Raw genomic sequence first — 48,747 nt, 5'->3', positions numbered from 1 at the left:
ACCGGCGCAGCCGGTTAGTTCAACGCCCGCCTGCGGAAAGCGTGCCCCCCATCCCGGTAGCGTAGTCGAAGAGCCGAATCCTGACTACTAAACAAACCAGCCTGTCGACTTTGTCGACAGGCTGAGAAAAGCCGCACAGCGGCTTTTCTCATGATACAGCAGTAGAGAGCTGATTAAGTGGAACGGAAAATAAGAATGATTTGTGCTCTTTTGGTGAGAAGTAAGCAATGAGTAATGATGGGCGATCTGTTGAACCATTCTGTCTCAAGTCAAAAGGGATCACCTCAACCATCGTATGTTTGTGTAAATCCTTTTCGTGTAGCTTCAAAGCTTCGAATTCAGCAGAGACAATAGTAGGATGATCAGCGAGCAGAGATAAATAGTGTGACTGTTCTTTCTTCGTTAAGGAGAACGTCCACCATGTTTTTCGTGGCTTGTGCTTTTGATTCTTAAAGAAATCAACAATCATAAGACTCTGAATGTAAGTGAGCTCAGCCTTTGTTCCATAATGTTCAAGAAATTCATATAAACGCTTGAATAAGTCTTCAAGCTGATGACCGATCTTAGCCCAGCCCTTCGCATCCCAATAATCACCAAAAATCTGGAAAAAATCAAATGGAGAGTCAAACTCGTGTGTGACAAGGTACTCAATTGTACGATCCATTCGGTGATCGTTCCAATATTTTTCTAGTACATCTTCTACTCGTTTTATGCGAATGATTTCATCAAAGGTTAGTACATTATTTTCTAAAATTTCGTACGGAGCATGATCCATATAGACATAGTTATGATCTTTAGCACGAATACGTAAGCCTGTCCCACGTAGCATTTTCAAGAAGCCGAGCTGTAATTCCTCTGGTCGCATCGCAAATACGTCATTAAACGTTCGTCTGAAAGAGTTGTAATCTTCCTCGGGCAATCCAGCAATTAAGTCAAGATGCTGGTCAATTTTTCCACCTTCCTTCACCATTGTTACCGTTCTTGAAAGCTTCTTGAAGTTTTGTCGACGCTGAACAAGCTCGTTCGTTGCATCGTTTGTTGACTGCACACCAATTTCAAAACGGAAAATGCCAGGAGGTGCATGTTTATTTAAGTATTCAAGAACCTCTGGACGCATAATATCTGCCGTTATTTCAAATTGGAAGACACATTGCTTATGATGTTCAATGAGAAATTGAAAGATCTCTAGTGCATAATCACGTTTAATATTAAATGTTCGATCGACAAATTTAATCAGCTTTGCTCCGTTATCAATTAAATAGAGTAAATCGCTTTTAACACGCTCAATATTCACATACCGGACGCCGACTTCAATAGAGGAAAGGCAAAATTGACAGCTATAAGGACAGCCACGACTCGTTTCAAAATAGGTGACCCGTTTAGAGAGCCCGTCTACATCCTCTGGGAAACGATAGGGAGAAGGAAGGTCGTCTAACTTTAATTTCGGTCGAGGTGCGTTAATAAGGATGTCTTCCTCTTTGCGATAAGCAACCCCAAAAACCATATGGTATTTCTGAGTAGTGGTCATTTCTTCAAGCAAATGCTTAAAGGTTTCTTCACCTTCACCGATAATAATAAAGTCAACAGCAAAAAGCTCCTCCATCCATTTCTTCGTATCATAAGAAACTTCTGGACCACCAAGGACGATCTTTGTTTGTGGTAAAACTTTTCTTAGCATATTGATGACTTTGATTGTTTCTTCAATGTTCCAAATGTAACAGCTAAAGCCAATCACATCTGGCTTACGTGCATATAAATCAGAGACGATGTTCATCGTCGGATCTTTAATCGTATATTCTACCATTTCAATGGGAAAATCAGGCTCTGCATAAGCCTTTAAACATCTAAGTGCTAGACAAGTGTGAATGTATTTCGCATTTAACGTCGTAACGACGGTTTTCATGATTCAATCCCTCAATTCTATTCATGTTTGCTCCTAGTGATCATACCATAGAACTGTGTTTGTAAAAAAGGTTGTTCAAGAAGTATGGTGAAAATGATATTTTTCTGTTTCTTACAAAGGAGAGCAGGAAAGTCATCGTGTCTGTCGAAATGGAAAATAGAAGATAGCGAATGGTTGCAAGAGGTAGGAAGTAGGTGAAACAGTGAAAAGTATTTACATCATTACAGGACCAGCTGGTGTAGGAAAGTCCACTATATCAAAGAGATTAGTAGAACAGTTTAACGAGAGCGCATATATAGAAGGTGATTTGATTAATCATATGATTGTTGGGGGTTACCTTCCACCGTGGGAAAGTGAAGAGTTGCTTACATTAACGTGGGAAAATATCGCGAGCTTAGCAACGAATTTTTTACGAGCTAATAAAGACGTCGTCATAGATTATATTGCTTATCCAGAAGATGTGGAAAAAGTCATACAAAAGGTTCGAAGTGAAGGGTGTCTAGCTAAGATTTTCTACGTTGTCCTTTGGGTCGATCATGCTGAATTGTTAAGAAGAGATCAATTACGAGATGAACAATACCAAATGGGGCAACGTTGCCTAGAGCTAGTAGAAGAATTCAAAAGCAAGCAAATCAGTGAACGCTATTATTATCATACTACTGATGTTACGGCTACAGAGGTGGTGGAGAAGATAAGAGAGAAAGACGAATTTATCGTAAATGAAAAAATAGAAAGAACAGATTAATCAATTGGAGATGACATGATGTTGTTGAGAGACTAGTCGAATTGAGTTTGCATGGCTAGATTATAAATTGAATAGTGAAAAGGGGTAAAATGTGTTGAAAGGAGAGAAATATAATTCGACAATATTTACTAGGGGCTGTAACGGTTTTATTATTAGTAGGCTGTGGTGATGATCATCAAGAAAAAGACAGAGGAAGTGAATCTGATCCGCCATTTTCAGTTGAGCGGTATGAGGAGTTTGTTGAACATCTGATGGAGAATGGTGGAATGTCATTTGAACATGCTCAAGAGGAATCTTATCGTGTTCAGTTAGAGGAATTGGCTATCCTAACTCGTGCAAATGAAGTTGGGATTCGTGTTTCTGAAGAAGAAGCACAGGTAGTCATTAATCAAACTAAAGAAGCGATTGAATCAAAGAATGTAGATAATTGGCAAGAAACGAAGGAAAGCATTGATGAACAGATTCAAGAGCTAGGCATTTCAGAAGAAGAATATTGGAATGAATTTCTTATTGAGCCTTATCAACAAACGTTAATGAGGCAGTATTTGATGGAATACGTACAAAAGAAATATCCAAAAATGTCATGGAATGAACGGAGAGAGCAATTGATTGAACAGTTTAAACAGAGAGAAGCAGAGCAAATTGCCGAGTTTAAGGAAGAGGCTGGGCTGTAGGTAATATAATAGAGAAAAAGCACACTTTCAGGCTACGCATTGTAAGTGTGCTTTTTGTTTGGAAGGATCTTTATTTTTAGTTTAGCTCAACCATATATAGCGATTTTACACGAAGGATTTAAGGAACGGCTACATTTTTTTCCTGTCTTTTTCCAACAAAGGCCATTTCTCGCCATTTTCCACTGCGCCAACGTAGATACATTAAAAATCCACGTAACCATTCATCAGCAACCATTCCAAGCCAAATGCCGACTAAGCCCATATCTAAGTATATACCGAAAAAGTAGGCGACAGGAATACTCACACCCCACATTGAGATAACGCCTAAGTAGACAGGGAACTTCACATCGCCAGCCGCTCGTAAACAGTTAATGACTACGAGATTAAAGGAACGGCCAGGCTCCAGAATGACATGAAGTAACAAGAGAATACTTCCTAACGCAATAATATCAGGGTTGTCTGTGAATATGCTTAAAATGGGATTACTTAAGATATAAAAGATTGCTGACATGCCAAGAGAAATCAAAATGGCTAGCTTCAAACTGCGAATACAACGTTTATATGCTGCATCGAGCTGTTTTGCTCCGACTTGATAGCCGACAATAATTTGCGTCCCCTGTCCAACGGCTAATCCGAAAAGGAGAGCAAACATCGTTACATTTTGCACGTATACACGTGTCGTTAACTCTTCAGCCCCGAACATGAGAATAAAGTACATAATGACAAGCTGAGAACCATTATAAAACATATGCTCACCAGCCGTTGGGATACCAATTTTTAATAAATTGCGCAGCTCAACCTTTGGAACACCTTTTAGTAGATAAGGAAAAGGTAAATCGTTAGGAATTCTACGGTATAGTAAGTAAGCAACGATCGCAAGTCCGATACAACGACTGACCGCTGTTGAAATGGCCACACCAGTTACACCTAGAACAGGCATTCCGAAAGCCCCGAAAATGAACAAATAGTTTCCGATAATATTCAAAATATTCATACCGATAGTGACGTACATGACGTCCTTCGTGAATTGATAACTTCTCAAAATCGCACTAACTGTCATCAACAGTGCTTGCACAAATGAAAAGCCTCCGACAATAACCATATACATCGTTGCTTCTTGTAGTAGCTCTTCAGGTAAACCCATCATCATAAGTAAAGGAGCACCAAAAAAGATCAATCCGATACTAAGTAGAAGGCCAATTGCCAAGTTTGCACAAATAGATACGACAGCGACTTGACCAGCTTCTTTTTGTTGTTTTGCTCCTAAGTGTTGTGCCACAAGGACGCTTGTTCCAGTTGCAATAAATCCAAACATGACGATCACAAACATGAAGATTTGATTGGCAACTCCGACGGCTGCAACCGCATCATCTGAATATTGGCTAAGCATTAATGTATCAGCATTACCCATAATCATATGGAGCATAATTTCAATGAAAATTGGCCAGGTCAAGGCGAAAAGGGAAAGCTGTTGAATTTTCTTTTTGTTGTTCTGTTGAATGTCCATTTTCTCACCTCAGGAATAATCATTTGAAGATCATACTTCATAATGATTGATTTGTATGTAAAAAGTTTGAAAATTGTTAAGAAGTTCAATGAAACCTCTAAAAAGTACAGTTTTACTTAGCGGAAAATGCTATAATACAGGTATATAATGTCAGAAAGGGGTACATAAATGCCGCAAAGCAAGTCATTTCGCATTATGTATGCGTTCATCTTAATTTTATTAATCATTTATTTAGGAACGTTAGTAGAGTGGATCTTCAAACCCATTGTCGTTCTAGTACAAACACTGTTTGCTCCTATCGCTTTAGCAGGGGTCTTGTTTTATTTATTGCGACCTTTTGTAAATCTCTTATCAAAAAAAATCCCTCGTGGAATGTCGATTCTCATTTTATATTTAACAGGTGTTTCTCTTGTTACGCTGTTGATTTTGTTAATAGGTCCAGAATTACAGAAGCAGTTTTATAGCTTAGTTGAAACACTTCCGGCATTTACGCGCGAAGTACAAGGCATGTATAATGCCTTGCAAGATAATGAATACATAGCTCGTTTCCAACAAGGAAATGAATTTTCGTTTGAAAATATCATTGCTGATTTTGGTGAATATTTAAATAATTTTGTCACAGCTTTAGGCTCTAACATTGCTAGCTTTCTTGGATTCATTGCTAATGTCGTGATTATATTAGTTGTCATTCCGTTTATCCTTTTTTATATGTTAAAAGAAGGTGAGAAAGCACCGAAGCAAGTGTTACGGTTATTACCTAGTAAGCAACAGCAGGAAGGACGCCGTATTCTAAAGGATATGGACTTTGCCTTAAGCTCCTATATTCAAGGGCAAATTATTGTCAGTATTTGTGTCGGGGTTCTAATGTATATAGGCTATTTGATTATTGGCGTCGAGTATTCGCTTGTGTTAGCTCTAGTGGCGATGTTTACGAATGTCATTCCGTTCGTTGGACCATGGATTGGTACAATCCCAGCAGTAATTGTTGGATTAATTGAATCGCCATTTATGGCTTTACTTGTCATTATCGTTGTTGTCGTAGTACAGCAAATTGAAAGTAATCTCATTTCTCCGCAAGTAATGGGAAGGAAATTAGATATTCACCCGTTAACAATTATTTTGTTGTTATTAGTAGCAGCAAGATTTGCCGGCTTCTTTGGATTATTACTAGCCGTTCCTACTTATGCGGTAGGTAAGGTTATCGTTTCTCATACGTATCGCTTGTGGCGTTTAAGAAGTAAGCCTGTTGATTGACAATTGACTCGTAAACGGGTATCGTATCGTTAACTTATATATGAACTGTGATGAAAGAGGTGCTTGGTAGTTGAGTTATGTAGTTGATGGGATTGAGCAGGTTGATGTAGAGGAATTGGCGTCATTGTTAAAGGAAGAGACGGATACACTTGTCATTGATGTTCGTGAATATGACGAATATGATCAGGGTCATATTCCCGGTATCCCACTTATTCCGATGCAGACGATTCCGCAATATACGGATAAGCTTGATAAAGACCTTTCTTATATTTTTATTTGTCGTAGTGGAGCAAGAAGTCAAAATGTCGCTCTTTATTTGAAGGAACAAGGCTTTGATCACGTAAAGAATTTTGCTGGTGGCATGCTTACGTGGGATAAAGAAGTTGAAACAGGGCTGGAATGGGTTGTCAAAGACGTGAAGGAGTTAAAGAAATCATGAGTGAAAAAACGGATCACCTTAACCTATAGGTGATCCGTTTCTTTTGAATAGGAATGCTCTCCTGCGCGCCTGTTCTTTAATTCTTGTCGATTTTTTTGTTGATTTCTTGCATTGTTGTCTTTTTTCTTTTTGTTGTTATCACCTGTTTGTGACATATTGTTCACCTCATTAAAGTAAGAGTAAGTTATGCTTTATTTTAGCGTAACCAATTGTCAGCGAATTATGAACATACACTTACGATGATGTTTAAAAATTAAACAGAGAGGGAAAGTAAGAACTAATCACAATATATGGGGTGATAGAAATGAAACGAAGGAAAGCATGGTTATTGTTAGCTGGGGCAGCTGGAACGACAACATTGCTTATGAGAAATGAAGAATTTCGCTCGAAGGTAAGAAGAAGCTACAGACAACTAAGAAGCTATTTCAAAGACAGCTCAGTTATGAATAAAGTAAAGGATCGACGCATTGGTCATTCCCATCCACATGATTACGATGATCATAATATGGTCGAAGAAGGGGCTATGACAAGTATTAACTACTATAACAAAGCACAGCAAAAGGATCACCAGTAGGTGGTCTTTTTTGCTATTAGATCAGAGCGTGTGACAGAAGTACACAATTCTTAGAAGACTAATTATAAGGAATAGTGAAAATGAATGAAAAAATCATCATTTTTCTCAATAAGATTGGGAAATGCTATAATTAGGAAAAAGGATGGATAGGAAGTGATTTGAATGATTTTCATTAATAATGAAACGATTGCGGGAGTTCCTACGTTACATGTAGTAGATAGAGAAAAGGAACTAGAGAAGCTCCCAACGGTTTTCTTCTTGCATGGATATACAAGTGCGAAGGAGCACAATTTGCATATTGCTTATATATTAGCAACAAAAGGCTTCCGTGTACTGTTACCAGATGCTGTTTATCATGGCGAACGTCAAAAAACGGAACAGAACCGTGATTTGAAATTTTGGGAAATTGTTTTAACGTCTATTCATGAACTTGAGCTATTGAAGGAGCATATGGTCAAGAATGGATTAGGAAATGATCAAATTGGTGTGATTGGAACGTCTATGGGAGCGATTACGATGTATGGAGCATTAGCTCGTTATCCCTGGATTACATCAGCTGTGTCATTTATGGGAACGGCCTATTATCAAGTTTTTTTGGAGGAGCAGCTTAAGGCGCTTGAGACAAAGGGAGTTGATTTACACGATCTTCGTCATGAAGTGCTTCATCAAATCAAGCCGTATGATCTGACTGCACAGCTTGAACGCCTAAATGGACGACCACTGATGATTTGGCATGGTAAAGAAGACCAGGTCGTACCGTATCCTTTTTCAGAAAAGCTATTTGGTGAATTAGAGAGGCATTATGAGGAGCATCCTCATCGTTTGAAATTTGTTGCAGAGGATCGTGTCGATCATAAAGTATCTAGAAAAGCGGTCTTATCATCTGTCGAATGGTTTGAACAACATTTGTTAAAGGATCAAATTTCATAATGTCGATTAGAAAAGAGGCAGAAAAAACGGTCGTTATTATTCTCGGGGCACTTATTATAGCCATTGCGTTAAATTTCTTTTTAATACCAGCTAACGTATTTGCGAGTGGCTTTACAGGAGTGGCACAACTTATTGCCGTTGTGCTCCCGTTATCAACGGGAATTATCCTGTTCGTATTAAATATTCCTGTGGCCATTCTTGGGTGGTTAAAGGTAGGGAAGAGCTTTACGTTGTATAGCTTTTTAAACGTTGTTCTTACAACATTCTTTTTAGAAGTCGTGCCAATTAGGCATTTTTCACCGGATATTCTATTGAATGCTGTGTTTGGTGGTGTATTATTAGCAGTTGGTGCTGGTATCACCTTAAAATGGGGAGCTTCTTCCGGAGGACTTGATATCATTGCTCTAATTTTATCGAGAGTGAGTGATCGACCGGTTGGTGTTTATTTCTTTCTTTTAAACAGCATCATTGTCATTACGTCAGGATTTCTATTTGACCCTGAAAAAGCGCTCTATACACTTGTTACTCTCTATGTTTCATCACGTGTGATTGATGCTATTTATACGCGTCACGTGAAGGTAACGGCGATGATTGTCACGAAAAAAGCAGATGATGTCTCTAAAGCGATATATGATTCTATGGTAAGAGGAATTACTCGAATTCCAGCAAAAGGTGGGTATTCTTCAGAAGATAAAGAAGTACTTATGATTGTCCTTACCCGTTACGAACTATATGAACTAAGGGAAGTGATTCAAGGAGTTGACCCAGAAGCGTTTACGAATGTGCTGCAAACCTCAGGAATATTTGGGTTATTTCGAAAAGATTAAGTGAGAGGGGATTCAAATGAAAAAGATATATATATGGGTAGGAATGGTATTATTGCTGATCCTGTCAGCGTGTGGACAAGGCTCAAATTCGCCAACGACAGGTATCGGAGGTGAAGAAGAAGTCAGTGATTGGTCATATGATGTTGAAGTCGATCAAAGAGATGATGAGCTTGATGTGACGATGACGGTGACAAATCATCAAGAAAATGAAAGCAACCTTGACTTTTCATCCGGACAAAAGTATGAAATCACTTTAAGAGATGAGAGTGGAGAAGAGGTCTATCGTTATTCTGAAGGGAAAATGTTTACGATGGCGATCGTCATTGAAACGGTTTCTCCAGGAGAATCATTGTCATTTACGGAAAAGGTTTCTTTAGAAGGATTAGAGGAAGGAGAATATGAGTTAGAGGCTGAATTGCTCATTATCGCGATTGATGGGAAAGAGCTTGAAGATCGTGACATGTTTAAAGAAGTTTTAAAGATTGGAATCGAATAATGTAAGAGGAGAGCACGGGGGAAGTTCGCTTTTAACTTTTTCAATGCTCTCTTTCTTTTAAAAAGCAATAAAGTTATTTCATTAGTAATGAAAATGTATAAAAGTTATATCTGTGCTAAATTGTAGGCGTTAGCATAAGATGATCTATTTTGATGAGGGGAATTGGTCTGTATTAAATGAGACGTCTCAAGCTATTTTTAGTGGACTTTCTCGTGAGGATCGCACCTGCTTTTTTTGAAGGGTATATATGATAGGATAGAAGAAAAGGTAAATCGATAGGTTAGGAGAATACGATGAGCACAAATCAAATGAAACGGAAATGGATGATTCAAGCAGGCATCTGGTTAAATGCAGTGGGATGGGCCTTTATTTTAATTGAGGAAATGCCTACATGGCTTTCGAATGTAGGCATTCCCTTTGCAGTGGGCGGTTGTAGCTTGCTATTGCTATCTAATCTCTTTAGAAGGGAACGTGCTTCCAATTAAGGATAGTGAAAAAGATTAACGATCAAGGTGTTTTTTTTTCACCTCGTCTTGTATGGCTTTTTTTAACGTGTAAAAAGGATGATTTTTTTTTGTAGAATCATTGTTTTTTTTAGGCTGTGCGATATCAATGTCCTTTCCTGTCCAAAAGGTATTGAAAGGTTCCTCTAGCTTCGTCAAAAGTATCACTCCTTATTTGTTTAAATGGATTACGAAAGTTTAACAAGCTCAAGTATTTCATCATTCGAAAGCTCAGTAATTCGTTGCTCACCAGCTGCAAGGATATGATTGGCAAGCTCTTGCTTTTGTGATAACAATCGGTCAATTCGCTCTTCTAATGTGCCAGTTGTCATTAATTTATGAACTGTCACATCTTTTGTTTGGCCTATTCGATATGCGCGATCTGTCGCTTGGTTCTCAACCGCAGGGTTCCACCATCGGTCGTAATGGATAACATGAGAAGCAGCTGTTAAGTTTAATCCCACTCCACCAGCCTTCAAAGATAAAACAAAAAATGGGGTTTTCGCATCTTGCTGAAATAATTCAATCACCTCTGTTCGCTTCGCACGTGTTAAGCTCCCATGTAAAAAAGGTACCTCTTTCGTATAACGTTTCTCTAGCTCCTCCACGATTAAACGTCCCATTTCTTTATATTGAGTAAAAATAAGCACCTTCTCGTTATTGTCATACATATCTTCCACGAGTGAAAGCAAATGATCCCACTTTCCAGATTGATGCTCCTTCGTTGGTTCCTTAAGAAAATGAGCAGGGTGATTACAAATTTGCTTAAGCTTCGTTAAGGTTTGCAAAATATGAGCTCGTCTTTCTAAAGCACTGTCCTCGTTTAGTCGTGTTACCATATCCTCGACCACAGCTTGATAGAGACTAGCTTGTTCTACGCTTAAATAGACAGGATGAACGATTTCATTCTTAGCTGGAAGATTTAAAGCAAGGCTCTCATCTGCCTTTGTCCTTCTTAACAGAAAGGGACGGATTAAAGCTTGTAATTTATGGAGCTGTTCTTGATTTTGTTCCTGCTCAATTGGTTTCATAAAGTTCGATTGAAAGGACGAATACGATCCTAAAAAGGACGGATTTAGGACGTCTAATAATGACCAAAGCTCTCGCAAGCGGTTTTCGATCGGTGTCCCTGTTAAAGCGATGCGATGAATCGCATCGATTTTTTTGATTGCTCTTCTTTGTTTAGTTTCAATATTTTTAATATGCTGCGCTTCATCTAGCACGAGACCATTCCAACGGATGCTCGCAAATAAATCTTCATCCTTTACCATTAATTGATACGTGGATATGATCAAATCCCATTTCTCTAAATTCTCAATATCTGAGATGCGAGTGGAGCCGTGATGAATGAGAATGGTAAGAGATGGAGCAAATCGTTGACATTCCTCTATCCAATTTTGTAGAAGCGAAGTTGGACAGATTAATAAAAAAGGAGTTCGATTCAATGATTGTTGCTCTTGTTGGTCAATAACATGAAGAAAATAGGCAATCGTTTGAATTGATTTTCCTAAACCCATATCATCTGCTAAACACCCTCCGAATCCGATATGTCGTAAATGGACAAGCCATGATACGCCATCGTGCTGATATGGACGGAGTTCACCGTGTAATCCATCCGAAAGTGAAACCGATGGAGGAGAGTTTGTATATAGCTGATTTAACGCTTTTTCGAGCTCTTTCTGCCATTCAATTTGAACGTCAACATGATCAAATTGGTCATTTAACTCATTCGTTTGGTCGAGCTTCCATGCTTCCAAATATGATGTACGTTGCTTCATTTCCTCCAAGTTCGATTTTAGGGTTTCGGCGAGTGAGCGATCCCATGCGATCCATTCTCCATTTATATAGACAAACGGCTTTTGTTCTTCAACGATTTGTTTAAATTGCTTTTCATCTATTTGTTCATTACCGATCGCTACTTGATACGTAAAGGACGCCACGCTTTGCCAATTAAGGAGAGGCTCTGCGGAGGACTTTTCGATAAGGTCATGGTCTAGAGAAATAGATACTTTTGGTTTTGGACGCTCGCTCATCCACTTTGGAATAATTAGGTGGAAGCCTAATTCTTGTAACATCTCATCCTCATTTGTAAAGAGGTAAAAAGCCTCTTCTGCCGAAAGTGTTAGTGTCGGAGATGAAAGACGTAGAGAATGCAGTAATGGAATACGCTCTCTAAGATTGTGTACATCTTGCTTTAGCTGAGCAATTGGATTCTCATGCCAAGGATGCTCACCTAATTCGAGTTGTTGCATCTTGACCATCCGTGTAGGATGCTTTCGGTCGATCATACAAAGAGAGACTGTCCACTCACCATCCTCTGTCTTAGGTTGTTCAAGTACGAGGCCAGAAAGAAACGGTTTAGCCGTTGTAATTCCTGCTTTCACATTGAAATCTTGTACGGTGATCGTTGACGGTTTCTCTCTATTTGTTTGTAGCTGCTTAATCGACTGTTCAATCGATGGATCTACGATATTAAGCCATTGCAGAAAATAAGGAGCAATCGATGTTCTCTGGACAATCGAACGAATCCACGAGTCGCTAAGCTGTCGAATGAGCTTTTGAAAATCGGTATATGTAAGTCCTTCATGATTGGATTGAATATGAAGGCTAGCGGGTCGAACAGATTTAGCGGCATCAGGTAAGGCATCGTACCATTCCTCAAATGGAAATTGAATAAGTTGCCATTTTCCATTTGGGTCCGGTTCAAAATGACCATCTGCAATCATTTGTTCTACATAAGAAAATAATCGCAGCCATTTTTGAATATCAGGTGTTAGCGTAATGGCACGATCGTGTTGCCAACGCTTAAAAAGCGAAAGATAGAGATAAATCGATTCAAGTGATAGGAGTAGTCCTTCAATGGGAAATGGGTACTCCTTCATTGCAGAGGTAGCCTGATAGATCGTTGTCTCCCCAGCAAATGATTGATACTGTCTTTCCTTAATGGGTACTTTTATGACCGCTTTTCCTTCTTCGATAAATGTTCCATAATAGGAGATCTTATCATTCCGAAAAAGACGTAGCTTTAATTCAAATGGTGAGTATAGAAAAGGGTATTGGAAGTTCCCTTTTTGCTCAAAACGAGAGTTTGGTGAGCACTCTCCCCATATGAAGAAGGTGTTCTCGATCCAACCTCCGTGGACAAAACAGTTAGAGTTCAAATGACTTCAACTCCTCAATGAACGCTTTGTACGTTCGATATTGCTTTTTTAACCGCGTGAGAAATGGTTCGAATTTCTCCGAGGTATTTACTGTTGTATATAATTTCTTTAAATGTGAAACGGCTAATGCAGCATGCTGATAATGCACTCTTGATTTCTTTTCTACTAAGCGAATGATTAATTGATGGTAAATAGGAATAGCTAAATCAGGCCTTTCTTTCTTCATTGCTTCTAATAAGGCTTTTTTTTCTGGGCGAATTTTCACTGGATCAAATTCGTTTAAAAGAAAATGCTCCTGTGCCTGTTCATATTCTTGTGCATATAAGAGTAATTGTTCATATGCTCTAACTGATTCTGTTTGATAAAGTTGATTCTTTAATTTTATTAATAAATGGGCTATTCGTATTTGTTTCTCTTCTTTTGTTAAGTGCTGACTTAATTGAAGGAAGCGTTGGAAATTAGGAGTAACGAGCCAACGCCTCCAAACTCCATCCTGTTCTTTTGCCGTTTTGGCGTGCACTGCCTTGTATTCCTCCCAGATCGGTTGAAGAGATCCAAATGTTTGTCTTTGTTTTATAAATAACGTATCAAACCATTGTTTGATCGCAAACCAACGTTGTCGCTCCTGCAATAGTTGAAAATGCGGATAAATGTCAAGTTCAATTAATTGATGTCTTCGAGCTGATAACAAGGAAAGAGCTTGATCCTCTTTTCCATTTAATAAAGAAATATATGAATAAAGAAGAGCAAATGAATACGATATTTCTTCAGACACATTTGAAAAAGCTTCATATATATACTCAATCTGCCTAGGCTCTAATCGTTTCGTATGTATTTGAAACAGGCGTGGCCAAGGAGAATCGGGAACAGCTGCCTGCTCTACTAGAAGTTTTGTGAATGTAGCCATTGCTTCTTCTGTTAGGTAGGTTTCTTCATTAAAGGAGTCTCGATATAGACCATCAAAAATGAAAAGAAACCTTCTTTCGTATAAATCATAGGTCTTGTCTGCTTGAGAATATTTAGCTAATTGATCAATATAAAATATGGTTAGTAACCATTTTGGTTGAAAGTCAGCTGAATCAATGGTTTGTATCGCTTCTTGTGTGAGCACTTCTAAAGAGCGATTCGTCACATAGCGAGTTGCTGTTAGCTTATTATATAAACGATAAATAGACGAATTTAGTTGTGCTGAATTTATTTCATTCAGTACGTAAGAATGAATCAATGTATGTCACCTCTTCAATGAGTCCATTCTTATATTGTATCGCTTCTTGTGTCAGAAAGAAAGGTGAGAAGGTTGTACGGGGGAAATGGGAAGTGGCTTCCGAAAAAATGCAAGCACAGCTTGTGCTTGCGGTTAGACCTATCAAGTTGAAGGTTAACGCGTGAAGTCTGTCTAATTAAAGGAGTTGCTGCACTTGTTCGCGCCTAGATAATAATCGTCGTAATTTTCGTTTATGTGTCTCGACCATTGATTCATCCGAAGATTCTAATGCTTCGTGTAACTCCATTAAGACATAATCAATTTCAAGGTTCATGACATTATAAATCGTCTTGGCATTTAATGACTTGTCGTTTCCTTTATACTGGATCATCGAGCCATTTTGATTCATCATCACCTTTTCACTCCCATCAATTTCAATCATCGATTCAATATCACCTGACTGATATGAAGTAATATAAAGAGGCCCATCAGTCGAACGTTTGACAATTCCATTTCCCTTTTCATGTTGTAGCAGGCTTTCCAAGGCGCTTGCTAATCCTTCATCATAAATATAAATGGATTCTGCAGACAGCGTAAGGAATTCCGTGTTGCGTAAAAATGGGAGTTCGTGAACAGATTCATCACGTTCGATCATGAGATAAATCGTTTTGGCGTCATAACGCCAATAAAGAGAATAGTGTTGATTCATCATTCTTTTAATAAACTGATGTAGGGAAGCCTTAGATAGTTTGATATAAATATCCGAGAATTCTACATCGATAAAAGAATTTCTCATGATATACACGCTCCTTTAACGCCTTAACATCCTATTCAGTTGGATTGCTATATCTTATGAAGAAGAGGTGAAAAAAAGAAGCGAAATGCCTACTTTCTATGGAATTTGGGTGAGGAAAAAATTATAGGTTATGAAGTAGGGGGGGAGTGATGATGTTTTTTATTATTAGGAGTAGTATGAAAAGGGCTTTGGAGTCGATTAGCAATGGATTAACAAGTTACGTGCTTGATACGAGTGGTTTTTCTCATATCAAGCTTTTTTTATGCAATGATGCGCAAAGTGCCCCTATGGATGTATGATGTTGTAATTGAATCTTATGATAAACGGAGAGCGTCTTCTAAATAATGCCCAATCCCATCCTCTTCATTCGAACTCGTAACCTCATTTGCGATCGATTTAAGCGGGGTGATAGCATTGGACATTGCCACTCCTTGCCCTGCGTATTCAATCATTTCAAAATCATTATCCTCATCACCAAAGGCAATAATTCGTTCCTTAGGAATGTTATAATAATCGGCTGCTTTCTTGATTCCGATTGCTTTGTTCATACCGGCACGAATGATTTCAATGATGTGCCAAGGTGCGCCCCACATTCGTTGGTCAATGACTTCAGCGTGTGCATCCTTTAACAATTGACGAAGTTCATCGACATGATGCTCTTCAGGATGAACGAGAATACTCGTTGGGTCATCCTTTAATTGCTTGAGGAGATTTCCGTGTTCAACTGGGTTTTGGCCAGCTAGAAATTCTTTAATAATCACTTCATCAAACGAATGTAAGTAAAAATCATCAATGACCTCAACCATAATATTACTCACTTTAAAGGCTTCACATGTTTGTATAATCGTCTTTGCTGTTTCTAATTTTAACGGATGATGATACGTGCCAAACTTTTTATCGCGCGGGTGATGGACAAAGGCTCCGTTAAAATTGACGATCGCTGTATCTAATTGAAGCTCTTGATAGTAGGCGGCACTTGCACGATAAGGTCTGCCTGTTGCAATCATGACAAGATGTCCATTTTGCCTTGCTTTTGTTAATATTTGTTTCGTGTACGGTGATATCGTTTTATCATCTTTTAACAATGTGCCATCCAGGTCAAGAACGATTAAATGTTGATTTGGATTCATGGAATCTCCCTTTCTGAATTTGTTATAGAGCTGTTCAAAAAGGGGATTTCCCCCTCTGTTGAATGATTTTTTGAACGAGTACTTATAGCAAGTTTATGTAAAGACACCTTATTTTATCATATTAGAGAGAATAGAGACGTATGTAAAGAGCGATAGATGTTATCGAAATTTTGTCCGAATTCGTTCAAATTCTTATAAGACAAGTTATGATATGATACGTGTATGGACATAACTATAGTTTGATGATGTTCCTACTTGAGGAGGAGATCGTGTGTCTTTATTATTTGATACGTTTGGCTTTCGGGCATTGTGGACGCCAGAATTAATCATTCTACTTGCTATTGTTGGATTACTATACATGCTCCTCGTTACGAAATGGCTAGGGCGTTTTGCTGGGGCGAAGCCTGTTCGGGTGAGGCAGAAAGTGTATTTCTTTCTTGGTCTTTTTGCTTTGTACTTAGGGTGGGGAAGTCCGTTATATATTACGGGACATTTGATGATAAGCTTTCACATGCTCCAAATGGTGTTTGCTTATTTTATCGCAACACCGCTTTTTTTATTAGGCTTACCGAAGTGGTTTCTTGAAGCAATCATAAGAAAAGCAAGTAATCCGTTTACCGTTCGCATCTTTCGTGTCATATGGAGTCCAATCATTGCCTTGTTTTTATTTAATGGCTTATTTTCTTTTTATCATGTACCGCTCATGTTTGATTCACTAATGCAAGCACCTGTTTTGCATAGCGTGTATGAATATGCGTTGTTATTTGCTTCCTTTTTAATGTGGTGGCATATGCTAGCGCCATTACCAGTGTTAACTCAGTTACCGCATTTAAAGAGAATCGGTTATATTTTTGGAAATGGTTTATTAATTACACCGGCCTGTGCATTAATTATATTTGCCGGATCAGCGATGTACAGCACGTATACGGATCCGCTCGTTTGGGCGAATGTGATGGCCTATTGCTTACCAAATGGTGTTAGTGTTCCGACTGAAATATTTGCTGGACCGACCTCCTTTTCATTTTTAGAGGCGAGAACAGATCAGCAATTAGCTGGTGTAATGATGAAAGTATTCCAAGAGATTGTGTATGGAATTGCGATTGGTTTTGCGTTTAAGCAATGGCTTGTAAAAGAAAAGCAGCAGGATGGAAAATTAACGATCAGTGATGCCCCGACTGTAAGACCGTAAGTTAAAAGGTGAGGAGATTTTTTTATGAAAAGAATGATGACAATTGTGTTGTGTATGAGTATTCTAACAGGCTGTGGCTGGGTGTATGAAATAGGTGTAAATGGGGAAGAGTCAGGTAGTACGACAGATATGACGGAAGCAGGAAATGAGGTTGAAACGTTTCAGTTTGTTAACGAAACAGGAGAACCATTTGGAACGGAGCAGTTAGCAGGAGGATATTGGGTTGCTAATTTCATCTTCGCGAATTGCCCATCGGTTTGTCCATTAATGACACCGAATATGCTTAGTTTGCAGGATGAAATGATTGCTGCTGATGTTCCTGTTACATTCATTTCATTTACGGTTGATCCAGAGAGAGATACTCCCGAGATATTGCAGGCTTATGGAAGAAATGTTGGAGCGGATTTAGATTCTTGGCATTTTTTAACAGGGTATGATGAAGCTGATATTTCAGAATTTGCATTAGATAGCTTTTTATCCGTTGTGCAGCCTTCCGAGGATGATATTATCCACCCAACTTATTTCTTTCTTATTGATCCTGATGGATTAATCATCCGAAAATACGATGGATTAACGACTAATCAAGATGCAATCATTGCCGATCTAAAAGAAACTATTCAATAGGACATTCATGACTAGGCTTGCAGCACGTGTGAATAGTTCAAGGGAAGCTATATAATATGCAGTTATATTAATAAGCACGAATGATAAGTAGACTCTTATCATTCGTGCTTATTTTTGTTGTGAAAGTTTCAAAGTGTCTTCTTTTACTTGAGGCAGGCACTTTATTAAAAACAGATTCATACGTTATTTCAGAAAAATAAAGAAGTTTTAAAAATACAGTTGAATTAATTTTTATACATATATATAATGAGTACCAAGAAGAAAGAAGAGAGAAAACAGAAAGAGGGAGAGATTAGGATGAGAGTTGGTATTATTGGAGCGACAGGATATGGTGGAGCGGAATTGCTTCGGTTACTAAACCATCATCCACACGTAACAGATGTTGTATTATACAGTTCATCAAAAGAAGGTATGAATATACATGAGACGTACCCGCATCTTGCATCGGTATATGAGAAATCATTAAAATCATTAACAATTGAAAGCTTGAATGAGGAAGTAGATGCAGTCTTTTTAGCGACACCACCAGGAGTGTCTGCCGAATGGTCGAAGGCGATTCTTGAGTCGAACTGTCAAGTTATTGATCTATCAGGTGATCTACGTTTGAATAGTCGCAAAACGTATTCAGAGTGGTATAAGCGTGAGGCGGCATCAGAGGATTTATTAGAAGAAGCTGTATACGGTTTAACGGAGTGGAACCGTGAGCAAATATCTAAGGCGAAGTTAATTGCCAACCCCGGCTGTTATCCGACGGCAACCTTATTAGGATTAGCACCGCTAGTGAAGGAAGGCTTAGTTGACGTTCATTCAATTATTGTTGATGCGAAGTCAGGTACATCGGGAGCAGGGCGTTCAGCTAGTATGCTGACCCATTATAGTGAGATGAATGAAAATTTCAAAATATATCAAATTAACCAACATAAGCATGTACCAGAAATTGAACAGCAATTACGTGAGTGGGACACAAATGTCGATGCCGTTACCTTTCAACCTCATCTCGTTCCGATGGTTAGAGGAATTATGTCAACGATGTATATGACGGCAAAACGAGAAATGAGTGAGAAGGAATTAAAGGATCTGTATAAGACAGCTTATGCTCATGAACCTTTTGTACGAATTAGGCCAGAAGGACAATTCCCCGCAACAAAAGAAGTGTATGGAAGCAACTTTTGTGATATTGGCTTAACTTATGATGCGAGAACAGGGCGTATCACCGTTGTATCTGTGATCGATAATGTTGTCAAAGGTGCAGCAGGGCAAGCAATTCAAAATTTTAATGTTATGAATGGATTTGAAGAAGGAACGGCGTTAATGAACGTTCCGATGTATCCATAGAGAAAGGTGGAGCAGCATGAAAGATATAGCAACAACTTCAGTAGTAGAAGTAGAGCAAGGAAGCATTGTCACTCCCAAGGGATTTGCGGCGAATGGCATTCATACAGGAATGAAGCGTAAGCGATTTGACCTTGGAGCGATTGTTTGTTCCGTTCCTGCTTCATCTGCTGCTGTTTATACAACAAATCGAATTCAGGCAGCTCCTCTGAAAGTAACGAAGGAGAGCCTAGCTAAGGAAGGGAAGATCCAGGCACTTGTTGTCAATAGTGGAAATGCCAATGCATGTACGGGAGAAAGAGGGCTTGCTGATGCATATGCAATGAGAAAGCAAGGAGCGAGCCATTTTAATGTAGCTGAGCACCATGTAGCTGTCACGTCTACAGGTGTGATTGGTGAATTTTTGGATATGGATAAGTTATTGACTGGAATTGAGCAGCTACAGCCAGTCCAAACAAATGATGGTGCAGAAGCATTTAATCAAGCGATTTTGACAACTGATACGATTAACAAGAAAGCCTGTTTTAAAACGGTTGTGAATGGTGAGACGATTACCGTAGGCGGAGTGGCGAAAGGGTCTGGAATGATTAATCCACAAATGGCCACGATGCTCTCATTTGTCACGACGGATGCTGTCATTGAATCAGAGGTTCTTCAACAAGCGTTAGCGACGATTACGAACGAAACATTTAATCAAATTACAGTTGATGGAGATACGTCGACCAATGACATGGTTGTTGTGATGGCTTCAGGCTTAGCCGAACATGAACCATTAACTCCTGCTCATCCAGATTGGGAAGGATTCTATGAAGCACTTAAGCTAACGTGTCAGTCACTAGCTAAGCAAATTGCTCGTGATGGAGAAGGAGCGACGAAGCTAATCGAAGTACATGTGAACGGTGCTCTGACGGATGAGGATGCTAGTAAAGTAGCAAAGAAAATTGTCGGTTCGGATCTTGTGAAATCGGCGATTTACGGCACAGACGCAAATTGGGGACGAATTATTTGTGCGATAGGCTATAGTGGCTGTGAAATTGATCCTAATACGATTGATATTGCGATTGGTCCTATTCAAACATTAGAGAAGAGTCAGCCTGTTACGTTTTCGGAGGAAGAGGCGAAGGCTTATATGGAAGAGAATGACACAATCATGATTGAGGTTCATTTGCATGTAGGAGAAGGGAAAGGAAAGGCTTGGGGTTGTGATCTTTCATATGATTATGTGCGAATTAATGCAGGCTATCGAACATAAGCGAATGATCGGAGGAGATGACATAAAAGTGAAAGATATAGTAGTCATAAAATGTGGTGGCAGTACAATTTCTGAGCTATCAGATGCTTTTTTCAAAAGCGTAGTACAAATGAAGAACTCTGGAAAGTATCCAATTGTCGTACACGGTGGCGGTCCGATGATTAATCAATTGCTACAGAAGCTTGAAATAAAGTCTGAGTTTGTTGATGGCTTACGAAAAACAACTGAAGATGTCTTAGAAACGGCAGAGATGGTTCTTTGTGGGAGGGTAAACAAGCAGCTTGTAACGAATATTCAATTAGCAGGGGGGCTGGCAATCGGTCTATCTGGCTGTGACGCTAAGTTAATTGAGGTAAAGCCTATTAACGAAGGAATGCTTGGCTTTGTTGGAGAACCGATTGCTGTTAATACAAGTCTATTAAACTCGTTATTAGAACAGGATATGATTCCGGTTATTGCTCCTATCGGGATCAACAAATTAGGCAAGCATTATAATGTGAATGCTGACAGTGCTGCTGGAGCGATTGCTAAGGCGCTTCAAGCGGATCAACTCGTATTTGTCACCGATGTTGATGGCATTTTGAAAGACGGGGAGTGCTTGCAAACAGTCGTTGCTGAGGAGATTGAAGAGATGGTGATCGATGGAACGATTTATGGCGGGATGATTCCGAAGGTGAATGCAGCACTCGCAACCTTAGCGGATGTCGAATCTGTTATGATTATGAATGGAAAAGATACGACGATTCAAGAGGATGGATCGATTAAAGGTACTGTGATTACGAAATCACACGTACAAACACATGTTTAAAAAGGAGGAATGACAAAATGAGTGCTCTTTTTCCAACATATGCAAAATGGGAAATTCAAGCAAATTCAGGCAATGGTGCAATTTTAAAAGATCAAAATCATAAGGAATATTTGGATTTTATGGCAGGGATTGCTGTTTGTAATTTAGGACACTGTCATCCACGAGTGAATGAGGTTGTTAAGAAGCAATTGGATAAAGTATGGCACGTTTCGAACTTGTTTCATATTGAAGCCCAAGAAAAAGTAGCGCAACTCCTTGTTAACCATAGTGTCGGTGATTATGTCTTTTTTACGAATAGTGGGGCAGAAGCAAATGAAGCTGCAATTAAGCTTGCACGTAAAGCGACTGGTAAGCATCATATTGTTACGTTGAAGCAATCGTTTCATGGTCGCACGCTTGGGACATTAGCAGCTACTGGACAAGAAAAAGTACAAGAAGGCTTTGGTCCATTACTTTCTTCTTTTTCATATGTTGAGTTAAATGATGAAAAAGCTTTGCAACAAGAAGTATCAGATGAAACAGCTGCGATTATGGTTGAAGTGATCCAAGGTGAAGGCGGCGTTCACTTAATGGATGAGTCCTTTAGTGAACAACTTAAAGCGATTTGCCATGAAAAAGGCTGTCTGCTTATTGTTGATGAGGTTCAGACGGGTATAGGACGAACAGGGACGGCTTTTGGCTATGAGCAATGGAATTTATCTCCTGATATTTTCACTCTTGCTAAAGGGTTAGGAAATGGTTTCCCTGTTGGTGCTATGGTCGGCAAAGCTTCATTAAAGAATGCTTTTGGTGCTGGGAGTCATGGCTCAACCTTTGGAGGCAACCCACTTGCTATGGCAGCAGCAGAGGCCGTACTTCAAGAAGTGTTCTTAGAAGAGACGCTTGCTCAAGTGCAGGTTAAAGGCCAGCTGTTGCAGAATGAATTAAAAGATCAGTTAAGTCCTTTAGGAATTGTTAAGGACATTCGTGGTAAAGGCTTAATGATTGGAATTGAATGTAATATTGAAGTGGCTGATATGTTGTATGCTTGTCGGAAGCAAGGGCTACTCGTTTTACCAGCCGGAGCAAAAGTCATTCGTTTACTGCCACCGTTTGTCGTAACGAATGAGCAAATTCGTCAAGCGGTATCAACGTTAGTAGCCGTTTTGAATGAAGCCGATGAAAAACAAAGGGTTAATGTATAGATTGAAATATGGGTGTCACAATGACACCCTGATTTAAAAGTTAAAATGTATAAAAATCAGTACGACAGTATAAGTATTCGTTTGTGGGGTGGAGAAATGAAAGGGTATATTGTATTAGAAAATGGAGCGATATTTGAAGGCACCCTTCAAGGTCAACAAGAAGATGTGCATGCAGAAATAGTATTCTTTACTGGAATGACAGGATATCAAGAGGTAATGACAGATCCTTCCTTCAAGGGACAGATGGTTGTATTTACGTATCCGTTAATTGGGAACTACGGAATCAATGCGAACGATTTTGAAAGTGGTTGTCCACAAGTTGAAGCGGTGATTGTTCGGACGTTGTCAGATGCTGGTTATCATTATGAATCAGAGAAATCATTAACTGAATATTGTCAAGATCATTCTATTCCGTTATTAGCTGATGTTGATACGAGAGCGATTGTGAAACAAATTCGAGAGCATGGAGATATGCGCGCAATTTTGACGACTAAACCAGAGAATGTACAATTTGATGATTATATTTCCTTGGAGCATATGGATGTCATTCCCGATGTGTCGATTAAAGAACATGAAACATATGGAAGTGGAGAGAATCACATTGTCGTTGTCGATTTTGGCTATAAAAAATCCATTGTTAATGCACTTGCCGCACATGGTTGTCGAGTAACAGTGGTCCCTTTTGATACGACATCTGAAGAAATCGATCAGCTCAAACCAGATGGCGTCCTATATTCCAATGGCCCAGGAAATCCAAAGCGTGTACAAGAGCTACTCCCATCGATTAAGCAAGTCGCAAAAACGTATCCAACGATGGGGATTTGTCTTGGACACCAGCTGCTTGCCTTAGCGTTTGGTGCTAATACGGAAAAATTAATATTTGGTCATCGTGGTGCGAATCAGCCTGTTATTGATTTAGAAACGAAGCAAGTATATTTGACTTCACAAAACCATAGTTACGTCGTACAGGAGGATTCGTTAGTCAATACGGGCTTCAAGGCACGTTACATGAACATCAATGATCGCTCGATTGAAGGGCTAAGTCATACCGTTTATCCGATTTTCACAGTACAATTCCATCCAGAAGCACATCCTGGTCCGTCTGATAGTGATCAGCTCTTTCAAGTATTTATCGGAATGCTTCAACATAAAGGGAGAGAGAAAGCTTATGCCTAAATATACACATATTAAAAAAGTACTCGTCATTGGTTCAGGCCCGATTGTCATTGGGCAAGCAGCCGAATTTGATTATGCAGGAACTCAAGCTTGTTTAGCGTTAAAGGAAGAGGGAGTCGAAGTCGTTCTCATCAATAACAATCCAGCAACTGTGATGACAGATGAATCTTGTGCGGATCGTGTTTACTTTGAACCATTAACCGTTGACAGTGTGGAAGCCATTTTACAGAAGGAAAAGCCTGATGGTATCCTAGCAACGTTAGGTGGTCAAACGGGCTTAAACCTTGCAATGGATCTATATGATCATGGTTTGCTAGAAAAATATGATGTTGAGTTACTTGGTACACCGATTGATTCGATTCGAAAAGGCGAAGACCGAGAAGCATTTAGAGCGTTAATGCAAGAGCTAAATGAGCCTGTTCCAGATAGTGATATTGTGACGACTGAGGAGGCGGCTTTAAGCTTTGCAGCGGAAGTTGGTTACCCGATTATCGTTCGACCTGCTTACACATTAGGAGGAGCAGGTGGCGGTATTGCTGATTCAGAGACAGAGCTAAAAAGAATTATTAAAGCAGGCCTATCGCTTAGTCCGATAAGTCAATGCTTAGTCGAAAAGAGTATTGCTGGCTTTAAAGAAATTGAATATGAAGTGATGCGTGATAGTAATGACACGTGTATCACCGTTTGTAATATGGAGAATATTGATCCAGTTGGTGTGCACACGGGGGATTCGATTGTCGTAGCACCTTCGCAAACCTTATCTGATGTGGAATATCAAATGTTACGAACGGTATCGATTAAAATCATCCGTGCACTAGGCATCGTTGGTGGATGTAACATCCAATTCGCGTTGGATCCTAACAGTAAGCAATATTATTTAATTGAGGTCAATCCTCGCGTGAGTCGTTCTTCTGCACTTGCTTCCAAAGCAACAGGCTATCCGATTGCACGTATGGCAGCAAAGGTTAGTATGGGGTATCATTTGCATGAGTTAATTAATCCTGTAACGGGACATACGTATGCGAGCTTTGAGCCAGCTCTTGATTATGTTGTTGTAAAGTTTCCTCGTTGGCCGTTTGATAAGTTTGTTCATGCTGAACGTCAGCTTGGTACACAAATGAAAGCAACAGGCGAAGTCATGGCGATTGAACGTAATTTGGAAGCCGCAATTCAAAAGGCAGTCCGTTCATTGGAGTTGAAGGTAGAAGGTCTACATGTTCCAATTCTTCAACAAAAATCGACGGAGGCGCTATGGGAGCTAGCTAAGCAGCCTGATGATCGCCGATTTTTTGTGTTATTGGAACTATTAAGACGAGGAGTTAGTAGTGAACAGCTGCATACAGAAACGAAAATTAATTTATTTTTTCTCCATGCATTTGCACGTCTCGTCTCGATTGAGGATGAAATTAAGGCGACATCCTTTACTAAATTAGATCCAAGCTTCCTAAAGAAGATAAAAGAATTAGGTTTTGCTGATCAATGGCTAGCCAATGTTTGGGGTATTAAGGAAAAGGACATTCGTTCGAAACGTAAAGAGCTTTCACTATCGCCTTCCTATAAGATGGTTGATACGTGTGCAGGGGAGTTTTTAGCTTCAACGGCTTACTTCTATTCGAGCTGGCAAGGTGAATCAGATGTACAGCCTGCTTCTGATAAGAAAAAAATACTCTTGCTTGGTTCTGGTCCAATCCGGATTGGGCAAGGAATTGAATTTGATTATTGTTCGGTGCAAGGGATTCAAAGCTTACATCAGCTAGGTTACGAAGCGATTATGATGAACAATAATCCTGAGACGGTGAGTACTGACTATGCAACAGCTGACCGATTATATTTTGAACCACTAACAGTAGAGGATGTCCTGCACGTTGTTGAGCTTGAACAAGTAGAAGGGGTTATTGTCCAGCTTGGTGGTCAAACGGCTATTTCATTAGTGGAAGGGCTTGAGGAAGCGGGTGTGAAGCTGTATGGGACGAACCAAGATACGATTGATCAGCTTGAGGATCGTGGACGCTTCTACTCATTTATGCAGTCAGTAGACGTTCCCCATATCCCTGGTGTTACTGCGTATGAAGAGAAGGATGCATTAAATAAGGCAAATGACATTGGCTATCCTGTTTTAATCCGTCCATCTTACGTCATTGGTGGGCAAGGAATGATGTTATTTGAATCGGAAACGGAATTTGTTGAGTATTTAGAAGATGCAGACCAAACGATCTCCTTTCCATTATTAATCGATGCGTATTATCCAGGAATAGAGTTAGAAATCGATGCCTTAACAGATGGGAAAGATATTACGATTGCAGGTATGTTTGAGCATGTCGAACGTGCAGGTGTTCATTCAGGTGATAGTATGGCTGTTGTCCCTCCATTTAGTTTGAAAGAAAATGTGAAGGAGCTTGTTTATTCTTATACGAAGAAGATTGCTCAAGGCATGAATTTTACCGGGATCTTTAATATTCAATTTGTGCTATATGAAGGAAGCCTATATGTTATTGAAATTAATCCACGTGCATCACGGACAATTCCAATCTTAAGTAAAATCTCGAATGAACCATTTATTAAGCATACGATTCGCTTGTTATTAGGTGAAAGCTTGCAATCATTGAGCTTGCAAGATGGTCAGGTGTTTGAGCCAAACTTCTATACGGTAAAAGCACCGGTCTTTTCCTATCAAAAGCTTGCTGGTCTCGACCCGTTACTCGAAGCTGAAATGAAATCGACAGGCGAATTAATGAGCATGAGTGATCGTTTAGATGAAGCATTTTTAAAAGCATTCGTATGGTCACAAGCAAAGCCTAAATTCTTTACGCAAAAGGGTTCTATTTTTGTTGATGTAGAGGTGGAGCATGAAGAAGCATTTGCACCGTATCAAACGGAGTTGGAGCAGTTAGGCTTTACAATTACATCCGAGTCATTTACTGAATGGGTACAAAGAGAGGATGCTATTGCGTTAATTAGTTTACCGAAGCTTGGAACGAAGGATGGAAAGCAAAAGCGTCAAGAAGCGTTAAAGCAACGTTGTGCCGTTGTTTCTGAATTAACAACTCTAGAGTGGATGATTAAAGCGATGGCTGTTCAGAAACAACAATATTATGCGATTCAGGATTGGTGGGTTAAAGAAAAAGACCTGATTTCTTAAGGAGTGATTTTCGTGGCAAATGTCGATTTATCATTATTAAGTGGAAAAAGTTTTTTAACATTACTTGATTTTTCACCGTTAGAAATTGATCAGCTGCTTCAGCATTCATTAATGCTGAAGCAAGAAACAAAGGATGGAAAGCAATCAGATTTGCTAAAAGGAAAGTCATTAGGAATGATTTTTGAAAATGCTTCGACAAGAACGCGCGTTTCATTTGAAGTTGGAATGACTCAATTAGGTGGACATGCTTTATTTTTAAGTCCACGTGATATGCAAATCGGTCGAGGTGAGCCTATTAAGGACACGGCTAATGTTCTTTCACGTTATGTCGATGCGATTATGATTCGTACGAATTCCCATGAACTTGTTGAGGAGCTAGCTGAGCATGCGTCCGTTCCTGTAATTAATGCATTAACGGATGGTTATCATCCGTGTCAGGCAATGGCAGATGCATTGACAATCTTAGAGTATAAAGGGAAATTAAAAGGGTTAAAGCTTACGTATATTGGCGATGGCAATAATGTTGCTCATTCATTGCTTGCAGTTGGGGCGAAGGTTGGGATGGACGTGTCGATTGCTACTCCAGAAGGCTATGAGGTTGATCAAGCAATTTTTGCGAAGGCGCAAGAAGCGGCACAAGAAACGGGTGCCACTCTGACACAAACTCATGATCCGAAAGAAGCTGTGCGTGATGCTGATGCTATTTATACAGACGTATGGGCAAGTATGGGATATGAAGCAGAACAGGATGAGCGAACGAACAAATTTTTAGCTTATCAAGTAGATGAATCATTAGCAGAATTAGCAAAAGATGATTATGTCTTTCTGCATTGTTTACCTGCGCATCGTGGGGAAGAGGTTTCAGAAGGTGTAATCGATGGACCTCATTCAGCTATTTATGATCAAGCTGAAAATCGTCTTCATGCTCAGAAGTCCATTCTCGTAGCTTTAATGACCCATTCATGATTCACTCTTCACTTGGCAATACTACCAAGTGAAGGAGGGATATGATTATGGGACAAAATAAGCAATTTGAGCCTGGTCAAAAAGCGCCAAACAATGGTATCTATGTCGAGATTGGTGAAACGGGTAGTATGGTTCAAGATCCAAAGTCATTGAAAATGGAAGCAGGTGACGTATTTCCTGATACTTCAAACCATGACCGGAAATGGGCACCAAAAAGTAAAAGGAGATCAGGAAATTAAATGAAACTGCTAGTAGTTAAAGCCTTAAAGGTTCTTAAACCTTTGAGGCTTTTTTTCTTTGGAAATATTCAAGTTTCACTCATAGTAATTTTTCAGAAAACGGCTCACATTGATGAAAGGTTACCGAAAACTGTTCAAAACAAACTTTTTCAGTGCCCTTGGTGACACGCCCCTTCCGTTTTCATGATTCTTTGCATATGGTAGTAACGATAGAAGGAGAACAATGAAGATAGGAGTAGCTTAGTGATGAGGGATGCACGTTATCAACAAATAGCTCAAAAGTGGGGTGTGACCTACCTTCCTGAAAGACCTAATGGATTTGCTGTCTTTCTTTTAGGTGATAACGGTATAATCACGAGAGAAGACGACAGTGACTGGGAGATTCACCCTGAAAAGTCTTTATTTCTAACAGGATTACTTCAACGTGGCTATACCGTTGTTGTACCCCCACTCCATCCATCACATTGGGGCAGTGAAGAGGATTTTAGAATAGTGCTTCACATGTATCATCAGGTGTTAAAGCAGGAAATTTTAAATAGCCGAATTCATTTATTGGCAGAAGGAACAGGTGCTTTATTAGCATTAAGGTGGATAGCTGAGGAGAAGGAATGGCTACGATCCTGTTACCTTATTAATCCATGTTTAGATTTACAAGCCTTTTACCGACAAGAACAAGAGAATAAATGGTTTTTTAAGCGATTGGAAAAGGAATTAGCTGAAGTATATCAGGAAGATAAAAGACGAATAACAAATGACTGGATTAAATTGATTGCACCTTCATATACATTTGACGATGTCCCTCCATTATCCATTCATTGTGATATAAATGAAAAACGCTTTCCTCTTCATATTCATAGTCGACCATTTTTACAGAAGCTAGCTGAATTAAATACGTATGTCAATCTTCGAATTCATGGTAATGAGCAATCATTTTATCGAACAGCACAAGCAGCGTATCCTTTCTTTAAAAAGTATGAAGTAAAGCTTTAAATCTATTTAAATGATTGGCAATAAAACGCCATTCAATATTCCTATAATATTTGGTCGTTATGAACATAAAGTGAAGTTATGGAGGAGGTTACAATGGGTAGAGCACTTGTCACTGGCGGATTAGGTTTTATCGGTTTTCATTTGTGTGAACGATTGTTAAACGAAGGATATGAAGTGATTCTAGTCGATTCAATGAGAGATGATATAGATGTTGAGAAAGAAGAGAAATGGATGAGAATTGGACGGAATGCATCTTTAACCTTTCATAATGAGATGATCGAGAACATGGATTTGAAAAAGATGATGAAAAAAGTTGATATTGTTTTTCACTTAGCTGCTTTAACGCATGCAGATAGTAAGTGGCCAAGATTAACAGAAGTAATTGAAAAAAACGTAACAGTAACGGAACGACTGATTCATGCAAGCACAAGTGAAACAAGATTTGTTTACGCTTCGACTGTTGAAGTATACGGTGAACGTCCGGGAAAAATTACAGAGAAAACATCAACTAATCCTACTTCACCTTACGGCATTACGAAATTAGCAAGTGAGAGATTAATTATGAGGGAATGTAAAAAAAAGGGGATTCCTTATTATATATTTCGGTTACCAACCGTATACGGTCCGTGGCAACGGAGTGATATGATGTTTCAACAGTTACTGCTAGGTAATGAAAATGCCAATGTTGATCGTTCGACGGCAGATTTGTTATATGTAGAGGATTGTGTAGACGGACTTCTTCTAGCAGCTACAACAAAAAAACATAATGAAGTGTATCACTTATCCACAGGTAGAATAGGTGAATGGTTTTCTGGGCTTACGCTTATTAATAAGGATCATCCTAAGCTAGCTCACAAGCGACCAACTGTTCATGTAAGTAATCATAAAGCTACAGATGATTTAGGCTACCAAGTGAAAACATCTTTACAAGAAGGTATTGCGAAACAAAAGCAACATGTGGAACAATGGCAGAGACAGGTTTCAAGAAATGAAGGGGATGGAATAGAGGAATGAAGGCTTTTATCGGAATTATTATATTTGCTGTTGTGACAATGACAAGCTTTTATGTATTATCGACATTGGTCCGATTGCACGAGGGAGCTAGTGTTATCATCGCACTGATCGTTGGTTTTGCTGTTGAAGTGTTCGTACGTAGGAAATGGCGTTGACGATTAAGAGACTGTGACATAAGTGTTTTAGTCGAATCTCCAGCTCTAATCGCTACTTCGGACATACATCTTACTTTCTACGGGCGGATTGTCTGAAAGTACTTTTCTTTCAGACAATCTTAACTTGTAATCAATCCGCAGATAACATATATTAGAAAATGAGTTATTGTTCGGTTTGTGTATAAGAGTTTTCGTGGAACGTAATGTCCGGATATTTATCGGCTGCTGTTCGCATTTGGAACTCATTTTCAAAAAGGGCGACAATGTGTTGATCACGATCTGTCACTAAATTACGCTGTGTCTTTTTGAACGCTAATAATGCATTTTCATCTCCAGTTACCCAACGAGCAAGTGTAAATGGAAGACGATCGAGTTGAATATCTACTTTGTATTCGTGTTTTAGGCGATATTCTAGCACCTCAAATTGGAGAACACCTACTACGCCAACAATTTGCTGTTCAGCAAATCGGTTATACGTTTTAAAAAGCTGGATCGCTCCTTCCTCTGTTAATTGATGAATCCCTTTTTCGAAGGATTTATGCTTAAGTGCTTCTTTTACTGTAATGACACTAAAAAACTCTGGTGAAAAGTGCGGCATTTCAGCAAATTCGAATGTGCTGTTTTGCACAAGTGTGTCACCAATTCGCAATGTTCCTGGGTCAAATAGCCCGATAATATCACCAGGGTACGCCTTATCGATTATGTTACGGCTTTGTGCTAAAAACTGTGTTGGTTGTGTCAATTTCATTTGTTTGCCTAATCGTACGTGGTTAACAGGCATTCCTCTTTCGAACATTCCAGATGTAATACGGAGAAAGGCAACTCGGTCACGGTGAGCTGGGTTCATATTCGCTTGGATTTTAAAAATGAAACCAGAAAAATCTTCATTTGTTAATGGATCAATTTCACCTGTTGAACTCTTTCGTGGTGAAGGTGAAGGTGAGAGCGTTAAGAAATGCTCTAAAAAGGTTTGAACACCGAAGCTAGAAATCGCACTTCCGAAAAAAATAGGCGTCAGCTCACCTGATTTAATAAGATTCAAATCGTAGGGATCTCCAGCCACATCTAACAATTCTAACTCTTCACGAAATTGCGAAACAAGGGCTTCATCATTAATCGCTTCATCTAACTTAGGGTCATCTGGACCTGATAGTTGAATAATATCAATGTCTTTTGGGTTGTCAGGGTTGTATAATTCAAGCTTTTGGTTTATTCGGTCATAAACCCCTGTAAAGGATTGTCCCATTCCAATTGGCCAACCCATTGGATAGGATCTGATTCCGAGAAGTTCTTCCAATTCCTCCATTAATTCAAATGGATCACGTCCTTGACGGTCAAGTTTGTTCATAAAAGTGAATATAGGGATTCCACGCATTTTACATACTTTAAACAATTTTTTTGTTTGTGCCTCTACCCCTTTAGCCGCATCAATTAACATCGTAGCTGAGTCAGCGGCTGTTAATGTACGATACGTATCTTCACTAAAGTCCTCATGACCAGGTGTATCTAAAATATTAATGTGATAGCCATTATATTTGAATTCTAACACGGAACTTGTGACGGAAATCCCTCTTTGTTTTTCGATCTCCATCCAATCACTTACAGCATGCTTTGTATTTTTCTTTCCTTTTACAGTTCCTGCTTCACGAATTGCTCCACCAAACAACAAAAGCTTCTCAGTTAAAGTCGTTTTCCCGGCATCCGGATGGGAGATGATCGCAAATGTGCGTCGTGACTGGACCGCATCAATATAACTCATTTTGACATTCCTCAATTCTCTCTACTATTTTGTGCATAATCATTATACCAGTGAAGAAGGAAAATTTCATAATACTAAATTAAAATGCTGAGCTAATGTTGAAAAATGACGAACAATGTATAAATTTTTTGTAATTCTATGTTACTATGTAGTATGTATAAGACTGTAAGAGGTGTAGACTGTTTCATTAAGAGTGACATATACCGATATTACAGACATGTTACATTTTGTTTAAGTAGTTCAACATTAAAGGAAAAAGGCATATACGTAACGAATAGCTAAGAAGGATTCGTCCACAGCAGCATTTCGAGTTTGGGAAAAATGATACCTTTTTAGAAAGTTTAGGGAGTGTCAACAAGATGAACAACCGTTTTTATCTATTTATTTTAACTTTTTTTGTTTGCTTTCTTTTAGGATGTTCACAGACAGACGAAACATCCGCATCATCTTCAAAGATCGGTTTGTTGTTAGAAAATACGATTGATGACCAAGGTTGGAATAGTAAAGGTTACCAAGGACTTTTGAATATTCATTCGAAGTTCGAAGTAGACGTGGTGTTTAAGGAAAATATTGATTCGGAAGCAAAAGTGGAACGAGCTGTGGAGGAGTTTGCTTCTGAAGGAGTTACACTCGTGTTTGGTCATGGACACTTTTATGCAGAACCGTTTACTGAATTAGGTAAACAATACGAGGACTTGCATTTTGTTAGCTTTAATGGGTCTGTTGAAGGGAATAATGTAACCAGTCTTCATTTTGATGGGTATGCGATGGGTTTTTTTGCGGGCTTAATTGCAGCAAAAATGTCTGAAACTCACCAAGTGGGAGTTATTGCAGCATTTCCTTGGCAATCTGAAGTAGAAGGGTTTTATGAAGGAGCAACACTTGATGAAATGACAACCGTAAGAATTGACTATGTTGAAGATTGGGCAAATGAAGAGAAAGCGCTTGACTTCTTTAATGACATGGTAGCTAGTGGGGTGGATGTTTTTTATCCGACAGGTGATGGCTTTCATGTTAGAGTAGTCGAGGAAACGAAAAGAGAAGGACTCTATGTTATTGGATATGTTAGTGATCAATTAGACCTTGGAGGTACGACTGTCTTAACAAGTACGATTCAAAAGGTAGACGGCTTATATGAGTTAATAGCAAACCAATATCAGAAAGGCGAATTGGTTGGTGGGAACTTAATGTATGACTTTGGTGATGGTGTTATTTCTCTTGGACCATTTGGATCTGAGGTGCCAGAAGATGTGCAAATAAAAATGGAGGATGCTGTTAATCACTTTATTGAAACAGGTGAGTTACCGACTAGTTGGATTTTCTAGATAATGTGATACGTAGAGTACGGTGGGAGTGTCTCATTTTTACGTTAGATTAGGAAATTTTGCGGTTTAATGAGGACAGTTTTCTTGCTTTCGTGATTATGTCATAGTATCGTTATGAAGGAAGAAGAGGACAAGAGGTGGATAACATGCAGGAACAGAATATGAAGTTTATGCAAATTGCGATGAAATATTTACCTGAAGGAAAACAAATGTTAGATGAAAAAGGTATCGAATTCAATATGGAAGATTTACAGCCTATGCTTGAGTTGCTTTTAAATGTGATGAATGAAGCCTATGAATTAGGAAAACAAGAAGCTGTTCAAACGGATGAATAGCTGGCAATTCCGGTGACCTTTAAGCAATGTATGAAATCATTTCCTATTTTGAATAGCTTGATACGAGTGGGTTTCTTTTATCAGGCGAGCAACGAGTGATGCCACTGCTTGCCAAATCAAAGGTACTGAAAAGTTGAATTGTACTTTTTCAGTGTTTTTGAATGGATATAGGGGGCTTACCATCTTTATTTGAAACATTAAATTAGTTTTGGAGGTATTTCAAAAGGGTTCCTTTTGGTACCTCTCTTGTTTTTTGTAGAATCAGAATGTCAAAGATAAGTAAAAAAATCTTTAGAAGCTAATCAATGAGGAAGTAGGAAAACTCAAAGAGGAGCGTCGGCTCGTTTGTTACACTTTGATCTGAAAGGAAATCACCTTCAGACAATTAAACCCCTTGTAACGACTACGCATGACGCAATTAAGAAAAGACCGCTGCACGGTTTTTCTTAACAGATTTAATTGTGTGAGGAGTGGGTGTGTTGACACAAGAATCATCGAAGCTACAAGCATTTGCAATGGAAATGAAAAAGGGCTTTGAACTGTTACAAGAAGGTAAATTTGAAGATGCGTTAAGAGCTCTTAAACCATTTATTGAGTTGATGAGGCAGGGTGGTGCTCCTCATATACGTTTATTTGTTTCATATGGAATCGCTCAATTTCGAACAGGAGACATGGAAGGATTCCTTGAGACATATGGAGCTGTTAAAGAAATGAAAACCAAAAATGATGAAGAAGAACGATTAAAAAGTAATTTGGATCAATTGTTTGAGACATTAATGTACGAGCTAGAGAAAGAACAAGAACATCCATAATGGATAAGCTCCATTTTGAATATATTCTCATAGAATGATACTAACCTATGGGAAGGAGTTGCTTCACATGTATCGTCACGCTCATTTGCAAGGGTTTCGCAATCAACCGGGGCATTATCACGGCCAAGATCAACGATTCCCATTCTTGCCTTTTCTAGCAGGATTAGCAGTAGGACCTGTTTTGTTTGGTGGCTTTGGGCGACCTAATGTTTATGCACCAAGCTATGGCCCACAGTTCGGCCCACAATTCGGCCCTAATCTGGGACCACAATATGGTCCGTCATACGGACCCAATTTCGGCCCATCGTATGGTTATCAACCAAAACCTCATTATGTATGGTGATAATTGAAAATCTAGATGACGAATGGACTCAAAGTATTATACTACTTATGAGTCCATTTTTTGGCTGGTGAGACCTCGGATGATCGAAAAAAGTTATTTCTCCTTTTTTGTCTCGTCCTTAGCACCATTATTTCTTTTTGATAACCAATCTTGTACAACCGAAAATAATGGTGCAAGTGATTGGGCAAGTGTAAATATTGCATCTAATTGGTTTGGGGAAGGTTGATAATTCGCCTCCTGTTGTGTTTCCTGTTTGTCTATATTTTCTGTTTCTTCGGGTTCAATTCGTTCTTCATCAGTTGTTTGTTGTTGAGATCGTCCGAACATTAAATCAGAAAAGAAATCGCGTTCCGGTGGTTGTTGATCTGCCATTGGAATACCTCCTTTTTAAGGATAAATAATAACGTTAAATAACCCTTTTAGGTGAGTAGTGGCTCACGTTATATTTTTGTGAAAGGATTTAACGAGTTTTGAAATACTTGTCAGAAATACCCTTCATAAGATTAATTATGTGCTCTTATAAGTTAGTTTATGGTAGAGTAGGCTTCTTGTGTTACGGACGGTAGCCTAAATATCGGTTGAACCTAGACAGATAGAAAGAGTTGCGTTAAAATTAGCAGCAGGTACTAATAGGAACCCTAAAGAGGGAGCTCCGTTGAAGGGGGAATAATTATGACGAAGGCAGGCATTATCGGAATTGGAAGCTACATTCCTGAACATGTGGTAACTAATTTAGATTTAGAGAAAAAAATAGATACGAACGATGAATGGATTCGAACAAGAACAGGGATTGAAGAACGTCGATTTGCATCAGCAGGGGTCGATAGTTCACATATGGCCTTAGCAGCAGCAAAGGAAGCATTAGAGCATGCTGAAATCGCTGCAGAGGATCTAGACTTAATTCTAGTGGCAACTGTTACTCCTGATATGCCGTTTCCAACTGTATCAACGTTAATCCAACATGAACTAGGTGCAAAGAAAGCTGCAGCGATGGACGTAAGTGCCGCATGTGCTGGATTTATTTATGGATTAGTAACTGCCCAGCAATTCATTGAAACAGGTGTATACAAAAATATTCTAGTGGTCGGTGTAGAGAAGCTTTCTAAGATTACTGATTTTAATGATCGAAATACAGCTGTCTTGTTTGGTGATGGAGCTGGAGCAGCAGTAATGGGTCCCGTTTCAGCTGATAAGGGTATACTATCGTTTGAATTAGGAGCAGATGGTGGAGGTTCGATGCACATTCATCAAAAGGATAAATATTTAGAAATGAATGGTCGTGAGGTGTTTAAATTTGCCGTTCGTCAAATGGGAGAATCATCTGTACATGTGCTTGAAAAAGCGGGTTTGACAAAAGAGGATTGTGATTTCCTCATTCCACATCAAGCGAATATTCGTATCATGGAGGCTGCACGTGAACGGTTAGGCTTAGATAAGGAAAAAATGGCTTTAACGGTTCAAAAATATGGCAACACTTCATCAGCATCTATTCCGATGGCGCTTGTTGATGAATGGAAGGCTGGAAAGATTAAAGATGGAGATGTTATTGTATTAGTAGGTTTTGGTGCTGGATTAACATGGGGGGCTGTAGCTTTAAGGTGGGGGAAATAACAAGATAATAGTAAAAGGGTAAAGGAGAGATAATAATGGATAAGCATCGAGTAGTCATAACAGGAATGGGAACTGTAAATCCGTTAGGGTTAAATGTTGATGAAACGTGGAAACATGCAATAGCAGGTAAATCTGGAATTGGGCCGCTATCCCGTGTGGATGCAGATCAATTCCCGATCCATGTGTCAGCTGAAGTACATGAATTCGATCCTAGTGCATTTATGGATAGGAAAGAAGCACGTAAAATGGACCGTTTTACACAATTTGCAGTCGCATCATCATTAATGGCGTTAAAGGATGCAGATTTGACGATTACAGAAGACATTGCACCTCGAGTAGGGGTTTGGATCGGCTCCGGAATAGGTGGAATGGAAACATATGAAAAGAATTTCCACCAATTTCTTGATAAAGGCTATCGTCGTGTAAGTCCGTTCTTCGTACCGATGATGATTCCAGATATGGCTTCAGGACAAGTGTCAATTATGACAGGGGCAAAAGGCATTAATTCATGTACGGTTACAGCATGTGCATCTGGAACGAATTCAATAGGAGATGCATTTAAAGTGATTCAACGTGGTGATGCAGATATTATGATTACAGGAGGCTCTGAGGCTCCAATTACGAATATGGCTGTTGCCGGCTTTTGTGCAGCAAAGGCCGTTTCAACAAATGAGGATCCTGCAACGGCTTCGCGTCCCTTTGATCAGAACCGTGACGGCTTCGTTATGGGTGAAGGCGCTGGTATCGTGATTCTAGAAAGCTTAGATTCTGCGAAAAAACGTGGTGCGCATATTTATGCAGAAATTTCAGGCTATAGTGCAACGGGCGATGCTCATCACGTGACAGCTCCAGCTCCAGAAGGTGAGGGAGGGTCTCGTGCAATGAAACAAGCGATTGAAGATGCAGGGTTAAAGCCTTCAGATATCGATTATTTAAATGCACATGGTACAAGTACACCGTATAATGATAAATTCGAAACGATGGCGGCTAAGACGGTGTTTGGTGAACATGCTTACAAATTGGCGATTAGCTCAACTAAGTCGATGACGGGGCATTTACTAGGTGCTGCTGGAGCAGTAGAGGCGATTCTATGTGTTAAAGCCATTCAAGATGGCATCTTACCTCCGACGATTAATTATGAAACGCCTGATCCAGAGTGTGATTTAGACTACGTTCCCAATGAAGCGCGTCAGCAGAAAGTACGTGCTGTTATGAGCAACTCATTAGGTTTTGGTGGTCATAATGCGACGCTAGTATTTAAACAGTACGAAGGTTAATAGAAGAAAAGCGTGACCGAGGGTACTAAAAAGTTTAAGGTTTAACTTTTTTGGTGCCCTTTCAGTAATGTGTGAATCCGTTGTCTGTTTTCTGTTTTGAAAACTTATAGGAGGCTTCCATGTATAAGGCTAGCAGTGAGTGAAGCCATTGCTAGTCAAATCAAAGGTGCTGAAAACGTTGATTTGTCCTTTTTCAGTGGCTTCGCGTGACCGTCTTTCTTTGAATCGTTATTCAAATTGTTTTATTTTGTAGAAGAGGCTGGGACATAACTAGCTTCCAATAATGAGAAAGGTGAATTTGAGCACGCTTGAATTCACCTTTCTCTAGTTTGCGTTCAATGAAATCCATCAACTGCTTGCGGACTTGTTTCGGGTATTTCCGCTCACTCCTTCACTCTTTTCGATCAGCCACTTCAATTTTTGGTCATATTCGGAAATGACATCACCTACTTTTTGAACCATCTGGGCAACGCCTGATGAGGAATACTTTCAATTACATAGTGCATGTAAAAGGCGAAATCGTTCGTTTATCATTTTACTTCTAAATCTAACGGCAAAACTAACTGATTCATGTTATCATTCTTAAACATAAGGACACTTCCTTCTGATTGGATTTGGTGCGGTAAATTAATTTTATGAGAAGTTGTCCTTATTTATTGTGAAAAATAAGCTACTTTTATAAAGAAAATAATTAAAGCCGGTGAGATTTTAATTGTCGTAAAATCTCATCGGCTTTTCATTTCAGAGGAGGGTTTAGTCCCAGCCTCTTCTACTCAGTCCTTATTTATTTTGCATGAGGAATATTCCCCCTTACTCAATTTCTTTTTTAACCATTCAAGTGCTTCTTCTCTCGTGTCAATCTCCCCATCTAGTTGTAAACATGTAAGTTGAAAAAGGATCGATTTAAATAAAGGACCTGGTGTTAAACCATTTGCGATTAAATCATTACCAGTAAGGAGTGGAATGAGTTGGCTTCTTCTTAGCGTATAAGTCCAAATCCATTCATCAGCCTCGCGTATACTGTAAATGAGTAGGCTTTTTTCCTGGATATAGTGTAGCTGTTTATGGGCAGAGCCAAACGAATAAAATGCTTCCTGTTGACCTTCTAGTTCACGAAGCTCATCGAGTAAGCGCTGGTGTTCAGATGATAGAGCATATGAACGCAATAGTTCTTCGTTTCGATCTGTTAAGAACACGAGAAGATACAGGTAAACATCTTGTACGCGGTGCTCTTTTAAAGAGTTGAGCATTTTGGTTCGTTTTGCTGTTAAAGTGGTATTGAATAGTTCTTCCCAAATGGATAGTTCATCTAGTTTTTCGATTCCGCGAAAAAGATGATCCTCTAATGCTAATAATTTCAACTCTCGCATCAATCGATGCGGACTAATGAGCTTAACCATATGAGCTGCATCGAAAGCTAATTGCATAGTTTGTTTAGCTAAATCATAGTTGAGTCGAAGAGCAAAGCGAATCGCTCGGAATATCCTCGTAGGGTCCTCAACAAAGCTTAATGAATGTAGGACTCGAATTTGTTTCTTTTGCAAGTCATTTCGCCCTTGAAAATAATCAAGTAATGTTCCAAACTTGGTTTCATTTAATTGAAGAGCAAGTGCATTAATCGTAAAATCTCTTCGACTTAAATCTTCGCGTATATTAGACGCTCTCACACTTGGAAGAGCACCTGGTTTGTCATAATATTCCGTACGGCACGTGACTAAGTCAATTTTGTGATTGTTTTCGGTTATCCATGTCGCTGTACCAAAGTCGTTATGAGCTTTATACGTGCCACCTAATGATTGGACAAGCTGTTCAGCAAATACAATCGCATCCGCTTCGATGACAATATCAATATCTTCGTTTCGTTTTTCAAGTAATAAGTCACGTACTATTCCACCGACTAAATAGATTGGATGCTGCCTATCATCGGCTATTTGACCAATTGCTTTTAGTAGTTGCACGATGGAAGAAGGTAATTGACGATTCATTTTTTTTATCATTGACTTTTGACTAATGAGTTGTTGATCTTTTTCTCTTGGGAGTGATTGATGTAGCTCCTCTATTAAATCAGTTCTTGAAATGATTCCGACTATTTTTCCTTCTTCTGTAATAGGTATTCTTCCTATATTGTGTTTCATCAACGTCGATTGAATCGTCTCAATGGAAGCATCTTTTGGCAATGTTATAATGTTGGTAGACATATATCCTTTGACGGGAGCATGGCCAAGGCCGTGATGGATCGCTTTATCGACATCACGACGAGAGATGACACCAATTAATTGTTTTTTTTCATTTAACACAGGAAAGCCTGTATGTCCGTATTGAAGCATTTGCTCGAGTGTTGATTGAATCGTAACATCTGGATGGACATATTTAACAGGTGAAGTCATCATATCCGCTGCTGTTAATGGTACTTGAAAGATTCTGCTTAACGAGGACTGGACTTGTTTCACTGCATCAGACAGTGAGCTTCTTTTGATCGTTGCAGAGCCGGCTTGAGCGTGACCACCGCCACCTAAGCTATGAAGTAAAGGTTGAAAATCAATTCGTTCAGAACTACTTCGAACAACGACATAGACATGTTTGTTCATCTTGACTGTAACAATCACTGCGTCACAATGAGTCATCTCCAATAATTTTCTCGTTAATGTAGCTAGCCCACCTTGATAGTTACTTTGCTCATGCTTGGTCATAAAAAGGCTTAACCCATCCTTTTCAATCTCACTTCCTGTTAGGAGTAATGTTTGAAGTAATTGTCTATCTTCAAGTGATAAATCAGCCTCAGAAAATCTCTCAATTAAAGATAAATCCATTCCGTTTTGCATTAAAAATACCGCTGCTTGTAAATCCTCCGTTCTTGTTTGTGGGTAAGTGAAGTTTCCCGTATCAGTATACAATCCGAGTCCGAATAAGGTTGCTTCGAACGGGGATAATTGGATATGCTGCTTCATCATAAGTTCAATAAAAATCGTAATGGCAGCTCCATATGGCTTAATGATTCGTTGTTCTGTAGGATCAGCTTGCTTTTGTTGATGATGATCATAAATCATCATTTCGTAATTATATAATCGCTTAATAGGAACACCTGTTCTGCTTAGTGATGACACATCTACGATGATAAAGGTGGTGACCTCATCCCATTGAATGTGCTCATAGGCAAAAAAGGACAGCTTATCCCGGTATATAGCTAGAAATGATTTGACCGAGGCTTGCTGCTTATCCGTTAGAGCAACGATCGCATTTGGATGAAGCTTCTTAGCCGCTAACATACAGGCAAGTCCGTCAAAATCTAAATTTACATGTGAAACAATCACTTCCATGAATCGTACCTCTTTCATCCATATAATCTTTCTAATTGGTTTCTTTTACAAGCATAGCGATTCATAAACGGTTGGTCAACGTTGCTCCTCGATCATCAATCCTTTTGTTTGTAGTGTAGGGGGTTCATAAGCATGTTCCATTTTAGTTCGAGAAGGCTTCACCTTTAGGAATGAGTAATACTCTTTTAAAATGAGTGATTTAAACCTACCTATGAGATCGGTCCCTGTATTTTTTGATTCCGTTAAAAAATGTAGTAACTTCATAGTGTTTAGGGTTAAATGGTTGTCTTCGTTAATGTGCAGCCCTATTTCTGAAAAAGGCTCATCATATTGCTGTAAAATGTTATGGATTGCCTCAGTATGGCAAGTCCCTGCAACACGATCATATTGAGAAAGAGCCGTAATGGCGTTGTTGAATTTATGAATAAGCTGCTCTGTTTGATAAATAAAGGTTTCATTCGCATTTAGCTGTTCTATAGCTTTTTTGAGCTCTTGCTCATGATGATAAAATTGCTTAAATTCGTCTTTTAAATCTTGTAAAGCCCGGTAATAACGTTCGTAGGAAAGGATAAAGTTATCGGCAGGGTATTTTGTTTCATTTGCTATTGGTCGTGTTGCTTCAATCTCTTCAACAGCATGAACGCCTGTCGAGGAGGTAAGGCGATTGACATAATTAGTGCGAATGCGCTCAATACGTGTGCGGTTATAGCTCATTTTCATCCCTCCTTTGGATGGATTGCTTTTCTACTACATATATTCCCTATTTTATGAAATGAAACCTTTAATTTCAGGAAAAATAGTTAGGAAAAGCAGGACTTTGACGTTGGATAACGAAAAGTGTATATTCATAGTCATTAATACAACAAAGAAGTTGAGTGAGGAGGTCCTAATGAAGCGTTTAGCGATTGTGTCTGATATTCATGGAAATATCCCAGCACTTGAGGCTGTACTAGAGGACATAGGGTTACGGTCAATAGATGAGATCATTTGTCTTGGTGATTTGGTTGGCAAAGGTCCTGAATCAAAAAAATCTGTTGACATAATTAAACAGCATTGTGACCATGTCGTCATGGGGAACTGGGATGACTTTATCACTAAACCAACTGATTATGAAGTGATTAAGTGGCATCAGGAGCAATTAACTGATGAGGACGTTCAATATTTACGAAGCCTTCCTCATTCATATGAGTTTTGGTTAAGTGGTCAGCTGATTCGTTTCTTTCATGCATCTCCAAGAAGTGTCTACGAGAGAATTCAACCTTGGGACGCGATTGATGACCGCATGAGTTTATTTCAAAATAGTGAATTAACAGCAAATATTGCAGGGGAAACAAAACCGAACATCATTATTTATGGAGATATTCATAATGCTTACATTCAGCATCATAAACGGCAGACGATTATGAATGTAGGAAGCGTCGGTAATCCCCTTGATCAAGTACAAGCATCATATGTGATCCTAGAAGGAATCCGTGATCAATTAGAAGAAGGGGTATTTTCCATTCAATTTATGCGTGTTCCATACGATGTAGAATTGGCGATTCGGCGAGCAAAAGAAATGAATATGCCTGAATTAGAAGAATATACGTTAGAACTTCGGACAGGACAATATCGAGGAGCGAAATGAAAAAAGAACGGTGTCTGTCCTGATAAGGGAACAGACACCTTGTAAGGATAATTTTCTATTCTTGATCAGCAGCAGCGTTTCCTCTCGTCATTTTAGAGATCGTTGTTCGTTCTTTTTTGTTTGCAGGTTGAACAGCATCCTTGCTTTCAATCATGTTACGCTTCGATTTTGAACGTTTACTCATACTAGCAAACCTCCCCTTCATTTGTATTTAATCACCCATATTGTGTCCTAATTCACGTTACTTTATCTAAGGTGAAAAAATTGAGGACACTAATCAACTTTTTCATTGCACTGATTTGTTCAGAGAAGGGCTCGGCTCCGTACGATACACGTATTTTTGAAATAACTCCACTTTTATGGAAGCTTAAGTCCTTGTAGCGACTACGCATGACGCATTTAAGAAAAGCCGCTTGCAGTTTTTTTATTCAAAAATATAACCGATAGTTTCTAGTGCTTGATCAATAGTCTCCACTGTTACATTTGCTTTATTAGCTAGTTCCTTCAAGGGGTGAACTAATGATTTAGGTCTAATTATGATCGTTGGTTTGTTCATGTTAATCGCTGTAGCCGCATCCATTGCTGTATTCCATTGTTTATACGTTTCTCCGAATAATGCAATAACGATATCAGATTTTCGCATAAGGACCTCGGTCCGGAAATTATTAATATCGGATGCTGCATCATCTCGGTAAACGTTTCCAGGTTGCTTTCCTAATATGTCCTCACCGACACGGTCAGAGCGGTCATGATTCGTTTGAGGTGCAACAAAAGTTAAAGGTAGACCTTGTTGCTTTGCTTTTTGAATGACCTCTTCCCGCCAATGGTCATGAATTTGACCAGCTAAATATACAGTTAGTTCCATCTTTTTACCTCCCGAATGGTTACATATAATTTGTTATTTCCCATTTTGTACGTATTCTAAACATATTTATAGAGGCCGTTCAAAAAGGGCTATTTTTCCCTTTTTGAATCACCTCTTGAACACCTCTTATAAAAGGTATCACATATCACCAATCAACTTTAACGTGTAGGTTTGGAAGTAGTTGGGGCTTTTTGTAGGATAATCCAGATTGTGATCATGACAGTGACTAGAAGGAGAAAGCTGTTCACAAAGTTAATTGTGATCATATACTCCTGAAACTCAAGAAACAAACCCATTAACCAGTGTCGAATATTCGCTATTAGATTAATAATAAGAACGATCGCTAACACACTTCCACCGCCTATTAATCCGAACCGATAGAAGAGAGAGCCTATTAGTAGAAAAGCTGTTAGTAAGAAAAAGCAGACAAAGAAATCAAGAAGTAATGTATAGATCCATGTTTCGTTTAACGTTGTTAATTGAATCGTTGTATATAGTTGAAAGTGATCATTTTGTGTTAAGCGATTGAACAAGGATATCACTTCAGTCATAATAAGAGAAACGGTTGCCATGAATAGTGACAATATGAGATTAAACAACATGACGCTTACAACAAAACCTGAACGTGTTGATCCCATTTTGATCATAAATGGAAAGCTGTCTTTTACCGTTAAGTAACCTGAGAAGCCACAGAAGAAAAAAATGGCCATACTTGGTGAAATAATGATCGTTGTTTCAAGTGAGAACGATAGCGACAATGCAAATAATAGTAATACACTAGCTGTAAAGATAGACCAAAATACAACTAATGAAAAACGAAAATCGTTATAAAGGAAATAAGTATTTGCTCGAATATCACGATACATAAGGCTTTCGCTCCTTTTTGGTCGTCAAATAAACCATTAATTCTTGAATATGACAATGTTCAGCTTCAATACCGGCTTTCTTAGCATCTGTTATCGTTGCATCCCCATATAAAATGGCCGTCTGTTTGCCCATCATTTCAGACTGATGCAAAACATGTTTATTTTTACAAAAAGCCTGAATCGCCGTTTTAGGACCACTAATCTTTAAGCTTTTTGCTTTTAATTGCTCTGCCGTCTCATGTAATAAAATTTGCTGATCTTTTACTAAAATAATCTCTTCGAATAAGTCACTTACTTCATCGATTAAATGGGTAGATAAAATAATCGTTCTTGGCTCAGCTTCATATTCTTCGAGTAAAATGTCATAAAATGTGTAGCGTAAGGAAGCATCTAGTCCAATGTAAGGCTCATCAAAGATGGTGATTGGAGAGCGGCTAGCAAGACCGATAATAATACCTAAAGCTGATTCCATTCCTTTTGACAACCCTTTAACATTTAAATTTTGGTCGAGCTCGAATACGTCAAGTAATCGAATTGCGACATCATTTGACCATTTTGGATAATAGAAGGATGCAATTTTTAGTGCATGTTTAATTTTGAGGCGTTGTTTGAAATTTCCACTCTCACTAACGAAACAAATTTGGTCTAATGCTTTCTTATTATTAAAAGGCTCTTCGCCATTAATCAAAACTTTTCCTTGATCAGGTAACATATGACCAGATAAAAGCTGGAGCATCGTTGTTTTACCAGCGCCGTTTCGACCGAGTAATCCGTATATTTTGTTTCTCTCAAGTTCTAGGTGAATCTCGTTTAGAGCAACCTTGTTATCATATGATTTTGATACGTTTTTAAAGGTAATCATGCTTCCTCATCCTCCTTAATAAGTGTAAGTAAAGCTTCGCTTGAAATGCCAATTCTCTTCGCTTCAGCTTTCAATGGAACAATGTACTCATCATAAAAATCATCCTTCCGTTTCTGCAAAATAATTGATCGTGCACCATCTGTAACGAACATCCCAATCCCTCGCTTTTTAAAAATAATCGACTGATCGACTAATTGATTAATGCCTTTTCCAGCAGTTGCTGGATTAATTTGATAATATTTTGCCAATTCATTTGTAGAAGGAATACGCTCTCCCTCGACTATTGACCCATCTAGAATACTCTCCTCGATCCTTTCAGCAATTTGCTGAAACAGGGGCTTATCGTCCTCGAAGCTGTTTGACATGTTCTCACCTTCGTTCATTGGTTAGTTACTTATGTAATTAACCATAAAGGTAATGAACGAAAAAGTCAATAGGGTATTTATTTAAATGATAAAAATACTGATATGTAAGACTTTGTATATGGGACAAATTGTTATATGGAAATATAAAATAAACTCTTTCAAAAAGAAAGGGACAGACCGTAGACAAAACGTCTTTGAGAATTTTTTCTCAAAGGCGTTTTTACGTTATTTCCTCTATTTTCTATTGGTGACACTGGAGGGTGGGTGTTTCTACAGTCTCAGTTGGCAGCGCCGTATCGTGGTAACTACTCAAAAAAAGCCTGTCGACTGTCTCGCTTTTGCGAGACTTTGTCGACAGGCTGACTCTTTCAAAAGGAAAGAGAAAATCAAAGGGTGCTAATCAGAGCCCTTAAAAACCCTCTCTTATACGTTGTCGTACAAAAAGGGAGAAGGATATATGGAATAAAACCAGTCAATTGAAAAGATAAACTTCTCAATGTCCTTAGTGTGAGTGTTGCTTTATTTCTCAGAAATTTTGGTTCATTACTCACTCACTTTAAATTGTTTCGTTAACTTAGAAAGCGATGACGATAAATCTGTTAATGTTAAACCAATTTGATGAGTAGTCTGTACTTGTTGGATTTGTTCATCACTCGTCGCCATCATTTCTTCTGAACTGGCAGATGTTTCCTGTGATATTGATGTTAAACTATGTGATGTTTGTTCTAAAGCTGGTAGTAAATGATTAAATTGTTCTACTTCCTTTTTCATTTGATCAAGGTTGATACCCACTGATGAGATTTCTTGCATAAGAGAGTCTAATGATTGTTTGGAACTGTTGGCCATTTTTAAGTTCGATTTTGTTTTATCTAGCATTTGATTGAATTCATTATTCGCTTCGAGCGTTTTTGCTTCCATATTGGAGATGGAGTCCGAAATCTGTTCAGTGGCCTTAGAAGATTGTTCAGCAAGCTTGCGAACCTCTGTTGCTACGACTGCAAATCCTTTACCGGCATCACCTGCTCGAGCAGCTTCGATAGTCGCATTTAAAGCTAATAATTTCGTTTGCTCGGCTATTTCATTAATTAAATCAACGACATTCATAATCGAAGAGGAATGTTGCTTAACATCTTTAATGGTTTGCGTTAATTGGGTGAAATCACCTAGAAAAGTATGGATCGTTTGGATAAGGCTAGCGACGGTTTTTTCTCCTTTTTTAGCTGAATCGCCTACTTCATTAGATTGATTAGCTAATTGTTCCATTTTAAGGAGCATTTTTTCAACCTTTTGATTCATTTGTTTAAGGTTAGTTAAATTACTTTCAGAGCTAATGGCGGTTTGTTCAGCGCCTTCCTTGACTACATGAATAGATTCAACTAATTGCTGACTTGATGTAAGGGAATTTTCTGAAGAAGTGCTTAGTTGTGTTCCTGTTACTTCTAATTCATGCGTAGTTTTTTTTAAGTCTGTTACCATCGAACGCATATGCTGAATCATCGCAATATAGCTTTTATGTAAAGATAAGATTTCAGGAATCGTGGTTTTTATTAATGGTGTTTGTTGCAAATCACCCTCTCTTACTGTTCTCATTGTCTGTTGCAAAATAGTTAATGGCTTAGTTATCGTTCGTACTAATAATAACATCAGTAGTGTCGCAATGATAATAATCGTAAAGCCTACAATAATAGATAGCTGAGACATGCGATGAACAGGTGCCATATACGAATGCCTTGGAATGATAATTGCATAAGTTCCATTGATTTCACTCATCTCACGAAACGTAATCGTATAGTCCATACCATCTAACTCGGTATGAATGATTCCGTTAGGCGAATTGCTCATGCTAGATATGATATCTTGAGTGATAGACGGAAGTGTAGTTTCACTCACGTTAAATGGAAACACATTATTCTCAGATACGTAAAGAAAGTCAGCCTCAATTCCTTCCTTTAGAAAGGTTTCATGCTGTTCTCTGATATTAATATTAAGAAGCTGCATAAAATAGTCATGATCACTCACATACAAAAAATGTAGGTTTTCTGCAATATGACCAATTAGCTCAGTCTCTCTTTCTAGTCGATTTTCCATTGAAGCTAAAGTTGTTCGTTCAGCGACAATGTAAGAAATAAGGCCTACTGAAGTGACTGAGATGGTTAATAATGAAAATAAGAGAATAAGCAAGCGTAAACGTAAATTCACTTTTTTCCAGAAAGAATGAAAGAAGTGTTCTTTCTTATGGTTCTTTTTACTCATTTCTAAATACCCCCTTTGATACAATAAGTTGATTGTATCAAAGGAATGTAAAGGGAATGTAAAGGAGATATATGTTTCATATAAAATTGTAGTATGAGGAGTAATTTAAGAGGAGCTACTATAACCATTGATTTAACTAAAGTGCTTGTAGTTGTTCGTTTCTAAAAACGTGACACAATCGAATCATTTTGCAAGTCATTTTAAGAAATGTTCCGGATTAAGATGAAGATTTCCCTCCACCTAGAATGGATTGCAATAATCCAGAAGGCAGCTTAAACGTTTCATTATTCCAGTCTAGCGATCGCAACGATTCTTCTTCATCTTGAGCAGCTTTAATATTCGTTACTTCCTTATGGATCGTTTCCATTTTATAATCTAATGCTGATGCAGATTCAGCTGCTTCTTTTAATTCATTAACTAGTCTTGTTGGGATCGTTTTGTTGTATTTATAAAAAATCTTATGCTCTAAACTAGCCCAAAAATCCATTGCAATTGTACGTATTTGCACTTCTACATAAACATGAATTTCCCGATCAGACATGAAAACAGGTACTTCAACTATGAGGTGAAGACTACGATACCCATTTGGTTTTGGACTTGCAATATAATCTTTCATCTCTATAACTTGAAGGTCCTTCTGACGTTGTATCATATCACAGATCGTATAAATATCTGATAGAAATGAACAAGTGATGCGTATGCCAGCAATGTCATGTACTTGTTCTTTAATACCATTTAAGGAAAGAGGGATTTTTTTACGTTGAATTTTCGTTAACAGACTTTCAGGTGATTTTAAACGAGAGCTAACATGTTCGATTGGATTGTATTCATGAATATATTCAAATTCTTGCTTTAAAATATCGATTCTTGTATCCATTTTATCAAGAGCAAACTTATACGCCATCATAAACCTTGTCAC

At 38.7% G+C, this 48,747-nt stretch carries 49 protein-coding genes (1 of these 49 running past the window's edge); 30 read left to right on the top strand and 19 right to left on the bottom strand.

The window, feature by feature from the left end:
- Positions 1-148 precede the first annotated feature (148 nt).
- Positions 149-1,903: a B12-binding domain-containing radical SAM protein gene (locus MW695_RS15155; protein ID WP_247106170.1), complete on the bottom strand. Its 1,755-nt coding sequence runs from the start codon at positions 1,901-1,903 to the stop codon at positions 149-151.
- 202 nt (positions 1,904-2,105) lie between these two features.
- Here MW695_RS15155 and MW695_RS15150 point away from each other — a divergent pair, with 202 nt between their 5' ends.
- Positions 2,106-2,648, top strand: coding sequence for an AAA family ATPase (locus tag MW695_RS15150; RefSeq protein ID WP_247106169.1), 543 nt, complete (start codon positions 2,106-2,108; stop codon positions 2,646-2,648).
- A gap of 266 nt (positions 2,649-2,914) precedes the next feature.
- Positions 2,915-3,322, top strand: coding sequence for a hypothetical protein (locus MW695_RS15145; RefSeq protein ID WP_247106168.1), 408 nt, complete (start codon positions 2,915-2,917; stop codon positions 3,320-3,322).
- 118 nt (positions 3,323-3,440) lie between these two features.
- Here the strand turns inward: MW695_RS15145 and MW695_RS15140 are convergent, their stop codons facing one another.
- Positions 3,441-4,829, bottom strand: a complete 1,389-nt coding sequence (locus MW695_RS15140) for an MATE family efflux transporter (protein WP_247106167.1) — start codon at positions 4,827-4,829, stop codon at positions 3,441-3,443.
- Positions 4,830-4,997: 168 nt separating this feature from the next.
- Here MW695_RS15140 and MW695_RS15135 point away from each other — a divergent pair, with 168 nt between their 5' ends.
- Entirely contained in the window at positions 4,998-6,083 is a 1,086-nt protein-coding gene (locus MW695_RS15135) for an AI-2E family transporter (protein WP_247106166.1), read from the top strand.
- A gap of 70 nt (positions 6,084-6,153) precedes the next feature.
- A complete protein-coding gene (locus MW695_RS15130) occupies positions 6,154-6,522 on the top strand; it encodes a rhodanese-like domain-containing protein (RefSeq protein WP_247106165.1) in 369 nt (122 codons plus the stop codon).
- Between the two features lie 23 nt (positions 6,523-6,545).
- On the opposite strand, the gene MW695_RS15125 is transcribed toward MW695_RS15130, so the two are convergent.
- A complete protein-coding gene (locus tag MW695_RS15125) occupies positions 6,546-6,677 on the bottom strand; it encodes a DUF3941 domain-containing protein (protein ID WP_247106164.1) in 132 nt (43 codons plus the stop codon).
- Positions 6,678-6,826: 149 nt separating this feature from the next.
- Between MW695_RS15125 and MW695_RS15120 the strand changes: the two genes are divergently transcribed.
- From MW695_RS15120 to MW695_RS15100, 5 genes are all read left to right on the top strand, one after another.
- Positions 6,827-7,096, top strand: a complete 270-nt coding sequence (locus MW695_RS15120; RefSeq protein WP_247106163.1) for a hypothetical protein — start codon at positions 6,827-6,829, stop codon at positions 7,094-7,096.
- Between the two features lie 162 nt (positions 7,097-7,258).
- Positions 7,259-8,026, top strand: a complete 768-nt coding sequence (gene yjfP / locus MW695_RS15115; RefSeq protein WP_247106162.1) for an esterase — start codon at positions 7,259-7,261, stop codon at positions 8,024-8,026.
- On the top strand, positions 8,026-8,853 hold the full coding sequence (locus MW695_RS15110) for a YitT family protein (RefSeq protein WP_247106161.1): 828 nt from the start codon (positions 8,026-8,028) through the stop codon (positions 8,851-8,853). The genes yjfP and MW695_RS15110 overlap by 1 nt, the downstream gene beginning before the upstream one ends.
- Positions 8,854-8,869: 16 nt before the next feature.
- Complete coding sequence (locus MW695_RS15105; protein WP_247106160.1) at positions 8,870-9,349, top strand: BsuPI-related putative proteinase inhibitor; 480 nt, start codon at positions 8,870-8,872, stop codon at positions 9,347-9,349.
- 293 nt (positions 9,350-9,642) lie between these two features.
- On the top strand, positions 9,643-9,834 hold the full coding sequence (locus MW695_RS15100) for a hypothetical protein (protein WP_247106159.1): 192 nt from the start codon (positions 9,643-9,645) through the stop codon (positions 9,832-9,834).
- Positions 9,835-9,849: 15 nt separating this feature from the next.
- On the opposite strand, the gene MW695_RS15095 is transcribed toward MW695_RS15100, so the two are convergent.
- The 4 genes from MW695_RS15095 to MW695_RS15080 all read right to left on the bottom strand — a co-directional run bounded on the left by MW695_RS15095 (position 9,850) and on the right by MW695_RS15080 (position 15,013).
- Positions 9,850-10,011 (bottom strand): hypothetical protein, encoded by a 162-nt coding sequence (locus MW695_RS15095; protein WP_247106158.1) that lies wholly within the window; start codon positions 10,009-10,011, stop codon positions 9,850-9,852.
- A 29-nt stretch (positions 10,012-10,040) separates the two neighbouring features.
- Positions 10,041-13,013 (bottom strand): DEAD/DEAH box helicase, encoded by a 2,973-nt coding sequence (locus tag MW695_RS15090; RefSeq protein ID WP_247106157.1) that lies wholly within the window; start codon positions 13,011-13,013, stop codon positions 10,041-10,043.
- A complete protein-coding gene (locus tag MW695_RS15085) occupies positions 13,003-14,238 on the bottom strand; it encodes a hypothetical protein (protein ID WP_247106156.1) in 1,236 nt (411 codons plus the stop codon). The genes MW695_RS15090 and MW695_RS15085 overlap by 11 nt, the downstream gene beginning before the upstream one ends.
- A 175-nt stretch (positions 14,239-14,413) precedes the next feature.
- On the bottom strand, positions 14,414-15,013 hold the full coding sequence (locus tag MW695_RS15080; protein ID WP_247106155.1) for a hypothetical protein: 600 nt from the start codon (positions 15,011-15,013) through the stop codon (positions 14,414-14,416).
- Positions 15,014-15,162: 149 nt separating this feature from the next.
- Here MW695_RS15080 and MW695_RS15075 point away from each other — a divergent pair, with 149 nt between their 5' ends.
- Positions 15,163-15,312: a hypothetical protein gene (locus MW695_RS15075; protein WP_247106154.1), complete on the top strand. Its 150-nt coding sequence runs from the start codon at positions 15,163-15,165 to the stop codon at positions 15,310-15,312.
- Between the two features lie 15 nt (positions 15,313-15,327).
- On the opposite strand, the gene MW695_RS15070 is transcribed toward MW695_RS15075, so the two are convergent.
- Positions 15,328-16,143 carry a Cof-type HAD-IIB family hydrolase gene (locus MW695_RS15070; protein ID WP_247106153.1) on the bottom strand — a complete coding sequence of 272 codons (816 nt, stop codon included), beginning with the start codon at positions 16,141-16,143 and terminating at the stop codon, positions 15,328-15,330.
- A gap of 271 nt (positions 16,144-16,414) precedes the next feature.
- On the opposite strand from MW695_RS15070, the gene ctaG reads away from it, so the two are divergent.
- The 13 genes from ctaG to MW695_RS15005 all read left to right on the top strand — a co-directional run bounded on the left by ctaG (position 16,415) and on the right by MW695_RS15005 (position 30,211).
- Positions 16,415-17,332, top strand: coding sequence for a cytochrome c oxidase assembly factor CtaG (ctaG, locus tag MW695_RS15065; RefSeq protein WP_247106152.1), 918 nt, complete (start codon positions 16,415-16,417; stop codon positions 17,330-17,332).
- A gap of 24 nt (positions 17,333-17,356) precedes the next feature.
- A complete protein-coding gene (locus MW695_RS15060; RefSeq protein WP_247106151.1) occupies positions 17,357-17,956 on the top strand; it encodes an SCO family protein in 600 nt (199 codons plus the stop codon).
- 297 nt (positions 17,957-18,253) lie between these two features.
- Positions 18,254-19,291 carry an N-acetyl-gamma-glutamyl-phosphate reductase gene (argC, locus tag MW695_RS15055; protein WP_247106150.1) on the top strand — a complete coding sequence of 346 codons (1,038 nt, stop codon included), beginning with the start codon at positions 18,254-18,256 and terminating at the stop codon, positions 19,289-19,291.
- 16 nt (positions 19,292-19,307) lie between these two features.
- The gene (gene argJ / locus MW695_RS15050) at positions 19,308-20,540 is read left to right on the top strand and encodes a bifunctional glutamate N-acetyltransferase/amino-acid acetyltransferase ArgJ (protein ID WP_247106149.1); all 1,233 of its coding nucleotides are present in this window, start codon (positions 19,308-19,310) and stop codon (positions 20,538-20,540) included.
- Complete coding sequence (argB, locus tag MW695_RS15045; RefSeq protein ID WP_247106148.1) at positions 20,521-21,348, top strand: acetylglutamate kinase; 828 nt, start codon at positions 20,521-20,523, stop codon at positions 21,346-21,348. The genes argJ and argB overlap by 20 nt, the downstream gene beginning before the upstream one ends.
- Before the next feature lie 17 nt (positions 21,349-21,365).
- The gene (locus MW695_RS15040) at positions 21,366-22,532 is read left to right on the top strand and encodes an acetylornithine transaminase (RefSeq protein ID WP_247106147.1); all 1,167 of its coding nucleotides are present in this window, start codon (positions 21,366-21,368) and stop codon (positions 22,530-22,532) included.
- A gap of 96 nt (positions 22,533-22,628) precedes the next feature.
- Positions 22,629-23,708: a carbamoyl phosphate synthase small subunit gene (locus tag MW695_RS15035; RefSeq protein ID WP_247106182.1), complete on the top strand. Its 1,080-nt coding sequence runs from the start codon at positions 22,629-22,631 to the stop codon at positions 23,706-23,708.
- Complete coding sequence (locus MW695_RS15030) at positions 23,701-26,847, top strand: carbamoyl-phosphate synthase (glutamine-hydrolyzing) large subunit (RefSeq protein WP_247106146.1); 3,147 nt, start codon at positions 23,701-23,703, stop codon at positions 26,845-26,847. The genes MW695_RS15035 and MW695_RS15030 overlap by 8 nt, the downstream gene beginning before the upstream one ends.
- Positions 26,848-26,859: 12 nt before the next feature.
- Entirely contained in the window at positions 26,860-27,813 is a 954-nt protein-coding gene (gene argF / locus MW695_RS15025; RefSeq protein WP_247106145.1) for an ornithine carbamoyltransferase, read from the top strand.
- Positions 27,814-27,860: 47 nt separating this feature from the next.
- Complete coding sequence (locus MW695_RS15020; protein ID WP_247106144.1) at positions 27,861-28,052, top strand: YjzC family protein; 192 nt, start codon at positions 27,861-27,863, stop codon at positions 28,050-28,052.
- A gap of 243 nt (positions 28,053-28,295) precedes the next feature.
- Positions 28,296-29,042 carry an alpha/beta hydrolase gene (locus tag MW695_RS15015; protein ID WP_247106143.1) on the top strand — a complete coding sequence of 249 codons (747 nt, stop codon included), beginning with the start codon at positions 28,296-28,298 and terminating at the stop codon, positions 29,040-29,042.
- Between the two features lie 93 nt (positions 29,043-29,135).
- Positions 29,136-30,056 (top strand): NAD-dependent epimerase/dehydratase family protein, encoded by a 921-nt coding sequence (locus tag MW695_RS15010; protein ID WP_247106142.1) that lies wholly within the window; start codon positions 29,136-29,138, stop codon positions 30,054-30,056.
- Positions 30,053-30,211: a hypothetical protein gene (locus MW695_RS15005; protein WP_247106141.1), complete on the top strand. Its 159-nt coding sequence runs from the start codon at positions 30,053-30,055 to the stop codon at positions 30,209-30,211. Before MW695_RS15010 ends, MW695_RS15005 begins: the two co-directional genes overlap by 4 nt.
- Positions 30,212-30,374: 163 nt before the next feature.
- Here MW695_RS15005 and MW695_RS15000 read toward each other — a convergent pair whose 3' ends face one another.
- Positions 30,375-31,970, bottom strand: coding sequence for a peptide chain release factor 3 (locus MW695_RS15000; protein WP_247106140.1), 1,596 nt, complete (start codon positions 31,968-31,970; stop codon positions 30,375-30,377).
- Between the two features lie 359 nt (positions 31,971-32,329).
- Between MW695_RS15000 and MW695_RS14995 the strand changes: the two genes are divergently transcribed.
- The 4 genes from MW695_RS14995 to MW695_RS14980 all read left to right on the top strand — a co-directional run bounded on the left by MW695_RS14995 (position 32,330) and on the right by MW695_RS14980 (position 34,785).
- Positions 32,330-33,295, top strand: coding sequence for a BMP family ABC transporter substrate-binding protein (locus MW695_RS14995; protein WP_247106139.1), 966 nt, complete (start codon positions 32,330-32,332; stop codon positions 33,293-33,295).
- 146 nt (positions 33,296-33,441) lie between these two features.
- Positions 33,442-33,630 carry a ComZ family protein gene (locus MW695_RS14990; protein ID WP_247106181.1) on the top strand — a complete coding sequence of 63 codons (189 nt, stop codon included), beginning with the start codon at positions 33,442-33,444 and terminating at the stop codon, positions 33,628-33,630.
- Between the two features lie 479 nt (positions 33,631-34,109).
- Positions 34,110-34,442: a hypothetical protein gene (locus MW695_RS14985; protein ID WP_247106138.1), complete on the top strand. Its 333-nt coding sequence runs from the start codon at positions 34,110-34,112 to the stop codon at positions 34,440-34,442.
- Between the two features lie 67 nt (positions 34,443-34,509).
- Positions 34,510-34,785: a penicillin-binding protein gene (locus MW695_RS14980; protein WP_247106137.1), complete on the top strand. Its 276-nt coding sequence runs from the start codon at positions 34,510-34,512 to the stop codon at positions 34,783-34,785.
- A 93-nt stretch (positions 34,786-34,878) separates the two neighbouring features.
- Here MW695_RS14980 and MW695_RS14975 read toward each other — a convergent pair whose 3' ends face one another.
- Positions 34,879-35,157, bottom strand: a complete 279-nt coding sequence (locus tag MW695_RS14975) for a hypothetical protein (protein ID WP_247106136.1) — start codon at positions 35,155-35,157, stop codon at positions 34,879-34,881.
- Between the two features lie 300 nt (positions 35,158-35,457).
- Here MW695_RS14975 and MW695_RS14970 point away from each other — a divergent pair, with 300 nt between their 5' ends.
- Positions 35,458-36,396, top strand: a complete 939-nt coding sequence (locus tag MW695_RS14970; protein ID WP_247106135.1) for a beta-ketoacyl-ACP synthase III — start codon at positions 35,458-35,460, stop codon at positions 36,394-36,396.
- A 35-nt stretch (positions 36,397-36,431) separates the two neighbouring features.
- On the top strand, positions 36,432-37,673 hold the full coding sequence (fabF, locus tag MW695_RS14965; RefSeq protein WP_247106134.1) for a beta-ketoacyl-ACP synthase II: 1,242 nt from the start codon (positions 36,432-36,434) through the stop codon (positions 37,671-37,673).
- Positions 37,674-38,446: 773 nt separating this feature from the next.
- Here fabF and MW695_RS14960 read toward each other — a convergent pair.
- Together MW695_RS14960 and MW695_RS14955 are read right to left on the bottom strand one after the other, a co-directional pair.
- Entirely contained in the window at positions 38,447-40,990 is a 2,544-nt protein-coding gene (locus MW695_RS14960) for a CBS domain-containing protein (RefSeq protein WP_247106133.1), read from the bottom strand.
- 75 nt (positions 40,991-41,065) lie between these two features.
- A complete protein-coding gene (locus tag MW695_RS14955; protein ID WP_247106132.1) occupies positions 41,066-41,704 on the bottom strand; it encodes a hypothetical protein in 639 nt (212 codons plus the stop codon).
- Positions 41,705-41,879: 175 nt separating this feature from the next.
- Here MW695_RS14955 and MW695_RS14950 point away from each other — a divergent pair, with 175 nt between their 5' ends.
- Positions 41,880-42,617 (top strand): metallophosphoesterase family protein, encoded by a 738-nt coding sequence (locus MW695_RS14950; RefSeq protein WP_247106131.1) that lies wholly within the window; start codon positions 41,880-41,882, stop codon positions 42,615-42,617.
- Between the two features lie 55 nt (positions 42,618-42,672).
- On the opposite strand, the gene MW695_RS22720 is transcribed toward MW695_RS14950, so the two are convergent.
- The 7 genes from MW695_RS22720 to MW695_RS14920 all read right to left on the bottom strand — a co-directional run.
- Positions 42,673-42,801, bottom strand: a complete 129-nt coding sequence (locus MW695_RS22720) for a hypothetical protein (RefSeq protein WP_260505917.1) — start codon at positions 42,799-42,801, stop codon at positions 42,673-42,675.
- A 240-nt stretch (positions 42,802-43,041) separates the two neighbouring features.
- Positions 43,042-43,482: a YtoQ family protein gene (locus MW695_RS14945; protein ID WP_247106130.1), complete on the bottom strand. Its 441-nt coding sequence runs from the start codon at positions 43,480-43,482 to the stop codon at positions 43,042-43,044.
- A gap of 158 nt (positions 43,483-43,640) precedes the next feature.
- Positions 43,641-44,348, bottom strand: coding sequence for a hypothetical protein (locus MW695_RS14940; RefSeq protein WP_247106129.1), 708 nt, complete (start codon positions 44,346-44,348; stop codon positions 43,641-43,643).
- Positions 44,338-45,210, bottom strand: a complete 873-nt coding sequence (locus MW695_RS14935; protein ID WP_247106128.1) for an ABC transporter ATP-binding protein — start codon at positions 45,208-45,210, stop codon at positions 44,338-44,340. Before MW695_RS14935 ends, MW695_RS14940 begins: the two co-directional genes overlap by 11 nt.
- Positions 45,207-45,593: a GntR family transcriptional regulator gene (locus MW695_RS14930; RefSeq protein ID WP_247106127.1), complete on the bottom strand. Its 387-nt coding sequence runs from the start codon at positions 45,591-45,593 to the stop codon at positions 45,207-45,209. Before MW695_RS14930 ends, MW695_RS14935 begins: the two co-directional genes overlap by 4 nt.
- Positions 45,594-46,118: 525 nt before the next feature.
- Positions 46,119-47,828, bottom strand: coding sequence for a methyl-accepting chemotaxis protein (locus MW695_RS14925; RefSeq protein ID WP_247106126.1), 1,710 nt, complete (start codon positions 47,826-47,828; stop codon positions 46,119-46,121).
- Positions 47,829-48,045: 217 nt separating this feature from the next.
- On the bottom strand, positions 48,046-48,747 hold the 3' portion of the coding sequence (locus MW695_RS14920; protein WP_247106125.1) for a GTP pyrophosphokinase. It continues 51 nt past the right edge of the window; the window shows 702 of its 753 coding nt (coding positions 52-753); its start codon lies beyond the right edge, outside the window — the gene reads right to left on this strand; its stop codon occupies positions 48,046-48,048.

This window comes from Halalkalibacter sp. APA_J-10(15), assembly GCF_023017105.1.
Taxonomy (GTDB): Bacteria; Bacillota; Bacilli; order Bacillales; family Bacillaceae_D; genus Halalkalibacter.
This window is presented reverse-complemented; position numbering and strand designations above follow the sequence as displayed.

Bases quoted from the DNA above. Each gene is read 5' to 3' on its own strand.
- MW695_RS15155 (WP_247106170.1), bottom strand. From the start codon at position 1,903: ATGAAAACCGTCGTTACGACGTTAAATGCGAAATACATTCACACTTGT.
- MW695_RS15145 (WP_247106168.1), top strand. From the start codon at position 2,915: ATGTCATTTGAACATGCTCAAGAGGAATCTTATCGTGTTCAGTTAGAG.
- MW695_RS15140 (WP_247106167.1), bottom strand. From the start codon at position 4,829: ATGGACATTCAACAGAACAACAAAAAGAAAATTCAACAGCTTTCCCTT.
- MW695_RS15135 (WP_247106166.1), top strand. From the start codon at position 4,998: ATGCCGCAAAGCAAGTCATTTCGCATTATGTATGCGTTCATCTTAATT.
- MW695_RS15125 (WP_247106164.1), bottom strand. From the start codon at position 6,677: ATGTCACAAACAGGTGATAACAACAAAAAGAAAAAAGACAACAATGCA.
- MW695_RS15120 (WP_247106163.1), top strand. From the start codon at position 6,827: ATGAAACGAAGGAAAGCATGGTTATTGTTAGCTGGGGCAGCTGGAACG.
- yjfP (WP_247106162.1), top strand. From the start codon at position 7,259: ATGATTTTCATTAATAATGAAACGATTGCGGGAGTTCCTACGTTACAT.
- MW695_RS15110 (WP_247106161.1), top strand. From the start codon at position 8,026: ATGTCGATTAGAAAAGAGGCAGAAAAAACGGTCGTTATTATTCTCGGG.
- MW695_RS15105 (WP_247106160.1), top strand. From the start codon at position 8,870: ATGAAAAAGATATATATATGGGTAGGAATGGTATTATTGCTGATCCTG.
- MW695_RS15100 (WP_247106159.1), top strand. From the start codon at position 9,643: ATGAGCACAAATCAAATGAAACGGAAATGGATGATTCAAGCAGGCATC.
- MW695_RS15080 (WP_247106155.1), bottom strand. From the start codon at position 15,013: ATGAGAAATTCTTTTATCGATGTAGAATTCTCGGATATTTATATCAAA.
- MW695_RS15075 (WP_247106154.1), top strand. From the start codon at position 15,163: ATGATGTTTTTTATTATTAGGAGTAGTATGAAAAGGGCTTTGGAGTCG.
- MW695_RS15070 (WP_247106153.1), bottom strand. From the start codon at position 16,143: ATGAATCCAAATCAACATTTAATCGTTCTTGACCTGGATGGCACATTG.
- MW695_RS15060 (WP_247106151.1), top strand. From the start codon at position 17,357: ATGAAAAGAATGATGACAATTGTGTTGTGTATGAGTATTCTAACAGGC.
- argC (WP_247106150.1), top strand. From the start codon at position 18,254: ATGAGAGTTGGTATTATTGGAGCGACAGGATATGGTGGAGCGGAATTG.
- argJ (WP_247106149.1), top strand. From the start codon at position 19,308: ATGAAAGATATAGCAACAACTTCAGTAGTAGAAGTAGAGCAAGGAAGC.
- argB (WP_247106148.1), top strand. From the start codon at position 20,521: ATGCAGGCTATCGAACATAAGCGAATGATCGGAGGAGATGACATAAAA.
- MW695_RS15040 (WP_247106147.1), top strand. From the start codon at position 21,366: ATGAGTGCTCTTTTTCCAACATATGCAAAATGGGAAATTCAAGCAAAT.
- MW695_RS15035 (WP_247106182.1), top strand. From the start codon at position 22,629: ATGAAAGGGTATATTGTATTAGAAAATGGAGCGATATTTGAAGGCACC.
- MW695_RS15030 (WP_247106146.1), top strand. From the start codon at position 23,701: ATGCCTAAATATACACATATTAAAAAAGTACTCGTCATTGGTTCAGGC.
- MW695_RS15020 (WP_247106144.1), top strand. From the start codon at position 27,861: ATGGGACAAAATAAGCAATTTGAGCCTGGTCAAAAAGCGCCAAACAAT.
- MW695_RS15010 (WP_247106142.1), top strand. From the start codon at position 29,136: ATGGGTAGAGCACTTGTCACTGGCGGATTAGGTTTTATCGGTTTTCAT.
- MW695_RS15005 (WP_247106141.1), top strand. From the start codon at position 30,053: ATGAAGGCTTTTATCGGAATTATTATATTTGCTGTTGTGACAATGACA.
- MW695_RS15000 (WP_247106140.1), bottom strand. From the start codon at position 31,970: ATGAGTTATATTGATGCGGTCCAGTCACGACGCACATTTGCGATCATC.
- MW695_RS14995 (WP_247106139.1), top strand. From the start codon at position 32,330: ATGAACAACCGTTTTTATCTATTTATTTTAACTTTTTTTGTTTGCTTT.
- MW695_RS14990 (WP_247106181.1), top strand. From the start codon at position 33,442: ATGCAGGAACAGAATATGAAGTTTATGCAAATTGCGATGAAATATTTA.
- MW695_RS14980 (WP_247106137.1), top strand. From the start codon at position 34,510: ATGTATCGTCACGCTCATTTGCAAGGGTTTCGCAATCAACCGGGGCAT.
- MW695_RS14975 (WP_247106136.1), bottom strand. From the start codon at position 35,157: ATGGCAGATCAACAACCACCGGAACGCGATTTCTTTTCTGATTTAATG.
- MW695_RS14970 (WP_247106135.1), top strand. From the start codon at position 35,458: ATGACGAAGGCAGGCATTATCGGAATTGGAAGCTACATTCCTGAACAT.
- fabF (WP_247106134.1), top strand. From the start codon at position 36,432: ATGGATAAGCATCGAGTAGTCATAACAGGAATGGGAACTGTAAATCCG.
- MW695_RS14960 (WP_247106133.1), bottom strand. From the start codon at position 40,990: ATGGAAGTGATTGTTTCACATGTAAATTTAGATTTTGACGGACTTGCC.
- MW695_RS14955 (WP_247106132.1), bottom strand. From the start codon at position 41,704: ATGAGCTATAACCGCACACGTATTGAGCGCATTCGCACTAATTATGTC.
- MW695_RS14950 (WP_247106131.1), top strand. From the start codon at position 41,880: ATGAAGCGTTTAGCGATTGTGTCTGATATTCATGGAAATATCCCAGCA.
- MW695_RS22720 (WP_260505917.1), bottom strand. From the start codon at position 42,801: ATGAGTAAACGTTCAAAATCGAAGCGTAACATGATTGAAAGCAAGGAT.
- MW695_RS14945 (WP_247106130.1), bottom strand. From the start codon at position 43,482: ATGGAACTAACTGTATATTTAGCTGGTCAAATTCATGACCATTGGCGG.
- MW695_RS14940 (WP_247106129.1), bottom strand. From the start codon at position 44,348: ATGTATCGTGATATTCGAGCAAATACTTATTTCCTTTATAACGATTTT.
- MW695_RS14935 (WP_247106128.1), bottom strand. From the start codon at position 45,210: ATGATTACCTTTAAAAACGTATCAAAATCATATGATAACAAGGTTGCT.
- MW695_RS14930 (WP_247106127.1), bottom strand. From the start codon at position 45,593: ATGAACGAAGGTGAGAACATGTCAAACAGCTTCGAGGACGATAAGCCC.
- MW695_RS14925 (WP_247106126.1), bottom strand. From the start codon at position 47,828: ATGAGTAAAAAGAACCATAAGAAAGAACACTTCTTTCATTCTTTCTGG.